Origin of the sequence: Microbacterium sp. SD291 (assembly GCF_017355365.1) — a bacterium.
In the GTDB taxonomy this organism is placed as follows: Bacteria; Actinomycetota; Actinomycetes; order Actinomycetales; family Microbacteriaceae; genus Microbacterium.
The window spans coordinates 1-56463 of sequence record NZ_JADIJR010000013.1 but is presented as its reverse complement, the minus strand read 5'-3'; the positions used below and the strand labels follow the sequence as shown (position 1 = coordinate 56463).

General features: G+C 70.0%; 52 protein-coding genes, 1 tRNA gene and 1 pseudogene (1 of these 54 only partly in view). 18 read left to right on the top strand and 36 right to left on the bottom strand.

Going from position 1 to position 56463, the window contains the following annotated elements:
- A protein-coding gene (locus IPV10_RS09400) for a hypothetical protein (RefSeq protein ID WP_207483091.1) crosses the window boundary here: on the bottom strand, positions 1 to 576 show its 5' portion. Its footprint begins 336 nt before the window's first position; 576 of the gene's 912 nt are visible here — the first part of the coding sequence; it begins with the start codon at positions 574 to 576; the stop codon falls past the left edge of the window.
- A 473-nt stretch (positions 577 to 1049) separates the two neighbouring features.
- Between IPV10_RS09400 and IPV10_RS17380 the strand changes: the two are divergent.
- Positions 1050 to 2093: pseudogene (locus tag IPV10_RS17380) on the top strand (recombinase family protein); the annotation flags it as partial.
- A gap of 706 nt (positions 2094 to 2799) precedes the next feature.
- Here the strand turns inward: IPV10_RS17380 and IPV10_RS09385 are convergent.
- Positions 2800 to 2890, bottom strand: a tRNA-Ser gene (locus IPV10_RS09385).
- Between the two features lie 110 nt (positions 2891 to 3000).
- Here IPV10_RS09385 and IPV10_RS09380 point away from each other — a divergent pair.
- From IPV10_RS09380 to IPV10_RS09370, 3 genes are all read left to right on the top strand, one after another.
- Positions 3001 to 3930, top strand: coding sequence for an ornithine cyclodeaminase family protein (locus IPV10_RS09380; protein WP_207483089.1), 930 nt, complete (start codon positions 3001 to 3003; stop codon positions 3928 to 3930).
- Positions 3931 to 4020: 90 nt separating this feature from the next.
- Entirely contained in the window at positions 4021 to 5004 is a 984-nt protein-coding gene (locus IPV10_RS09375) for a proline racemase family protein (protein ID WP_207483087.1), read from the top strand.
- A gap of 47 nt (positions 5005 to 5051) precedes the next feature.
- A complete protein-coding gene (locus IPV10_RS09370) occupies positions 5052 to 6245 on the top strand; it encodes an amidohydrolase family protein (protein ID WP_207483085.1) in 1194 nt (397 codons plus the stop codon).
- Positions 6246 to 6288: 43 nt separating this feature from the next.
- On the opposite strand, the gene IPV10_RS09365 is transcribed toward IPV10_RS09370, so the two are convergent.
- The 12 genes from IPV10_RS09365 to IPV10_RS09310 form a co-directional block, all read right to left on the bottom strand.
- Positions 6289 to 7842, bottom strand: coding sequence for an aldehyde dehydrogenase (NADP(+)) (locus tag IPV10_RS09365; RefSeq protein WP_207483083.1), 1554 nt, complete (start codon positions 7840 to 7842; stop codon positions 6289 to 6291).
- On the bottom strand, positions 7805 to 8806 hold the full coding sequence (locus IPV10_RS09360) for a proline racemase family protein (RefSeq protein ID WP_207483081.1): 1002 nt from the start codon (positions 8804 to 8806) through the stop codon (positions 7805 to 7807). The genes IPV10_RS09365 and IPV10_RS09360 overlap by 38 nt, the downstream gene beginning before the upstream one ends.
- On the bottom strand, positions 8806 to 9735 hold the full coding sequence (locus tag IPV10_RS09355) for a dihydrodipicolinate synthase family protein (RefSeq protein ID WP_207483079.1): 930 nt from the start codon (positions 9733 to 9735) through the stop codon (positions 8806 to 8808). Before IPV10_RS09355 ends, IPV10_RS09360 begins: the two co-directional genes overlap by 1 nt.
- Before the next feature lie 110 nt (positions 9736 to 9845).
- A complete protein-coding gene (locus tag IPV10_RS09350) occupies positions 9846 to 11204 on the bottom strand; it encodes an FAD-dependent oxidoreductase (RefSeq protein ID WP_207483077.1) in 1359 nt (452 codons plus the stop codon).
- Positions 11201 to 11443 (bottom strand): (2Fe-2S)-binding protein, encoded by a 243-nt coding sequence (locus IPV10_RS09345; protein ID WP_207483076.1) that lies wholly within the window; start codon positions 11441 to 11443, stop codon positions 11201 to 11203. The genes IPV10_RS09350 and IPV10_RS09345 overlap by 4 nt, the downstream gene beginning before the upstream one ends.
- Positions 11440 to 12597 (bottom strand): FAD-binding oxidoreductase, encoded by a 1158-nt coding sequence (locus IPV10_RS09340; RefSeq protein WP_207483074.1) that lies wholly within the window; start codon positions 12595 to 12597, stop codon positions 11440 to 11442. Before IPV10_RS09340 ends, IPV10_RS09345 begins: the two co-directional genes overlap by 4 nt.
- Before the next feature lie 51 nt (positions 12598 to 12648).
- On the bottom strand, positions 12649 to 13353 hold the full coding sequence (locus IPV10_RS09335) for an ABC transporter ATP-binding protein (RefSeq protein ID WP_374192228.1): 705 nt from the start codon (positions 13351 to 13353) through the stop codon (positions 12649 to 12651).
- Between the two features lie 2 nt (positions 13354 to 13355).
- A complete protein-coding gene (locus tag IPV10_RS09330) occupies positions 13356 to 14297 on the bottom strand; it encodes an ABC transporter ATP-binding protein (protein WP_207483070.1) in 942 nt (313 codons plus the stop codon).
- Complete coding sequence (locus IPV10_RS09325) at positions 14294 to 15442, bottom strand: branched-chain amino acid ABC transporter permease (protein ID WP_207483068.1); 1149 nt, start codon at positions 15440 to 15442, stop codon at positions 14294 to 14296. The genes IPV10_RS09330 and IPV10_RS09325 overlap by 4 nt, the downstream gene beginning before the upstream one ends.
- A gap of 1 nt (position 15443) precedes the next feature.
- Positions 15444 to 16331 carry a branched-chain amino acid ABC transporter permease gene (locus IPV10_RS09320; protein ID WP_207483171.1) on the bottom strand — a complete coding sequence of 296 codons (888 nt, stop codon included), beginning with the start codon at positions 16329 to 16331 and terminating at the stop codon, positions 15444 to 15446.
- 70 nt (positions 16332 to 16401) lie between these two features.
- Entirely contained in the window at positions 16402 to 17586 is a 1185-nt protein-coding gene (locus IPV10_RS09315; RefSeq protein WP_207483066.1) for a branched-chain amino acid ABC transporter substrate-binding protein, read from the bottom strand.
- 119 nt (positions 17587 to 17705) lie between these two features.
- Positions 17706 to 18371: a GntR family transcriptional regulator gene (locus tag IPV10_RS09310; protein WP_207483064.1), complete on the bottom strand. Its 666-nt coding sequence runs from the start codon at positions 18369 to 18371 to the stop codon at positions 17706 to 17708.
- A 121-nt stretch (positions 18372 to 18492) separates the two neighbouring features.
- Between IPV10_RS09310 and IPV10_RS09305 the strand changes: the two genes are divergently transcribed.
- The 3 genes from IPV10_RS09305 to IPV10_RS09295 are packed head-to-tail and all read left to right on the top strand — an operon-like array spanning position 18493 to position 20198.
- Positions 18493 to 19269, top strand: coding sequence for a hypothetical protein (locus tag IPV10_RS09305; RefSeq protein WP_207483062.1), 777 nt, complete (start codon positions 18493 to 18495; stop codon positions 19267 to 19269).
- Between the two features lie 21 nt (positions 19270 to 19290).
- A complete protein-coding gene (locus IPV10_RS09300; RefSeq protein ID WP_207483060.1) occupies positions 19291 to 19767 on the top strand; it encodes a molybdenum cofactor biosynthesis protein B in 477 nt (158 codons plus the stop codon).
- Positions 19764 to 20198, top strand: a complete 435-nt coding sequence (locus IPV10_RS09295) for a molybdenum cofactor biosynthesis protein MoaE (RefSeq protein ID WP_207483058.1) — start codon at positions 19764 to 19766, stop codon at positions 20196 to 20198. The genes IPV10_RS09300 and IPV10_RS09295 overlap by 4 nt, the downstream gene beginning before the upstream one ends.
- A 10-nt stretch (positions 20199 to 20208) precedes the next feature.
- Here IPV10_RS09295 and IPV10_RS09290 read toward each other — a convergent pair whose 3' ends face one another.
- From IPV10_RS09290 to IPV10_RS09265, 6 genes are read right to left on the bottom strand one after another with little or no spacing between them, the layout of a single operon-like run.
- Complete coding sequence (locus tag IPV10_RS09290) at positions 20209 to 20442, bottom strand: MoaD/ThiS family protein (protein WP_207483056.1); 234 nt, start codon at positions 20440 to 20442, stop codon at positions 20209 to 20211.
- The gene (locus tag IPV10_RS09285; protein ID WP_207483054.1) at positions 20443 to 20718 is read right to left on the bottom strand and encodes a DUF6457 domain-containing protein; all 276 of its coding nucleotides are present in this window, start codon (positions 20716 to 20718) and stop codon (positions 20443 to 20445) included.
- Positions 20715 to 21329: a molybdenum cofactor guanylyltransferase gene (locus IPV10_RS09280; protein ID WP_207483052.1), complete on the bottom strand. Its 615-nt coding sequence runs from the start codon at positions 21327 to 21329 to the stop codon at positions 20715 to 20717. Before IPV10_RS09280 ends, IPV10_RS09285 begins: the two co-directional genes overlap by 4 nt.
- Entirely contained in the window at positions 21308 to 21781 is a 474-nt protein-coding gene (gene moaC, locus IPV10_RS09275; protein ID WP_207483051.1) for a cyclic pyranopterin monophosphate synthase MoaC, read from the bottom strand. Before moaC ends, IPV10_RS09280 begins: the two co-directional genes overlap by 22 nt.
- A complete protein-coding gene (glp, locus tag IPV10_RS09270) occupies positions 21781 to 23004 on the bottom strand; it encodes a gephyrin-like molybdotransferase Glp (protein WP_207483049.1) in 1224 nt (407 codons plus the stop codon). The genes moaC and glp overlap by 1 nt, the downstream gene beginning before the upstream one ends.
- 37 nt (positions 23005 to 23041) lie before the next feature.
- Positions 23042 to 24292 (bottom strand): ThiF family adenylyltransferase, encoded by a 1251-nt coding sequence (locus IPV10_RS09265; protein WP_207483047.1) that lies wholly within the window; start codon positions 24290 to 24292, stop codon positions 23042 to 23044.
- 142 nt (positions 24293 to 24434) lie between these two features.
- Here IPV10_RS09265 and IPV10_RS09260 point away from each other — a divergent pair, with 142 nt between their 5' ends.
- The 5 genes from IPV10_RS09260 (at position 24435) to moaA (ending at position 28513) form a co-directional block, all read left to right on the top strand.
- Complete coding sequence (locus IPV10_RS09260) at positions 24435 to 24824, top strand: molybdopterin-binding protein (RefSeq protein WP_207483045.1); 390 nt, start codon at positions 24435 to 24437, stop codon at positions 24822 to 24824.
- Entirely contained in the window at positions 24821 to 25666 is an 846-nt protein-coding gene (gene modA / locus IPV10_RS09255) for a molybdate ABC transporter substrate-binding protein (protein ID WP_242684812.1), read from the top strand. Before IPV10_RS09260 ends, modA begins: the two co-directional genes overlap by 4 nt.
- 147 nt (positions 25667 to 25813) lie before the next feature.
- The gene (locus tag IPV10_RS09250; protein WP_207483043.1) at positions 25814 to 26623 is read left to right on the top strand and encodes an ABC transporter permease; all 810 of its coding nucleotides are present in this window, start codon (positions 25814 to 25816) and stop codon (positions 26621 to 26623) included.
- Complete coding sequence (locus tag IPV10_RS09245; protein ID WP_207483041.1) at positions 26620 to 27360, top strand: ATP-binding cassette domain-containing protein; 741 nt, start codon at positions 26620 to 26622, stop codon at positions 27358 to 27360. Before IPV10_RS09250 ends, IPV10_RS09245 begins: the two co-directional genes overlap by 4 nt.
- Positions 27361 to 27457: 97 nt before the next feature.
- A complete protein-coding gene (moaA, locus tag IPV10_RS09240) occupies positions 27458 to 28513 on the top strand; it encodes a GTP 3',8-cyclase MoaA (RefSeq protein ID WP_207483039.1) in 1056 nt (351 codons plus the stop codon).
- A gap of 166 nt (positions 28514 to 28679) precedes the next feature.
- On the opposite strand, the gene cydC is transcribed toward moaA, so the two are convergent.
- From cydC to IPV10_RS09220, 4 genes are all read right to left on the bottom strand, one after another.
- Positions 28680 to 30344, bottom strand: a complete 1665-nt coding sequence (gene cydC / locus IPV10_RS09235) for a thiol reductant ABC exporter subunit CydC (RefSeq protein ID WP_207483037.1) — start codon at positions 30342 to 30344, stop codon at positions 28680 to 28682.
- Positions 30341 to 32131: an ABC transporter ATP-binding protein/permease gene (locus tag IPV10_RS16995; protein WP_242684811.1), complete on the bottom strand. Its 1791-nt coding sequence runs from the start codon at positions 32129 to 32131 to the stop codon at positions 30341 to 30343. The genes cydC and IPV10_RS16995 overlap by 4 nt, the downstream gene beginning before the upstream one ends.
- A 97-nt stretch (positions 32132 to 32228) precedes the next feature.
- Positions 32229 to 33245, bottom strand: a complete 1017-nt coding sequence (cydB, locus tag IPV10_RS09225; RefSeq protein ID WP_207483035.1) for a cytochrome d ubiquinol oxidase subunit II — start codon at positions 33243 to 33245, stop codon at positions 32229 to 32231.
- A 14-nt stretch (positions 33246 to 33259) separates the two neighbouring features.
- The gene (locus IPV10_RS09220; RefSeq protein WP_207483033.1) at positions 33260 to 34675 is read right to left on the bottom strand and encodes a cytochrome ubiquinol oxidase subunit I; all 1416 of its coding nucleotides are present in this window, start codon (positions 34673 to 34675) and stop codon (positions 33260 to 33262) included.
- Between the two features lie 97 nt (positions 34676 to 34772).
- Between IPV10_RS09220 and radA the strand changes: the two genes are divergently transcribed.
- Positions 34773 to 36140 (top strand): DNA repair protein RadA, encoded by a 1368-nt coding sequence (gene radA, locus IPV10_RS09215; protein WP_207483031.1) that lies wholly within the window; start codon positions 34773 to 34775, stop codon positions 36138 to 36140.
- A 316-nt stretch (positions 36141 to 36456) separates the two neighbouring features.
- Here radA and IPV10_RS09210 read toward each other — a convergent pair whose 3' ends face one another.
- The 4 genes from IPV10_RS09210 to IPV10_RS09195 all read right to left on the bottom strand — a co-directional run bounded on the left by IPV10_RS09210 (position 36457) and on the right by IPV10_RS09195 (position 40928).
- The gene (locus IPV10_RS09210; RefSeq protein WP_207483029.1) at positions 36457 to 36858 is read right to left on the bottom strand and encodes a dehydrogenase; all 402 of its coding nucleotides are present in this window, start codon (positions 36856 to 36858) and stop codon (positions 36457 to 36459) included.
- Between the two features lie 225 nt (positions 36859 to 37083).
- Complete coding sequence (locus IPV10_RS09205) at positions 37084 to 37758, bottom strand: hypothetical protein (protein ID WP_207483027.1); 675 nt, start codon at positions 37756 to 37758, stop codon at positions 37084 to 37086.
- Positions 37759 to 37767: 9 nt separating this feature from the next.
- Positions 37768 to 38271, bottom strand: a complete 504-nt coding sequence (locus IPV10_RS09200; protein WP_207483025.1) for an amino-acid N-acetyltransferase — start codon at positions 38269 to 38271, stop codon at positions 37768 to 37770.
- 131 nt (positions 38272 to 38402) lie between these two features.
- Positions 38403 to 40928, bottom strand: a complete 2526-nt coding sequence (locus IPV10_RS09195) for an ATP-dependent Clp protease ATP-binding subunit (RefSeq protein WP_207483022.1) — start codon at positions 40926 to 40928, stop codon at positions 38403 to 38405.
- Between the two features lie 227 nt (positions 40929 to 41155).
- On the opposite strand from IPV10_RS09195, the gene IPV10_RS09190 reads away from it, so the two are divergent.
- Both IPV10_RS09190 and IPV10_RS09185 read left to right on the top strand, forming a co-directional pair.
- Positions 41156 to 41764 (top strand): DUF2975 domain-containing protein, encoded by a 609-nt coding sequence (locus IPV10_RS09190; RefSeq protein ID WP_207483020.1) that lies wholly within the window; start codon positions 41156 to 41158, stop codon positions 41762 to 41764.
- Positions 41761 to 41997: a helix-turn-helix transcriptional regulator gene (locus IPV10_RS09185; RefSeq protein WP_207483018.1), complete on the top strand. Its 237-nt coding sequence runs from the start codon at positions 41761 to 41763 to the stop codon at positions 41995 to 41997. Before IPV10_RS09190 ends, IPV10_RS09185 begins: the two co-directional genes overlap by 4 nt.
- Positions 41998 to 42003: 6 nt before the next feature.
- Here IPV10_RS09185 and IPV10_RS09180 read toward each other — a convergent pair whose 3' ends face one another.
- Positions 42004 to 43527, bottom strand: a complete 1524-nt coding sequence (locus IPV10_RS09180) for an aminotransferase class I/II-fold pyridoxal phosphate-dependent enzyme (RefSeq protein ID WP_207483016.1) — start codon at positions 43525 to 43527, stop codon at positions 42004 to 42006.
- A gap of 84 nt (positions 43528 to 43611) precedes the next feature.
- Here IPV10_RS09180 and IPV10_RS09175 point away from each other — a divergent pair, with 84 nt between their 5' ends.
- Positions 43612 to 44559 carry a LysR family transcriptional regulator gene (locus IPV10_RS09175; protein ID WP_207483014.1) on the top strand — a complete coding sequence of 316 codons (948 nt, stop codon included), beginning with the start codon at positions 43612 to 43614 and terminating at the stop codon, positions 44557 to 44559.
- A 3-nt stretch (positions 44560 to 44562) separates the two neighbouring features.
- Positions 44563 to 45435 (top strand): MurR/RpiR family transcriptional regulator, encoded by an 873-nt coding sequence (locus IPV10_RS09170; protein ID WP_207483011.1) that lies wholly within the window; start codon positions 44563 to 44565, stop codon positions 45433 to 45435.
- Between the two features lie 117 nt (positions 45436 to 45552).
- Here IPV10_RS09170 and IPV10_RS09165 read toward each other — a convergent pair whose 3' ends face one another.
- From IPV10_RS09165 to IPV10_RS09135, 7 genes are all read right to left on the bottom strand, one after another.
- Entirely contained in the window at positions 45553 to 46887 is a 1335-nt protein-coding gene (locus tag IPV10_RS09165) for an aspartate aminotransferase family protein (protein ID WP_207483009.1), read from the bottom strand.
- Entirely contained in the window at positions 46884 to 48179 is a 1296-nt protein-coding gene (locus IPV10_RS09160; RefSeq protein ID WP_207483007.1) for a M20 family metallopeptidase, read from the bottom strand. Before IPV10_RS09160 ends, IPV10_RS09165 begins: the two co-directional genes overlap by 4 nt.
- Entirely contained in the window at positions 48176 to 49411 is a 1236-nt protein-coding gene (locus tag IPV10_RS09155) for an amidohydrolase family protein (RefSeq protein WP_207483005.1), read from the bottom strand. Before IPV10_RS09155 ends, IPV10_RS09160 begins: the two co-directional genes overlap by 4 nt.
- A complete protein-coding gene (locus IPV10_RS09150) occupies positions 49401 to 50762 on the bottom strand; it encodes a glutamine synthetase family protein (RefSeq protein ID WP_307861095.1) in 1362 nt (453 codons plus the stop codon). The genes IPV10_RS09155 and IPV10_RS09150 overlap by 11 nt, the downstream gene beginning before the upstream one ends.
- Before the next feature lie 2 nt (positions 50763 to 50764).
- Entirely contained in the window at positions 50765 to 52207 is a 1443-nt protein-coding gene (locus IPV10_RS09145) for an APC family permease (RefSeq protein ID WP_307861094.1), read from the bottom strand.
- Positions 52208 to 52828: 621 nt separating this feature from the next.
- A complete protein-coding gene (locus tag IPV10_RS09140) occupies positions 52829 to 54412 on the bottom strand; it encodes an HNH endonuclease signature motif containing protein (protein WP_207483001.1) in 1584 nt (527 codons plus the stop codon).
- A 55-nt stretch (positions 54413 to 54467) separates the two neighbouring features.
- Positions 54468 to 55712, bottom strand: a complete 1245-nt coding sequence (locus IPV10_RS09135) for a hypothetical protein (RefSeq protein WP_207482999.1) — start codon at positions 55710 to 55712, stop codon at positions 54468 to 54470.
- A gap of 515 nt (positions 55713 to 56227) precedes the next feature.
- On the opposite strand from IPV10_RS09135, the gene IPV10_RS09130 reads away from it, so the two are divergent.
- Positions 56228 to 56463 (top strand): hypothetical protein (locus tag IPV10_RS09130; RefSeq protein WP_207482997.1); only part of this gene is annotated, 236 nt, incomplete at its 3' end.

Here is a 56463-nt window from a genome sequence, read left to right as displayed (position 1 = left end):
CGAGAAGCTCCCCTCAGTGTGGTCGACGATCTGAACGAGCGTGTCGCCCTGAACTTCGTAGCGAGTGGGGACATTGCGACCGTCCGCATCGAGCGCCCAGGCCGGAGCGACTGCACCCGTGAGTTTCCCGTCGGCCCCAGTGACGAGGACGACGCCCTCATCCGTCAACGAGAGGCTGCCGCCACCTGCAATGGTGATGCCGTACTCATACGCAGTCGGGGACTCTGGGCCATCGAGGACCGTTGCGATCTGAACCGAGCCATCGTCTTTGACCACCGGGATCGTTGTGAACGTGCCCGCATCGAATGCCACCACACCGGGCTCAAGGGCACTGGCGTCTGCTGACTGCTCGCCAGCTGGAAGGTCGACCGCGAAGGCGCTACCGGTTGCGAACGTCAGCGAGATCGGGTCGGATGCGCTCGTCGGGATGATTACTTCGACGTCGTTGACCTCAGCCTCGATGGCTGCGCTACCGCTCTCGTCCGTCGACACATTTGCCACCTCGTCGAGAACCGCCGTTGATTCGCTACTCGACAGGGACATTACGGTCTCGAGGGCCTCGATCGGACTGGTCACGGTGTCGTCTGCCGATGCCGCGACTCCCCCGGATGCCACAAGTACGGTTGTTGCAATAAGTGAGGCGACCGTGAGTGCGGGTCGTCGTCTGCTGGACCATCCTTACCCCTTTCAGATGAATGAGCCTTCAACGTATCGAGGGATATCTCCATCGTCTGTAGGTACTTCAGTGGACAGACGATTGGCCATTCGTCCTAGACAAATGGGATCTGGCCGAAACAGGACGGGACTCACTGCGCATTCGCGCAGTTTCTTCGCGTGCCTCGAGGCCGGTCAGGTACCTGGTGAGCGAGTCACTCTTTGGTGGTCCACTTAACGTTGGCCATTCGAACAAATGTCCACTGTTGTAGTTTTTGCCTCAGGAGCGACTCGTACATTGACTCGTTTCGCATTCGGAGCTATCGTCCGAGGGCCACCTCGAGAGGGAACCTCGGAAAACCTCCCTCCATCAGGCAGAAAGGAGGGCATCCCTTATGAAAAATCAACTTGTTGCCCAGGCGATCGGACTCCCGTCTACCGACGAGGTGACGGAAGTGAGAACGGCTCGGATGAAGCGCGCCGTGATCTACGCGCGTGTGTCGACCTCTCGTCAGGCACGGAAGAACGGCGAACCGGAAGGGTACTCATTGCCTGCCCAGCGCGAGTACTGCACCCGTCACGCGCACGACCTCGGCGCCGAGGTCGTTGAGCAGTTCATCGACGCAGGCGAGTCCGCCCGCACGACCGACCGCCCAGGACTCCAGGCACTCCTCGAGTACATCAAGGTGCACCAGGTCGGGTACGTGATCGTGCACAAGCTCGACCGCCTGGCACGCAACACCGCTGACGATGCGGCGCTTTTTCTTGCTATCAAGCAGACGGGCGCGAAACTGGAGTCCGTCACCGAGCGCTTTGACGACACCACGGCAGGCCGATTCCAGCGCACCGTAACGGCAGCGATGAATGAGTACTACTCCTCGAACGTCGCCACCGAGGCCATGAAGGGAATGGAACAGAAAGCCAGGGGCGGCGGCACCCATGGTGTCGCACCGATCGGCTATCTCAACACCCTCGCCCGTACCGAAGGCGTCGAGATCAAAGGCATCATGCTCGATCCGGAGCGTGCCGAGCACATCACTTGGGCATATCGCACCTACGCCACTGGCGATGTCAGCATCACGACCCTGACCGACCTCCTCGCCGAGCGGGGATTGAAAAGCCGGAAAACGAGGAAGTACGAAGGCAAGGCGCTGAGCAATTCTCAGGTGCATCGCCTCCTGAAGAACCCGTATTACATCGGGAAGATCATCTACCACGGCGTGGTCTACGACGGCGCTCACGAAGCACTCATCGACGATGACACCTGGTATCAGGTCCAGTCGCTACTCTCTGGCCGACGCCTGGCCGGAGACCGGGCATGGAAGCACGACCACCCCCTCAAAGGGCGGCTGCTCTGCAACCGTTGCAGCGGACGCATGGGCTACGGACACTCCCGAGGTCGTGGCGGCGTCTACAGCTACTTCTTCTGCCTCGGCAGGCACACCGGCCGCACCACCTGCGACCTGCCTTACGTCCCTGTCGAAGACGTCGAGCACGCCATGCAACGCGAATGGGACACCCGTGTGCAATTCACCCCTGAAGAGACAACCGTCGCACGCGCTACTGCGCACAGCATCCTTGATACCGAGAGCACCGAGGCCGAGAAGCTCGCCGGGACACAGCGCAAGCGCCTGCGCGCCCTCCAGACGAAGAAGCAGCGGCTCATCGATGCTTACCTTGACGGTGTCATCGCTGCCGAAGACATCAGACCACGACAAGATCAGGTTTCCGCCGAGATTGCCGCAGCGGAACGGATCATCCGCGCCTCCGAAACCGACACGTTGCTCATGCGCGAACACGTCGACACGGTCATAGGCCTCATGAGCAAAGCCGGCGACCTCTACAGCACGGTCTCCGAGCACACCAAGCGCCTCCTCAACCAGGCGGTGTTCACGAGCATCCGCATCGACATCATCGATGAGCCTGATGATCCGCAAGAACGAGAGATTGTGCTCGAGGCCGAATACGCCCCACCCGTGGCGGCAGTGGCTGAACTGGCCCATCCAGCCGTCCTTGCCGCGAACGGGCGACACACGGCGCGAAGTGGCGCGACAAGCCGCCCTTCAGCCCAACCAGCAGCCGGAAACCGGGAAAGCAAAACCCCCGGCAAACTTTCGTTTACCGGGGGTTCCAACGTGTACAACTTGGCGGTGACGGTGGGATTTGAACCCACGGTAGGGGGTTACCCTACACAACTTTTCGAGAGTTGCACCTTCGGCCGCTCGGACACGTCACCGCGGACAAGCTTACGTCACCCGAGGCCTGCTGCGCGAATCCGCGGATCCGCAGGCCACACGTAGACCACAGCCCAGTGCCATATCACACACCACCCCCTAGCATGGGGGCATGGTCGACGTCATTGCCGCTCTCACCCTGGTCCCCGCCCGCGAACTCTCCGAGCGGGTCAGCATGGCAGCCGCGATCGCCGCGATCCAGGAGACCCTTCGAAGCGGCTTCGACCCGGAGTACGACCTGCCGCGCACGATCGAAGACGTTCCCGGCGGCCAGCTCCTGCTGATGCCCGCAGCCGTCGGCGGCGCGGTCGGCCAGAAGCTCGCGAGCGTCGCGCCGGGTAACCCCGCCCGCGGCCTGGAGCGCATCCAGGCCGTCTACGTCCTCCTCGACGGCGACACCCTCACCCCCACGGCGCTGATCGACGGCACCGCGCTGACCAGCCTGCGCACCCCTGCCGTCTCCGCCGCCGCTGCCGATCCTCTCGCCCGACCGGATGCCGGCGACCTGGTGATCTTCGGCAGCGGACCGCAGGCCGTGCGCCATGTCGAGGCCATCGCCGCCATCCGCCCGTTGCGCACCGTGCGCATGATCGGCCGGGACGACACCAGGGCACGCGCCGCCGTCGAAGCCGCTCGGGCGTTCGCGCCCGACGCCGACCTCGCCGTCGGCACCGCAGCCGACGTCCGCAGCGCCGACCTCATCGTGTGCGCCACGACGGCATCCACTCCCCTGTTCCCGGCCGCCCTCGTCCGCGACGACGCGACGATCATCGCGATCGGCTCCCACGAACCCGACCGCACCGAACTCGACCCCGCCCTCCTCGGCCGCTCGCAGGTCGTCGTCGAGAGCAGACGCGTGGCCCGCACCGAGGCGGGAGACGTCATCGGCGCGATCGCCGCCGGGATGCTGTCGCCCGCCGATCTCATCACCATGCACGAGCTGTTCACCGGCGCCGTGGCCCCGGCGACCGATCGCCCTCGCATCGTGAAGACGTGCGGCATGGGGTGGCAGGACCTCGCCGTCGCGCGCCTCGCCGTCTGATCCGCAGAGCCGCTGATCCGCAGAGCCGCTGAACCGCAGAGCCACTGAACCGCAGAGCCACTGAACCGCAGAGGACCACCAAGGAGCACAATGCACTGGACCGTCGAGGACTGGCACACGGCCGGCGAGCCGTTCCGCATCGTCGAGGGCGTGCCGACGACCGGTCCGACCGTCGCGGCACGCCGCGTGCACGCGATGACCGGGGAGGCCGACGAGATCCGCCGGTTCCTGTGCCTCGAACCCCGCGGCCACGACGACATGTACGGCGGCTTCATCACCCCGCCCGACGACGACGGTGCCGACCTCGGTGTGCTGTTCTGGCACAAGGACGGCTTCTCCACGGCCTGCGGCCACGGCACGATCGCCCTCGGCGCCTGGGCCGTGCGCACCGGAAGAGTGCCTTCCGACCCCGACGGCGAAACGGTGGTCACGATCGACGTGCCGAGCGGCCGAGTGCAGGCCCGCGTGCACCAGAGCGGCGGCCGGATCGAGGAGATCGTGTTCCGCAGCGTCGAGTCGCGCGTGCTCGAGCGCGGCATCCGCCTGCACACCACCCGCGGCGATGTCGACGTCGACCTGGTCTTCGGCGGCGCCGTCTACGCGACCCTGCCAGCCGGCGCGCTCGGCCTCGAGGTGGCGCCCGCGCACACCGCCGACCTCATCGCGATCGGCCGGGAGATCAAGTGGGCGCTCGACCAGCACCCGGCAGCGCAGCTCGCCGACGCGCGGCTCTCCGGCGTGTACGGCACCATCCTGTTCGACGACCTCGGCCGCACGGACCGCGGCCCCTGGCAGCGGAACGTCACGGTGTTCGCCGACGGCGAGGTCGACCGCAGCCCGTGCGGCTCCGGCACGGCCGCACGCGTCGCGATGCTCGCGGCATCCGGTCAGCTCGCTGACGGCGAGGAGCTCACCCACGACTCGATCATCGGCACCCGATTCCTGGCCCGGATCGCCGAACGCACTGCGGCCGGCGTCATCCCGGAGGTGCGCGGCATGGCCTACCGCACCGGGTCGTCCACGTTCGAGCTCGACCACGACGACCCGCTGACCCGCGGGTTCAGCCTGCGCTGACACCATTGACTCACCAGACGATTGACTCACCAGACGAGGGGAATGCGATGAAGACCGGATCGCTCACGATCACCGGCGCCCAGGTATGGGACGGTTCGGGCTTCAGCCCGCGCGATGTGCGAATCGTCGACGGCGTGGTCGTCGACGATGATACGGCCCTGGCGGCGGAATCCGAAGAAGTCGACGGCACCGGCGGCTGGCTGATCCCGGGCCTGATCGACGCGCACTTCCACGCCTACGCGACGAGCATGGACGGCTTCGAGAACGAGCGGGGTCCGCTCAGCTTTGCCGCCATCAACGGCGCGAAGCGACTCACGGCCGCACTGCACCGCGGCTTCACCACCGTGCGCGACGTCGCCGGCGGCGACATCGGACTGGCTCGCGCGATCGACGCAGACCTGTTCCCCTCGCCGCGCTACCACTTCACCGGCCCCGCGCTCAGCCAGACCGGCGGACACGGCGACCCCCGCGCCGCGCATGTCGACGTCTGCTTCGCGCACGGCCACATGTGCGAAATCGCCGACGGCGTCGACGCACTGCGGCTGGCCGTGCGCGATCGTTTTCGCACCGGCGCGCACGCCATCAAGGTCATGGCATCCGGCGGAGTGTTCTCACTCACCGATCCCATCCGCAACCCCCAGTACTCATCCGAAGAGCTGTGCGCGGTCGTCGACGAGGCGCAGCGCCGCGGCAGCTACGTCGCCGCCCACGCATACTCGGTCGAAGCAGTGCGCCACGCGATCGAGAACGGCATCCGCTCGATCGAGCACGGCAACCTGATCGACCGCGCCACTGCCGGGCGCATGGCCGAACTGGGCGCCTTCCTCGTTCCCACTCTCGCCGCCTACGACGCCATGGATCGCCGCGGCGCGCAGATCGGGCTCAACGCGACATCGCTCGCGAAGAACTCCGAGGTGCTCTCGAAGGGCCAGGACGCTGTGCGCCTCGCCCACGAGGCCGGCGTCCGGGTCGGCTTCGGCACCGACCTGATGGGCGATCTCGAAGATGACCAGCTGTGCGGCATCCGCCTGCAGATCGAAGCATCAGGAGCCGCGGCGACGCTGAACTCGATGACCGCGGTCAATGGCGAGCTCATCGGCGACCTCGCACTCGGGCACCTGGGGGCCGGCGCATACGGCGACGCCGTGCTGCTCAGCGCCGATCCCATCAGCGATCCGCGTGTGCTGTGGGATCCCTCCGCACGACGCATGGTCGTGCACGGCGGCCGCGTTCTGGGCTGACCGCCGCGCACTCCCCCGCGCCGCCACCGCGGGCAGGACGACCTCAGCGCGCGAACGCGCCCCAGGTCGTCGACTGCCCCGCGGCGCTTCGCCGCTGCGGCACCCTCCACGGATTCTCATCGCGCAGCGGCGCGGGCAGCAGGTCCTGCGGTGCCCCCTGGTAGGAGACTCCGCGCAGGAATCGCGTGATCGACGCGGTACCGACGCTCGTGGCATCGCTCGTGGTGGCCGGGTACGGCCCGCCATGCTGCATCGCCGGCGTCACCGAGACCCCGGTGGGCCAGCCGCCGAAGAGCACCCGGCCGCTCGTCTCGGCGAGGCTGTCGACGAGGTCGCGGAGCGACCCGTCGGCCAGCTCCTCCGCGCGCGCATGCACGGTGGAGGTCAGGTTGCCGGGGAACAGCTCCTCGTGCAGGGCCGGCAGCCCGGCGGCATCGCGGTAGCGCACGATCACGGAGAGCGGCCCGAACGACTCCTCCAGCAGCGCCTCGCGGTTGGCGAGAAGCGCGTCGACATCGACCGTCACGACGGTCGGGGTCGCGTACGTCTGCCCCTCGTCATCCGCCCGCACCTCGCCCTCGCTGAGCACCGTGACGCCGTCGGCACCGAGCACGTCGGCACGGCGCTGAGTGAACGCCCGGCCGATGCCCGGGTTCAGCAGGCGGTGCTCGCCGACCCCGGTCGCGGCCGCGGTCACGGCGTCGAGTTCCGCACCCTCGGGCACGAACAGGAACCCTGGCTTGGTGCACAGCTGCCCTGCCGAGCCCGAGACCGAAGCGACGAAGGCGCTGAGCAGCGCGTCATCCGCATAGGTCGCGTAGACCGGGTTCACGCTGCCGAGCTCGCCGTAGAAGGGGATCGGCACCGGGCGGGATGCCGCGATGTCGGCGAGCAGCCGGCCGACATGCGTGGAGCCGGTGAACGCGGCGGCGCGGATGCGCTCGTCCTTCAGCAGCTCGACGCCGTTCTCCTGGCCCTCGATGAGCTGGAACACGCCCTCCGGCATCCCCGCCTCGCGCAGCGCGGACGCCACGACCGACGCCGTCCGGCGGGAGAGCTCGAGGTGCCCCGAGTGCGCCTTGACCACGAGCGGGCAGCCGGCGGCGAGCGCGGCGGCGGAATCGCCGCCGGCCACGGAGAAGGCGAACGGGAAGTTGGATGCCGCGAAGTTCAGCACCGGCCCCACCGGCTCCAGCATCCGGCGGAGGTCCGGCCGCGGGCCGATCACGTACTCGGGGTCGGCGTCGTCGATGCGCACGTCGAGGTAGGCGCCGTCGACGATCGTGTCGGCGAAGAGCCGGAGCTGCCACGACGTGCGCCGCAGCTCTCCGGTGAGCCGCGCCTCGGCGAGGCCGGTCTCGCGCATCGCGATCGCGATGAGGTCGCCGGCCGCGGCATCCAGCGCGTCGGCGACGGCGACGAGCGCCGCACCGCGATCGCGGGGGCTCGTGCGGGCGAACGCACGCGCCGCGCCCGCGGCCGCAGCGGCCACCTCGGAGATCGGGCGCGCGCTGGTCGCGGTGCTGTCGGTCACGGTGGTGTCGGTCACGATTCCTCCATTAGAAGATGAACCCCTCGGGGAACGGGTCGCTCTCATCGAGCAGGTACTGGCCGAGCCCGGTGATCCAGGCCCGCCCGGTGATGGTGGGGATCACCGCGGGACGATCGCCCACGGTGGTCTCGGCGATCAGGCGCCCGGTGAATTCGGTGCCGATGAACGACTCGTTCACGAACGGCGCGTCCAGCGCCAGTTCCCCGCGCGCGTGCAGCTCGGCCATGCGTGCGCTGGTGCCGGTGCCGCACGGCGACCGGTCGAACCAGCCGGGGTGGATCGCCATCGCATGGCGGGAGCGCACGGCATCCGACCCTGGTGCGATGAACTCGACGTGGTGCACGTGGTTCGCTCCGGAGAGCGTCGGATGCACCGGCGGCGCCTGCTCGTTGATCGCGTCCATGATGGCGAGACCGGCCGCGGCGATCTCGTCCTTGCGGGCGCGATCGAACGGGAGCCCGACCTGGTCGAGCTCGACCAGGGCGTAGTAGTTGCCCCCGAACGCGACCGAGTACTCGATCTCGCCGAGGCCTGGCACCTCGATGCGCTCATCCAGCCGGTCGACGAAACTCGGCACGTTCTCGATGGTCACGTCCACCGCACGCCCGCCCTCGACCCGCACGCGGGCGATCACGAGCCCGGCCGGCACGTCGAGACGGATCTCGGTCACCGGCTCGGTGACTTCGACCATGCCCGTCTCCACGAGCACGGTGGCCACGCCGATGGTGCCGTGCCCGCACATCGGCAGGAACCCGGATGCCTCGATGAACACGACGCCCCAGTCGGCGTCGTCGCGCGCCGGCGGCTGCAGCAGCGCACCGGACATCGCGGCGTGGCCGCGCGGCTCGTTCATCAGGAAGCCGCGGAGCCCGTCGAGGTGCTCCATGGCGTGCAGCCGGCGGTCGTTCATGGTGGCGCCGGGGATCCGTCCGACGCCACCCGTGACGACCCGTGTGGGCATCCCCTCGGTGTGCGAGTCGACCGCCTGGATCACCCGGCGCCCGCGCATCAGGCGACCGCCGCCGTGCGTGCCGCGAGCGCGGCCAGCGCGCGCTCGGTGTCGGCGGTGACCTGGGCGCGCTGCTCATCGCTGAGCGGTCCGCGCGGCGGACGCGTCGGCCCGCCGTAGGAGTTGCCGCAGATGTCCATCGACAGCTTGATCGCCTGCACGAACTCGGTGCGCGAATCCCAGCGGAAGACGGCGACCAGCTGCTCGTACAGGGCCTTCGCCTCGTGCCAGTGGGCGTCCTTGCAGAGGTTGTAGAGCTCGACAGCCTCGCGCGGGAAGGCGTTCGGGTAGCCGGCGAACCAGCCGACCGCGCCGTTGACCATCAGCTCGAACAGCACGTCGTCGGCGCCGGCGATGATGTCGATGTCGCACAGCTCCTTGATCTCGTAGACCCGGCGCACATCACCGGAGAACTCCTTGATCGCGACGACCTCGGGGATCTCGGCGAGCTTCGCGACGAGCGACGGGACCAGGTCGACCTTCGTGTCGAACGGGTTGTTGTACGCCATGATCGGCAGCCCCGCCTTGGCGACCTCCTCGAAGTGCGCGATGACCTCGCGCTCGTTGGCGCGGTAGACCGTCGGCGGCAGGAGCAGCACGCCGTCGGCGCCGTCCTCCCTGGCGATCTCCGCCCACTTGCGCGCCTGGTGGCTGCCGACGCCGTGCGCGCCGGCGACGACGATGCCGCGCCCGTCGACGGCCTCGACCGCGACCTGGATCACCCGGCGGCGCTCCTCGTCGGTGAGCGAGGAGTACTCGCCCAGCGATCCGTTCGGGCCGACGCCGTGGCATCCGTTCGCCATCAGGAAGTCGACGTGCTCGGCGAAGCGGTCGTAGTCCACGGCGAGGCCCGCGGGCGCAGACGCGTCCTCCTTGAATGCGAGGGTCGTCGCGACGACCACGCCGCCCAGGTCCATCGTGCCGTTCATCAGGATTCCATTCTCTCGTAGCTGTTCATGATCGAAGTCTTCATTGAAGAGTAATGTGTAACATATTACTCAGCGGGTGGATGCTGTCGCAAGGAGTTTCTCGCCTCCGGTCAGGCTCCCCCGCGATCCGCCAGCTCCCCGAGCCGGATCGGCGCGAGCAGCGGTCTCCGATCGAATCCCGCAGGCGTCCCGCCCGCCTGCGACACGATCTCCTCCACGGCATGACCGCACGTCCGCCCCTGGCATGGGCCGAGACCGGCCCGGCTCGCGAGCTTCATGGCGCGCCCCGGAGCATCGGCGCTCTGCGCGATCACCCGCCTGGTCACCGCCTCGCAGCGGCAGACGACGGTGTCGTCGTCGAGCCACGCGGTCCACCCGGGGCGGATGCCGTGCGCCCGCTCGAGCCGCGCCGCGAACGCGCGCATCCGCCGCCGCACCGCGAGCGGCCCGCGGAGCCGGGGGTCGTCGATCGCGCCGCCCGCCGCGAGGAACCCGGCGATCGCGCCCTCGGCGAGCGCGGCATCCGCGCCGCCGATCCCGGTGACCTCGCCGGCCGCGAACACCTGCGCGACGCTGGTGCGCTGCTCGTCGTCGACCATCACGAAGCGGGACCTCCTGCCGCCCCCGAGCGCGCAGCCCAGCGAGAGCGCCGCCTCAAGGCGAGGGGTGAAACCGTGCCCGAGCGCGACCGCATCGCAGGCGATCTCCCGCTCGGAGCCGGCGATCGGGCGCCATTCGGCGTCCAGCGATGCGACCACGGCGGCCTCGACCCTGCTGTCGCCGAGGATGCGCACGACCGCGCTGCCCGTGCGGTACGGGATGCCGTGCCTGGCGAGAGCCGTGACGTACTCGACGAGCTCGCCCGCCTTCCCGGCGAGCTGCCACGGCCGCGGCAGCCACCCGGCCGCGAGCGCGCCGAGGCGCGACGCCTCGTGCACGCCCACGACTTCGGATCCGGTGAGCGCGAGCGACTGCGCGACCGGCAGCAGGAAGGGACCGGCGCCGCTGACGACGGTCCGCCGCCCGACGCTCACCCCATCGCGCTTGGCGAGCGCCTGCGCGGCGCCGGCCGTGGTGACACCCGGCAGCGTCCACCCCGGCACCGGCAGCGCCAGGTCGTGCGCGCCGGTGGCCACGACCACGGCATCCGCCTGAATGTCGAGCGGGCGCCGGTCCTGGCCGTCGACGTCGCCGATCAGCGCGCGGAGCGTGACCGATGCGCCGACCTCGGCCGACCACACGCTCGCCCCGGTGTGCACGGTCGCCCGCTGGAGGGCGGCGCGAAGCCGGTCGAACCGTGCCCGGCCGTGCGTCAGCCGGGGGTCGGTCAGCATCTCGTGGTGCCGCCAGAACTGACCGCCGAGGCCGGTCCCCTCGTCGAGGAGAGTGACCTCGGCGCCGGCGGCGAGCGCCGACTGCGCGGCCGCGAGGCCGGCCGGTCCTCCGCCGAGCACGGCGACCAGGGTCATGCGCGCACCTCGCTCTCGATCACGTCGCCGTCACCGGCCGTGCGCTGGCACGCGCGCACGCCGGGCAGCCCGTTCACCGTGACGAGGCAGTCGTGGCAGACGCCGATCCCGCAGAACACGCCGCGCTCTCCCGTCTGCGCGGTGCGCCACGTGATCCGGCCCGACCCGATCAGCACGCCGGCGATCGTCTGGCCGTCCCGGCCCTCGAACCACTCCTCGTCGACGGTGATGCTGATCATGAGGCCTCCTGCAGGCTCGCGCGTCCGGGGAGGAACGGAGCGGGATCGAGTGCGGTCGCGGCTCCCAGCACGGCGTGCGAGATCAGGGATGCCGTCGCCGGCGCCAGGCCGATGCCCGCGCCCTCGTGACCGGTGGCGTGGAACAGCCCGTCGACCGCAGGGTCGGCGCCGATCACCGGCAGGTGGTCGGGTGCATAGGGGCGAAAGCCGAAGTAGCTCCGCAGCAGCGTGGTCTGCGCCAGGAACGGGAACAGCCGGATCGCCTTGGCCGCGATCTCGATCGACGGCGCGACACCGGGATGCTCGTCGAACCCGACGCGCTCGCGGCTCGAGCCGATCAGCACGGTGCCGCCCGGTGTGGACTCCACGACGGTCGAGGTCTGCAGCGCGGCATCCCCCGAGCCGACCGCGCCCACGTAGTCGCTGTCGTAGACCTTGTGGAAGACCCGCTGCGGCATCGGCGCGGTGACCAGGATCACGCCCCGCCGCGGCCTGATGTCCAGCCGCGCGCCGAGCCGCGCCGCCACCTCGCCGGACCAGGGCCCGGCGCAGTTCACCACCGCGTCGGCCTCGATGATCCCGGCATCCGTGTCGATGCCGCGGAGGCGCCCGTCGCGCATCACGGCACCGGTGACCTCGGCGATGCGGAGCGTGGCGCCGAGGCGCAGCGCGGTCGCCAGCAGCGCCTGCGTCGCGGTCGACGGCTGCAGCTGCGCGTCGTCCGGGTAGTGCATCGCGAGGGCGACGTCGGGGGCGAGGTGCGGCTCGGCCGCGCGGAGCGCTGCTGCGTCCAGAGGATCCGCCCGGATGCCGATGCCCCGCTGCGCCGCCGCGAAGCTCTCGAGCGCGCCCTCGCCACCGGGGAACGCGACGACGATCCCGCCCTTCGCCTCGAATTCCGTCGCCGGCTGCCCCGGCGGTCGGTCCGCATCGAGCCGCGCGGCCAGGTCGCGCCACAGCACGTTCGACGCGATCGCGAGATCCGCCTCCGGGCCTGGTTCCTTGTCGCTGACGAGCAGGTTCCCCTCGCAGCGGCTCGAGGTCTCGGCGGCGACGCCGGTGCGGTCGACGACCACCACGTCGGCACCGCGCTCCGCGAGCTCGAGAGCGCAGGCCGCGCCGATGATGCCCGCGCCGATCACCACCACCCGCACTGCATGCTCCTCCGGTTCTGTACCTTCATAGTCGGTTCAGTCATCGCCCGTTCAGCCGCCGAGGTACGCATCGATGACCCTGGCGTCGGCGGCGAGGTCGGCCGCGGGTCCTGACAGCGTCGTCTGGCCCGTCTCGATGACGTATGCGCGGTCGGCGATCTTCAGCGCCGCACGCGCGTTCTGCTCGACCAGCAGCACCGTGGTGCCCTGCGCGTTGACCGCCTGGATGGTCTCCATCACCTGCTTCACCACGAGCGGCGCGAGCCCCATCGACGGCTCGTCCAGCAGGAGCAGCTTCGGCCCGCCGACGATCGCGCGGCCGATCGCGACCATCTGCTGCTCGCCGCCGGAGAGGGTGCCGCCCTGCTGACGGCGACGCTCGGCGAGCCGGGGCATCAGGGCGTACACCTGCTCGACGCGCTCGACGACGAGCTTCTGGTCGCGCACCGTGTAACCGCCGAGCAGCAGGTTCTCGTGCACCGTCATGGTCGAGAAGATCCGCCGCCCCTCTGGAACGTGGATGAGGCCCGCCGACACGATGTCCCACGGCTTCGCGGTCGCGAGGTCCAGTTCGCCCCATCGCACGACCCCCGACTTCGGGCGGACGAGCCCCGAGAGCATGTTCATGGTCGTGGACTTGCCGGCGCCGTTGTTGCCGAGCAGGCAGACGATCTCGCCTTCGCGCACCTCGAAGCTGAGCTCGCGCAGCGCGTGCACACGCCCGTAGTAGACGTCGGCGGCCTCGACGGAGAGCATCCTCATCGGTCCTTCCTCCCCCGGGTCTCACGGGTCTTGCGCGTCTCACGCGCCGGTTCGGCGAGCAGCGAGAGGTCGACGGTGCCGGTCTGCAGCTTCGTCTCATCGAGCGGCTCCTCGTCGACGCCGAGGTACGCCTCGATCACGACCGGATCGTTCTTGATCTCCTGCGGTGTGCCGACGGCGATCTCCTTGCCGTAGTTGAGCACCACGATCCGCTCGGCGAGCTCCATGATCAGGCCCATGTCGTGCTCGATCAGCACGACCGCGACGCCGAGGTCGCGGATGCGCCGGATCAGCTGCATCAGGGCCTGCTTCTCGTTGAAGTTCAGGCCGGCGGCCGGCTCGTCCAGCAGCAGCAGCTTGGGCCCGCTCGCGAGGGCCCGCGCGATCTCCACCCTCCGCTGCTCGCCGTACGGCAGCTGCGTGACGTAGAGGTCCTCGTCGCCGGTGAAGCCGACGAAGTCCAACCAGCCTCTGGCCTGCTCCGTGCACTCCTGCTCGGCTCGCAGGTACCCGGGCGTGTGCAGCAGCGTCGCCCAGACCCCCTCGCGCAGGTTGGCGTGCATCGCGGTCTTGATGTTGTCGATGACGCTGAGCTCGCGGAACAGCCGCAGGTTCTGGAACGTGCGCGCCATCCCCCACTTCGTCACGCGGGACGGCAGCACGCGGTAGAAGCCGAAGCTCTGCAGCAGGTCGACCAGCCGCAGGGTGCGCCAGATCGCCGGGGGCTCGCGGACGATGCTGTTGCCGTCGAAGACCACCGAGCCCGAGGTGGGCAGGTAGAACGCCGAGATGCAGTTGAAGGCACTGGTCTTGCCAGCGCCGTTCGGCCCGATCACCGCGAGGATCTCCCCCGCCTCGACCGAGAAGCTCAGGCCGTCGACGGCCTTGACGCCGCCGAACTGCAGCCGGAGGTCCTTGACCTCGAGCAGCGCGGTCATCGCGCCCCCTCACTGTCGTCGATGTTCTCGTCGCCCGCCGGCACCGCCGCGAAACCGGCCGTCGGAGGCGGGACGGGGCGCTTGCGCCGCAGCCACGGGAGAACAGCGGTGGCAGGCCAGAGACCCGACGGGCGGAACAGCATGACCACGATCAGCAGCACGCCGAAGATCAGGAACCGCCACTCCGAGAACTCCCGCAGCAGCTCGGGCGCCAGGGATACGAACAGCGCGCCGATGATGACGCCGGGCGTCGATCCCATCCCGCCGAGCACGACGGCCATCAGGATCAGGGCCGAGTACAGGAACTGGAAGCTGTTCGGGCTGATCGCCGACAGGTGCGTCGCCATCAGCTGCCCGGCGATGCCCGCCCAGACCGCGCCGATGATGTACGCGGTGATCTTGGCGACGTAGGTGTTGATGCCCATCGCCTCGGCGGCGTCCTCGTCGTCGCGAACCGCCTTCCAGGCGCGGCCGAGCCGACCCCTGGCGAGACGGCCGGCGCCGATGACCCCGACGAGCACGACGATCGCGGCGACGAAGTAGTAGAACACCACGCGCTGCGGGAACTCGATCCCGAACAGGCTGAAGCCGTCGGCGAAGCTCCAGTCGCCGAACGACCAGGTCGGGATGCCGTGGATCCCCGAGGGGCCGCCGGTGATCTCGAGGTTGTTCGCCGTGATGCGGATGATCTCGCCGAAGCCGAGGGTGACGATCGCGAGGTAGTCGCTGCGCAGCCGCAGGGTGGGTGTGCCGACGACGATGCCGGCGAGGATGCAGGCGAGGATGGTCGCCGGCAGCGCCGCCCACATCGGCCAGCCGAGCTCTGTCGTGAGGATGCCGGAGATGTACGCGCCGACCGCGAAGAAGGCGATATAGCCGAGATCGAGGAGTCCCGCGTATCCGACGACGACGTTCAGTCCCATGCAGAGCATCACGTAGATGAGCGCGCTGGTGGCGATCGACATCGTGTAGCGGGATGCGTCGAGGAACGGCAGCACCACCAGCAGCACGACGCACAGGCCGCCGAGGGCGCGCATGAAGCCCGGCTGGGAGGAGAGGATGCCGTGCGCCGCGGGCCGGCGGTCGAACAGCGGGGACGGTGCGCGCAGCGGGGCGTCGCGCAGCGGTGTCGAGATGCCGGGCATGTCACATCCTCTCTACGACGCGGGCGCCGAGGAGTCCGGTCGGTTTGAAGGTGAGGAAGAGGATCAGGAAGGCGAAGGAGAACACGTCGCGCCACTCGCCGCCGAACCACGCCGAGCCGAACGATTCGAGCAGGCCCAGCAGCAGCCCGCCGAGCATCGCGCCGTACAGGTTGCCGATGCCGCCGATCACGGCGGCGGTGAAGGCTTTGAGCCCGATCATGAACCCCATCAGGAAGTCGATCGAGCCGTAGTAGGCGCCGGCCATGACGCCCGCGGCACCGGCGAGCGCCGAGCCGATGAAGAACACGGTCGCGATGACCCGGTTGACGTTGATGCCCATCAGCTGGGCGCCCTGCGGGTCGAGTGCGATCGCGCGCATCGCCCGCCCCTGGCGCGTGCGCTCGACGACGTGCGCGAGCACCAGCATCAGCACGCCGGCGATGACCACGAGCACGATCTGCGCGGCGGTGATCCGCATGCCGGCGAAGTCGAATCCGCTCGACTCCAGCCGCACCGGGAACGCCTCGGGGTTCGGGCCGAAGATCTGCCTGACCGCGTACTCCAGCGTGAACGAGACGCCGATCGCGGTGATCAGCACCGCCAGCCGCGGGCTGCGCCGCAGCGGCCGGTAGGCGATGCGCTCGATGCCGACGCCGATCAGGCCGGTCGTGACCATCGACAGCAGCATGATGACCAGCAGCAGCGGGATCGATGATTCGCTCGAGATGCCGAACGCGGACAGGGTGGCGAAGCCGGTGAACGCGCCGAGCATGTAGATGTCGCCGTGCGCGAAGTTCAGCAGCTTGATGATCCCGTAGACCATGCTGTAGCCGAGTGCGACGAGTGCGTAGAACGAGCCGACGATCAGGCCGTTCCAGATGAGTTGCATCACTGCGGATGTCCTTCCGCGTCTTTCGGACGCCGACGGAGCGGGGCGGCTCGGCCGCCCCGCTCGCCAGTCAGTCCTGCAGGTCGTCTTCGAGGATGAACGCGCCGGTCGCCGGGTCGATGCCGACGATCACGAAGCCGCCGCCCGAGAGCGTGTGGTCCTTCGTGAACGTGAGCGGGCCTGCGAAGGTGTCGAAGTCATTCAGCCCCTCGAGAGCGGCCACGACCTCCTCGAACTCGGTGCTCCCCGCGTCCTCGATCGCCTGCGCGATCACCCGCACGGCGTCGTACGACTGCGTCGAGTACGGCCCGGGCGCGGCACCCGCGAGCTCCTCGTAGTCGGCGATCCAGGCGTCGGCGCCCTCGATCATGTCGGGCGTCTGCGTGAACGTGCCGAGGACGTTCTCGGTGTACCCGTCGCCCGCGATCTCCGCGAACTTCGCGTCGACCGAGCCGTCTCCGACGAGGAAGGCGCCGGTGTAGCCGGCATCCGTCGCCTGGCGGACGATCAGGCCGCCCTCCTGGTAGTAGCCGGTCCAGTACACCAGCTCCGGCTTCTCGCCGGCGAGCTGCGTGGCGACGGCCGAGTAGTCGTTCTCGCCGGGGGTGACCGTCGCCTCGAACGAGACGGTGAGCCCCGCCTCTTCGGCCTGCGCGACGAAGGATGCCGCGAGGTCGGCCGAGTACGCGGTCGCGTCGTCGATCACCGCGACGTTCTCCATGCCGCTCTTCTCGGCGTAGGCGACGGCTGCGGCGGCCTGCTGGGTGCCGGTGCCGTTGATGAGGAACACGCCGGGAAGCCCCTGCTTGACCAGCTCGTTCGAGTTCGCCGCCGGGATCACCATCGGGACGCCGGCCTCGTCGAAGATCGGCAGCGTCGGCAGCGTCGCGCCCGAGCAGTAGCCGCCGACGGAGGCGACGATGCCCTCCGTCACGAGCTTGTTCGCCGCGGCGACCGCCGCTGTCGCGTCGCAGGCGTCGTCCTCGACCTGCAGCTCGAGCTCGCGTCCGTCGATCCCGCCGTCGGCGTTGATCTCGTCGATCGCGAGCTGCGCGCCGTTCTGCATGTACTCGCCGAAGGCCGACTCGCTGCCGGAGAACGGCGCGAGCATGCCGAGCTTGATCGTGCCCGACTCGTCGGAGCCTCCGTCATCGCTCCCGCCGAGGCCGCCGGAGCAGCCGGCCGTGGCGAGGAGCACGCCGGTCGCGGCGGCGAGGACGAGAAGCTTGCGGGTGCGCTGTGTGCGGGTCTTCATGAGAGCCTCCAGGTATGCGTCATTGCAATTGACCACTTGATAGCATGTGACACATTACTCACCGCGAGCACTGAGCGATAGCCCCGATTCCGATCACCGGCATCGGGGCTCGTCCGCGGTCAGTCCTCCCCGTGCCCGCTCCACACACCGCCGACGTGACCGATGTGGCGCCTCATCAGCGCCTCCGCTCCCGCGCCATCGCCCGCGACCAGAAGATCGACGAGCTCGGCGTGCTCCAGCGCCGTCGACATCAGGGTGTCCGTCTCCGCCAGATGCACGAGGCCGACCAGGCGGGTCTGCTGCCGCAGCTCGCGAACCGTCTCGACCAGCTTGCGGTTGCCCGCGCACTCGAGGATGCGCAGGTGGAACTCCGTGTCGACGGCCAGGTACTCGTCGAATCGGCCCTCGCGTCCGGCCTCGACGATCCTGTCGGCGAGATCGCGGAGCAGGGTCTCGGTCTCGGCGTCGAGGGTCCCGGCGATCCGGGCCATCGGCGGCGCCTCCAGCAGCATCCGCACCTCGCCGAGCTCTCGCAGCTCGTCGGGCGAGACCTCGGTGACCTCGAAGCCGCGATTGCGGATGGGGCGGAGGAACCCGCGACGGGCGAGGTTCAGCATCGCCTCGCGGACAGGCGTCGCGCTGACGCCGAAATCGGCGGCGAGCGTCGGCACCGTCAGCACGTGCCCTGGCGGGATCACTCCGGAGACGACGCGCGATGCGAGCTGTGTCTCGACCTGCTCGCGAAGGCTCTCCGCAGGTGTGAGCTGCGTCGCGTACTCGCTCATGAGCGCCCCCGTCCGAGTGTCATACGGCACATGGTACTAGCGGGCTCGTGGTGCGAAGCACCCCCGGCGGGAGCCGATCGAAGAGTTAGGATGGCCTAACCGGCACGGAGGGACACACGGCATGGGATTCATCACGTCAGCGGCGCTGGCCGAGACCGGCTACGTCGTGCTCGACGACCACGACCAGGCCGCAGACCCCGCCGAGTGGCTCGACCTGGAGTACGTCGGCTGGCGCTCCTCCGGCATCACCCGGTTCGCGCCGCTCGCGAGCTACGCGGGCGAGATCGACTGCAACGGCTTCTGGAACCACACACCGCCGCGCACCGACAAGGACGGCGTCTGGGTCGAGTCGCAGATCGCGATCGCGCCGACCCTGCAGCGGCGCGCTCTCGAGCCTGGCGCGGGCGTCGGCCGGTGCCGGGTGATCGAGCTGCAGCCCAACGAGTACGCCGACGCGATCTACAACCTGCACCAGGACGACAACAACCGCCTCAACGACGAGGGATCCGGCTGGGTGGTGCGCGGCTTCTTCAACCTGTCGGATGACGTGGAGTCGATGCTGATCCTCCGATCCGACCGGTTCGAACCGGCGAGCGAGATCCGCCTGCCGCTGCGCGCCGGCTCCCGCATCGTGGTCGACACGCAGCGCTTCTGGCACGCCGTCTGGCACCGCGGCGCCGCGCCCCGGTATGCCCTGATCACCTCGTGGACCTCCGGCCCCGAGCTCGACGCCTACATCGCCGCGCACCACGGCGACCCGCATCCGCCGACCGCCGGCATCGACCCGCAGATCGTCGACGCCGCCCAGATCGAGCTGCACCGCCGCATCGAGGAGCGGCGCCTCGCATTCGAGGCGCTGGGCACCGTGATGGAGCCGCGTCCCGACCTCAGCATCTGAGGTCGGCGTTACTCTCAGTACATGACCTCCGCAGCAGTCCTCACGGTGTCGGATCGCTCCTCCGCCGGCACGCGCGCAGACACGGCAGGCCCGATCGCCGTCGCGGCGCTCCGCACGGCGGGGTTCGACTGCGAGGACGCCATGATCGTGCCGGACGGAGCGGATGCCGTCGAAGGCGCGCTCCGGGGGCTCCTGGCCTCCGGCATCCGGCTCATCGTGACCACCGGCGGCACCGGGGTCGCCCCGAGGGACGCCACCCCGGAGGGCACAGCGCGCGTGCTGGACAGGCAGATCCCCGGCATCCCGGAGGAGCTGCGCCGACAGGGCGCCGCCGTCAAGCCGGTCGCGCTGCTCACCCGCGGTCTCGCCGGAGTCGCCGGGAACGCTCTCGTGGTGAATCTCCCCGGCTCGCCGTCAGGGGTGTCCGACGGGATGCCGGTCATCCTGTCGGTCGCCGGCCACGTGATCGCCCAGCTCGACGGAGAGGACCACCGATGACCGTCGCACTCGCCGCCATCAGCGACACCGCGCTGTCGCTCGACGCGCACCTCGCCGCGATCGACGACGCGCACGCCGGCGCGGTCACGACCTTCATCGGGCGGGTCCGCGATCACGATCCGGATGCCGCGGGCGAGGTCGTCGCTCTCGAATACACCGCGCACCCGGATGCCGAGCGGACCCTCCGCGCGATCGCGGAGAAGGCAGCTGGGGCCGGTGCGAGCGGCGACGCGACGATCGCGGTGAGTCACCGGATCGGGCACCTCGGCGTCGGCGACGCCGCGGTCATGATCGCCGTGGCCGCAGCGCACCGCGACGAGGCGTTCGTCGTCTGCCGCGAGGTCATCGAGGCCATCAAGCGCGACCTGCCGGTGTGGAAGCGTCAGGTCGAGGCCGACGGCACGACGGCCTGGAAGGGCATCGGCGGCTGAGGCCTCGCGCTCACCCGCCGGCGAAGGGCGGCAGGACGTCGACCGTCCCGGCATCCGCGAGCGCGAACTCGTCGCCGACCCGCGCGCCGTCCACCAGCAGCGCGCAGCGGCCGATGATCGCCGCCAGCCCGGGGTGCGTCTCGACCAGGGCCGCCTTCAGCGCGCCCAGCGTCACGGCATCCGACGTCTCGGACTCGACGCCCGCGGCATCCTGCGCCGCCGCGAAATAACGGACGGTCGCCACTCAGCTCTCCCCGCTCGCGGCGCGCGCGTTCGCGAGCTCGACGATCGCGGCGACCGCCTCGCGGACGTCCTCCGGCGACCCGCCGGCACGGCCGGCCACGAGCCCGGCGACGAAAGCGCTGAACGGGGCGGCGGGACGCGCGACGCCGTTCGCGACGTCACGGGCGAGGTCGAGGATGAGCGCGATCGGCACGTCCTGCTCAGCGAGGCCGAAGCGCTCCCGCAGCTCGGCCGACCAGTCTTCCAGCGCCTCCGGGGGGAGTGTGCGGTCGCTCATGATGACTCCTCTGGTTCGGTGCGCGCGCGATCCAGGTCGGCGAGCGAGTCGATGTCGCGGGTGACTCCATCATCGTCCACGATCCAGTCGATCGCGAGCCCTCCGAGGACGGACCTCACCGACGCGTTCTCGAGCGTGCCGCGGCCGGTGAGCACCCGGCGGACGGATGCTGCGCGGTAGACCCCCGCGAGCCACTGCTCCCGTCCGTCGGCCGTGAACGCGATGCCGTCGGCATCCGTCCCTTCCGACAGCAGCAAGGCGAGCCGCTCGACGACGTCCTCCGGCCGTGCGAGGTCGCCGGCGAGGACGCAGATCCATTCGGCCGGCACCTCGCGGACTCCCGCGGCGAGCGCGGCCGCCGGGCCTCCGAACGCCGGCTCCTCCCGCGCCCAGACCACCGGCAGTGCCTCATCGAGCATCGGTCCGACCGCCACGATCGGCGCGGCGCCGGCGGCCGCGAGCGCGTCGACGGCCCGCTCGAGCAGCGTGCGCCCGCCGAGCACCAGCAGCGGCTTCGCGAGGCCGCCCATCCGCCGTCCCTCGCCTCCGACGATGAGGACGGCACCGAGCGAGGCGGTGGCCGGCGAGGTCACTCCCCCGGGCGTCGCCATGATCCGCTGCGCCCGCCCTCCTTGGCGACGATCCGCACGTTCTCGATCGTGACGGAGCGGTCGACGCCCTTGATCATGTCGACGACGGCGAGGGCGGCGACCGAGACGGCGGTGAGCGCCTCCATCTCGACGCCGGTGCGGTCGGCGGTGCGGACGGTCGCCGAGATCGACACCCCTGCATCCTCGACCTCGAGGTCGACGACGGCCCCGTGCACGCCGATCACGTGCGCGAGCGGCAGCAGCTCCGGCGTGCGCTTGGCGGCCTGGATGCCGGCGATGCGGGCGACCGCGAGCACGTCGCCCTTGGGCACTGCGCCGTCTCGCAGCAGCGCGACGGTCTCCGGGGAGCAGCGCACGAAGCCCGCGGCCGTGGCCGCGCGGACGGTGGGCTGCTTGTCGGTCACGTCGACCATGCGGGCGCGACCGGCGGAATCGAGGTGGGTGAAGGTCATCACAGCTCCCAGACTTGGATGAGATCGCCGGCCGAGACCTGCTCGACGTCGGCGGGGACGATGGCGTACGCGGTGGCGGCGCCCAGGCCGACCGACAGGTGCGATCCGGAGCCGCCTCTGGTCGCCGGCCTCACCCGGCCCTCCGCGTCGATCACGGCGGGGAGGTACTGGCGCCGGCCGGGCGGCGTGCGCCAGTCGGCCCCGGCGGGAAGCCGGCGCACCGGGCGCTCGATCTCGGCGCGGCCCTGCATGCGCAGCAGCGCCGGGCGCACGAAGGCCTCGAACGACACGGCGGCGCTGACCGGATTGCCGGGGAGGCCGAAGAGCAGCATCCCCTCGGCGGTCGCGCCGAAGCCCTGCGGCTTTCCCGGCTGCATCGCGACCTTGACGAAGTCCATCACGTCGCCGAGGCTCTGCCGCACGGCCTCGTAGGCGCCGGCGCTGACCCCGCCGGAGAAGATCACGGCATCCGCGCCCAGCGCGGTCGCCCTCGCGACGGCCTCGGCCGGTCCGTCGCCCTCGTCGCCGACCACCTCGCGGAACACGACGTCGGCGCCCGCGTCGGCGGCGAGCCCGGCGAGCAGCAGGCCGTTCGACTCCGGGATCTGACCGCGCGACAGCGGCTGCCCCGGGGCCACGAGCTCGGATCCGGTCGACACGACGGCCACGACCGGGCGCCGCGCGACCTCGACCTCGGCGATGCCGACCGAGGCGAGCGCTGAGAGCTGCCGCGCACCGAGAAGCGTGCCCGCGCCCAGCACCGTCGCTCCCGCGTGGGCATCGGCGCCGGTGCGGCGCACGTGCGCCCCCTCGATTCGGGGGGCCTGCAGCACGACGATCTCGCCGAGTGAGTCGGCGAGGCCGCCCGCGGTGTCCTCGAACGGCACGATCGTGTCGGCATCCGCCGGCAGCGCCGCACCGGTCATGATGCGCGCGACGGTGCCGGGCTCGATCCGCGGGTCCTCGGCGCTGCCGGCGGGGACGTCTGCCACGACGCGCAGGGTCACCGGTGCGGATCCGGATGCCGTCGCCACGTCGGCGAAGCGCACCGCGAAGCCGTCCATGGCGGAGTTGTCGAACGCCGGCACCGGGTTGACCGCGGTCGCCGGGGCCGCCAGCGTGAACCCGGATGCCTCGGCGAGCGGGAGTGTGCGCGAGTCCAGCGCGCGCACCCGCGCGAGCACCGTCTCGAGCTGCTCCTCGACCGTTCTCAGCTCATTCATCGGGGTTCGCCCTTCGGGTTCGCACATCGGGGTTCGCTCATCGGGGCTCGCTCATCGGGGCTCGCTCATCGGCACTCCACGCGTCCATGCCACCGGTCAGCACCACGGCATCCGCCCCCGCTTCCCGCAGCGCGACGGCCGCGCGACGCGCACGTGCACCCACCTGGCAGACGACGACGATCCGCTCTTCGGCGGGCCGATCGGCGTCGGCCCGTGAGGGGTCGGCGGCTGCGTCGGGCCGGTCGACGTCGGCTCGCGCGGGCGCAGCGACCCAGTCGCCGTCGCCTCGCGGCGCCGCCGTGAGCGCGGACGGATCGCGGAGCACGTCGGCCAGCGGAACATGGCGGGCGCCTGGGATCATGCCGCGGGCGACCTCGGCGAGCTCGCGGACATCGAGGACGACCGCACCGGACGCGATCTCGGCCTCGAGTGCGGCGACAGTGATGTGCGGAGGCTCGGGGGCTGTGGTGGCCCGGGCCGGTGCGGAGGCCGATTGCCGGATCGATGCCGAGGCGGGATGCTGCGCCGGCCGCAGCGGCACCTCGCTCATCCGTCCGCGGAGCGCGTCGATCAGGAGAACCCGGCCGAGGAGCGGCTCGCCGATCCCGGCGATGAGCTTGATGGCCTCCATCGCCAGCACCGATCCGACCTGGAGGCAGAGCGCGCCGAGCACGCCGACGGCCGCGCAGCTCGGCAGCTCGCCGACCTCCCCCGGCGGGTAGAGGTCCGACAGCACGACCGGGGTGGCGCCGGCGGGCGGCGCCGACCAGAAGACGGTGACCTGCGCGGCGAACTCCTGCACGACGCCCCACACCAGCGGCACGCCGAGCTGCTCGCAGGCCGCCGCGACGGCCGCCCTCGTCTCGAACGAGTCCGAGCCGTCGAGCACCAGATCGGCACCCGCCAGCAAGGACGCGGCGTTACCGGGGGTGAGCCGTTCGCGCACCGGCCGCACGGTCGTCTCGGGCGAGAGGCCGGCCGCGGCGCGGACCGCGCTGTCGACCTTCGGCGCGCCGACATCGCTGAGGCTGTGCAGCACCTGGCGCTGCAGGTTCGAGAGCTCGACCACGTCGTCGTCGATGACGGTCAGAGTGCCGATCCCGGCTGCGGCGAGCGCGAGCACGGCGGGCGAGCCGAGGCCTCCCGCGCCGATGACGGCGACGTGCGCGGCCCGGAGGCGGCGCTGTCCGATCTCTCCGAGGTCCGCCAGCACGAGGTGCCGTGCCGCACGCGTCGCCTCGTCGGCGCTGAGCGCGGCGACGGGTTCGACCAGCGGTGGCAGGGGCATGCGCTCAGGCTATCCCGCCCCTGCGCAGCATGGCGTCGGATTACGCGGCACACTCCTCGCGATGCTCCTGTTTTCACCGTAGATGCGGAGATCAGACGCACAATTCCTTTGATCTGCGGATGCATGGCCGTAGTCTCGAACAATGAGCACCTTCCGCATCTCCGAGGCCGCACGGCTGCTGGGCGTCAGCGATGACACCGTCCGGCGCTGGATCGACCAGGGCGCTCTGCCGGTCACGGGCGACTCTCCCGCGCGGATCCCCGGAGAGGCCCTCGCGCAGCATGCAGTGATGCTGGCCGAAGCACCTCGCGATCCGGCGGACCGGCTCTCCAGCGCACGCAACCGCTTCACCGGGCTCGTGACCCGCGTGCAGATCGACGGCGTCATGGCGCAGGTCGACATCCAGTCGGGGCCGCATCGCCTGGTGTCGCTGATGTCAGCCGAGGCCGTGCGTGAGCTCGATCTCCGACCGGGCTCGCTCGCCGTCGCGCTCGTGAAGGCCACCACCGTGATCGTGGAGACCCCGGCATGAGGGCGTCCGCGAGCCGCCCCGGCGCTACTGCCGCCACCGCGGACCCCGGATGGTCGCCATCCGCGCTCGCGGGGTTGCGCACCGGGTCGCTGGCCGGGATGCTCGCGATCACGACGATCCTCTTCACGGGATGCTCCGCCGCCCCGGCATCCGCTCCTCCTCCTTCCGATGGCGATGCCCTGTCGGGCGAGGTCACGATCTTCGCCGCGGCCTCCCTCGGCTCGGCGTTCGATGAGATCGCGGCGGAGTTCACGGCCGAGCATCCCGGGGTCGATCTCACGCCGATCGTGTACGACGGCTCGAGCATCCTCGTCACCCAGCTGCTCGAGGGCGCGCACGCCGACGTGCTCGCCACCGCCGATGAGCGCACCATGGCGACGCTGACGGATGCCGGCCTCGCCGACGATCCGCACACGTTCGCGACCAACTCCCTCGTGGTGGCGGTGCCTGCCGGGAACCCGGGGCGCATCGAGTCGCTCGCCGACCTCGCCGAGGCCACCACTGTGCTGTGCGCGCCGGAGGTGCCTTGCGGCGCGGCATCGCAGAGACTGCTCGAAGCCGCCGGCATCACCGTGAAGCCGGCGAGCCTTGAGCAGAACGTCTCGGCGGTGCTGCAGAAGATCGCGGCGGGCGAGGCGGATGCCGGGCTCGTCTACGCCACCGACGTGCTCGACGACGACGCCGTGGAGAGCTTCGCACCGGAGGGTGCGGCTGACGTGGTGAACAGCTATCCGATCGTCGCCCTCGACGAGGCGACCGACGCCGGCCGCGCGTTCGTGGAGTTCGTGCTCGGTGTCGACGGTCAGCGGATCCTCGCCGCGCACGGATTCGGTGCGCCGTGAGCGGCTGGTCTCCGGGCGCAGTTCGTGCCGGGTCTCCGCGCTCCGGGCGCAGTTCGTGCCGCTTCCCGCACCAGCAGGCGGCACCAACTGCACCCGGAGGCCGGCTGATGCGTGCCCCTGCGGCGCTCGCAGGCACGGGAGACCCTGATGCGTCGCGCTGACACCGGGGCCGGGACCCCGTTCCTGCTCATCGCGCCCGCCGTGCTCGGAGTGGCGCTGCTGGTGCTGCCGCTGCTCGCGCTGCTCACCCGCGCGTCCTGGCCGACGCTCTGGCAGGACATCACCTCGCCCGCGGCGCTCGACGCGCTGCGGCTGTCCATCGTCACGGGCCTCGCCGCGACCGCGCTGTGCGTGCTGCTCGGCATCCCGCTCGCGCTGCTGATCGCGCGCTCCGGTCCACGCGCCTCGGCGCTGCTGCGCGCGCTCGTCGCGGTGCCGCTGGTGCTGCCGCCGATGGTCGGCGGCGTCGCGCTGCTGTTCCTGTTCGGGCGCACGAGCCCGCTCGGCGGCCTGATCGCCGAGTGGTTCGGCACCGGCATCCCGTTCACCCCCGTCGCCGTCGTGCTCGCGCAGGCCTTCGTCGCGCTGCCGTTCCTGGTGCTCGCGGTCGAGGGGACGATCCGCAGCACCGGCAGCCGGTACGAGCGCACGGCAGCGACCCTCGGTGCGCGACCGGCCGTCGTGCTCTGGCGGGTCACGCTGCCGCTGGCGGCACCGGGGATCGTGGCCGGCGTGATCCTCTGCTTCGCCCGCGCGATCGGCGAGTTCGGCGCCACGGCGCTGTTCGCCGGCAATGCACCCGGCGTCACGCAGACCATGCCCCTGGCGATCTACACCGCCTTCAACGGCGCGGGTGCCGGACGCGAGACCGCCGTCGCCCTGTCGATCCTGCTGCTGCTGACGGCCGTCGTCGTGCTGCTGGTGGTCCGCGCCTGGCGCCCGGGGGCGATCCGGTGAGCGGCGCCGATCGGAGCGGTACGGGAACAACCGCGGGCGCGCTCGATGCCCGAGTCGTCGTCGCGCACGCCGGCCTCGACGTCGCGCTGCGGCTCGCACCCGGCGAGGTGGTCGCCGTCATGGGGCCGAGCGGCGCGGGCAAGACCACGCTCGTCGAGGCCCTCGCCGGACTCCGCAGACTCGATCACGGGCACGTCGATCTCGACGGCACCCGGCTCGCCGGCGACGGACGGCACACGCCTCCGTCACGCCGCGCGATCGGGATGCTCGGCCAGGACGCGCTGCTCTTCCCGCACCTGTCGGCGGCCGAGAATATCGCGTTCGGGGCGCGCGCGAACGGCGTCGCCCGCGCCGACTCGCGCACGATCGGCGCGGAATGGATGACCCGCATCGGCCTGGACGGGCTCGGCGGGCGCCGGCCCGACGAGCTGTCCGGCGGGCAGCGGCAGCGCGTCGCGCTCGCCCGCGCGCTCGCCGCTCGTCCGCGGGTGCTGCTCCTGGACGAGCCGTTCACCTCGCTCGACGTCGAGGCCGCGGCGCAGCTGCGCGAAGTCGTGCGCGAGCAGCTGCACACGACCGCGATCGTCGTCTCGCACGGCATCCTCGACGCCCAGTCACTCGCCGAGCGCCTCGTCATCCTGGAGGGCGGACTCATCGTCCAGGATGCCGCGGTCGCCGATGTGCTCTCGTCGCCGGCGACCTCGTTCGCTGCCGCGGTCGCCGCCTCGGCACGCTGAGGGCGGGGTCACGCACGGACACTCCCGGCCGACCCCCATCAAGCGCGGGTAAACTTCGAGGATCGGTCAGACGCTCTGCCCGGGAAGGGATGAGTCGATGACGGCTGTCCCTGTGACGATCGGACGGCGGATGCCTGAGGCTCCTGTCTTCGCCCCCGGATCGCCTCTCGTCGACACGCACAGCCGTGTCCACCGCGATCTGCGCATCTCGCTCACGGACCGCTGTTCGCTGCGCTGCACGTACTGCATGCCCGAGCAGGGGAACGAGTGGCTGGCGCGTGAGTCGATCCTCACGGTCGACGAGATCGTCCGGGTCGCCACGGTCGCAGCGTCCGCCGGGATCACGACGTTCCGGCTCACGGGCGGCGAGCCGCTGCTGCGTCGCGACATCGTCGACGTCGTGCGCAGGCTCTCCGCGATCGAGACCGCGGACGGCCCGGTGCAGATCGCGATGACGACGAACGGCATCCGTCTGCCGGAGGTCCTCGACGAGCTGATCGACGCGGGCCTCGCCCGACTGAACATCTCGATCGACACGCTGCAGGCCGAGCGGTTCGCAGCTCTCACGCGAAGGGACCGGCTCGACGAGGTGCTGCTCGGGATCGCGGCGGCCGCGGCATCCGGCATCCGCCCCCTCAAGCTGAACGCGGTCGCGATGCGCGACGTGAACGAAGACGAGCTGTGCGACCTCGTGGAGTTCGCCGTCGGGTCCGGCGCGGAGCTGCGCTTCATCGAGCAGATGCCGCTGGATGCCGGGCACACCTGGGATCGCAACCGGATGATCACCCGCGAGGAGATCCTCGGGAAGCTCTCGGAGCGCTGGACGCTGACCGAGATCCCCGGGCGAGGCGGCGCTCCCGCCGAGCGGTGGAGCCTCGACGGGGGCGGCACGGTGGGCGTGATCGCCTCGGTCACCGCGCCGTTCTGCGGCGACTGCGACCGTCTCCGGCTCACGGCCGACGGCCAGCTGCGCAACTGCCTGTTCTCGACGGACGAGTTCGATCTGCTTCCCGTGCTGCGCGATGCACAGGCGACGGATGCCGAGATCGACGAGGTGCTCCGCCGCTGCATCTGGGCGAAGCTGCCGGGGCACGCGATCAACGACCCGTCGTTCCTCCAGCCCGCACGCGGCATGAACGCGATCGGCGGCTGACCGGAGTTCTGGTGGTTGAGCGGCGTTCCGGTCGTTGACCGGAGTTCCGGTCGTTGCGCGGCGTTCCGGTCGTTGCGCGGCGTTCCGGTCCTTGAGCGAGCGAAGCGAAGCGAGACGAAACGCCCCTCTCCGCCGCATGACACCAGGTCGCGGGCGCTCTTGCAGCTCAGCGCCCCGGGGCGGGCGCCGTCCGGCCGCCCTCGAGGCGGACCACCCGGTCGACCGTGCCCGCCGGCGGGTCGACGTGCGAGATCAGGAGCACCGACTGCTCCCCCGCCGCGCGCAGCAGATCGGCGAGCAGCGCATCGGATGCCTCGGGGTCGACGCCCGCCGTCGGCTCATCGAGCACGAGCACCGGGAACCCGCGAAGCAGCGCCCGGGCGAGGGCGATCCGCTGCGCCTGCCCGCCCGATACGAGGCCGCCGCGGTCGCCCACCCTGGCATCGAGTCCGCCACGCTCGCGCACCCACGCGCCGAGACCGACCCGGTCGAGCACGTCGAGCAGCTCGGCATCCGTCGCCGTGTCGCGCGCGAACAGCAGGTTCTGCCTGATGTCCTCATCGAACAGCTGCGGGTTCTGCTCGCACAGCCCGATCGTGCGTCGCAGCGTCTCTCCCGACAGCGACTGCGCTTCCATGCCGCCGACGGAATACTCGCCGTCGACCCGCAGGAATCCGACGAGAGCCGCGGCCAGCGAGCTCTTGCCCGCGCCGCTCGGTCCCGCCACCAGCACCCGCTCACCGGGTTGCAGGTCCAGGTCGACGCCCCGCAGCGCCGGAGCCCCGCCCGGCCAGTGCGCCCGCACCCCGCGCAGCCGCAGAGCCGGCGTCTCATCGAAGGTCACGTCGATGCCGTCGTCGTCGCGCAGCTCCTCCGGCATCCGCTCGGGCAGCACGTCGACGATGCGATCGGCGCTCGCGCGCACGCCGCGCCAGGATGCCGCGGCGACCGGTACCGCGCCGAACACCTCGAACACGACCATCGGCACGAGCACCACGACGGCAAGCCACGGGCCGTCGATCGCCCCGGACCCGAGCCCGGGAGCTGCCGCGGCGAGCGCCCAGACGGATGCTGCGCCTGCCACGACGGCGACGACTCCGGCCGCGACGGCCTGCGCGAGCGAAGCCCTGCTCACGGCCTGGCGGAGGTCGGCATCCGCGCGCCGCACCCGCTCGCGCGCATCGTTCTCGGCGCCGTACGCGATCAGCACATCGAGGCTGCCGAAGTAGTCGACGAGCGCCGCAGACAGCTCTCCTCGACGCACGGATACGGCGGCCTCGGCGCGCGATCCGAACAGCCAGCCGAGGCCGATCGCCGCCGAGGCCGCCAGGATCAGGCAGACGGCCAGCGTCGCCGCGGCCACCGGTGACACGAACGCCGTGAAGCCGATCGCGCCCACGGCGACGACCCCGGCCACGGCGAGCGGCTGCACCACCCGCAGCGGCAGGTTCTGCAGGTTCTCGACGTCGTCCACGAGCGCCGACAGCACCCGCCCGTGATCGGTGCGTCCGAGGCCGGCAGGCGAAAGCGGGATGAGGCGGCGGACCATGTCGGCCCTGGTCCGTGCGAGCTGACGCAGCGCCGCGTCGTGGCCGCTCAGCCGCTCGAGGTACCGGGTGACGGCGCGCGTCACCGCGAAGAAGCGCACTCCGACCACAGCGATCGACAGCGGCACGAGAGAGTCGACGATCGAGGCGCTCACGATCAGCCAGCCGCTCACCGCGAGGAGGCTCACCGCTGCGGCCGCGGACACAGCACCCCAGATGAGACCCGGCAGGAAGCGCCGCGGCGGCGGCTGGGCGAGACGGAGGAGGTCGGCACGGCGGGTCATGCGCGCACCCCCAGCCCGACGACCTGATCGGCGATCACCCGCGCCGAGCGGCGGTGCGAGACGAGCACGATCGTGGCACCGGCATCCGCCCGCGCGCGCAGCGACCGCCACAGCCGCGACTCGGTTTCGGCATCGAGGGCGCTGGACGGCTCATCGAGCGCCAGGATCCTCGCCGGGTCCGCAGCCTGCCGGTAGAGGGCTCGCGCCACGGCGACCCGCTGCGCCTGCCCGCCGGAGAGCCCGCTCCCCTGCACGCCCAGCTCTGCGGCCGGGTCGAGATCGGTCGCGCACGCGTCTTCCAGAGCGCGGCGGATGCTGTCGGCATCCGGCACTGCATCTCCGAGGGCGACGTTCTGCGCGATCGTGCCGCGGCTGAGCTGCGGACGCTGACCGGCCCAGGCGAGCCAGCGGGCGGGGCCGAGGTCGCGCACGTCCACTCCGCCGAGCTCCGCGGCGCCGTCGAACTCGACCGCACCGCGGAGAGCCGCGAGCAGGCTGGACTTGCCCGCCCCGCTCGGGCCCTCGATGAGCGTGATCGTGCCGGGCTCCGCAGCGAACGACACCGGCGGCAGGTCGCGCACGCGGAGATCGGAGACGACGAGACGGCCCCGGTGCTCCCCCGCCTGCTGCCACAACTCCGGTGATCCGCCCGGCTTCGGTCCTGTTCCGGCCCTTCCGGGCGATTCCGGCGCCGATTCTCCGGAGTTGTGGCGCGCGGCCGCCGGCCGGGAGTCCACGGCCGCCGCCCGGGAGTCCACGCGCGCCGCAACCGGAGCGGCGCCCACCGGCCCCAGGCCCGCGCCCGCCGGCCCTCGACCCACGCCCGCCGGCACTGAGCGAGCCCCCGCCGCGTCCAGCACCTCGAACACGTCCTCCGTCGCGGCCACCCCCTCGGCAGCCGCGTGGAATTGCACGCCGACCTGGCGGATCGGCAGGAACGCCTCAGGGGCCAGCAGCAGCACGAACAGCCCGACTTCGAGCGACAGATCTCCCGCGAGCAGGCGGAAGCCGACCGAGACCGCGATCAGCGCGACCGCGAGCGACGCCAGCAGTTCCATCGCGAACCCGGAGAGGAACGAGAACCGCAGCACCTTCATGGTCTCGCGGCGATACTCGTCGGCGGTCTGCTCGATGCGGTCGGCCGCGCGGCGGTCGCGGCCGAACAGCCGCAGCGTGGAGAGCCCCTGCACGGTGTCGGCGAACCGCGCCGCGAGCCGCTGCAGCGTCTGCCACTGCCGCCGCTGCACGGTGCGGGTGGCCATGCCGATCAGGATCAGGAAGAGCGGGATCAGCGGCAGCGTGATCAGGGCGGTGAGGCCGCTCGGCCAGTCCTGCCACCACATCACCGCGAGCAGCACCGGAGTTGCGATCACGGTGAGCACCAGCTGCGGGATGTACCGGGCGAAATAGGCGTCCAGCGCCTCCAGCCCGTGCCCGGCCGTCACCGCGAGACCCGCCTGGCTCCGCTGCGCCAGCCAGCCCGGTCCGAGCTTCCCGACCGCGGAGATCAGGGCCGCGCGCAGCTGCATGCCGGTGCGCGCGGCGGCGCGGGTGCCCGCGGCATCCGATCCGGCGAGCAGGAGTCCGCGGAGAGCCGCCAGCCCCAGCAGCCACAGCAGTGATGCCGTGACGTCGCGCCCCGCGAGCGCGCCGGTCACGGCATCCGTCAGCATCCAGGCGAACGTGACCGTCACCGCCGTCTGCACCATGCCGATCAGAGCGGATGCCGCGAGGAACCCCCGCGCCGCTGCCGCGTACCTCAGCAACCGCGGGTCCACCGGCTTCATCGTGCACCACCCCTCGTTCCGGTCGCAGAAAGACCCGCTTCCACCGCTCCGAAGCGGGCGTTTTCGCGACGGGAACGGTGGTGATGCCGGCTGAATCTCACGTGTGCGCCGGGGCCGCCTCGATCGAGCTGCGGGTGACGCGCTTGCGGAACACCCAGTACGTCCACGCCTGGTATGCGAGCACCAGGGGAAGCGCGATCAATGCAGTCCAGCTCATGATCTGAAGCGTATACGGCGTGCTCGACGCGTTCTCGATTGTGAGGTGATGCCCGAGCGTCGACGGCATCACGTAGGGGAACAGCGCCGCGAACAGCATCACCACGGCGAGCGCGATCGTGACCGCGGCGGCGGCGAACGCCCGGCCGTCGAGTCCGCGCAGCGACAGGACGACCGCGGCGAGCAGCGCGACCGCAGCTCCCGCACCGCACGCGATCACGAACCACAGCAGCGGCGCTTCACGCCCGGCCGCGATGATGATCGTCCACACGACCGTCCCCGCTGCGACGGCGATCGCCGGCGCAGCCGCCGCCTTCACGAGCCGGCGCGCACCCTGCTGCACCTCGCCGTCGGTCTTCAGCGCCACGAACAGCGCCCCATGCAGGAAGAACAGCAGCAGCGTGGTGACGCCGGTGAGCAGCGCGTACGGGTTCAGCAGCGCGAGCACTCCCCCGACATAGACGTGAGAATCATCCAGCGCAACGCCCTGCACGATGTTGCCGAAGGCGACGCCCCACAGCAGCGCGGGGACGACGGAGCCGATCACGATCATCCGGTCGAAGCCGGCCTTCCAGCGGAGGCTGTCGCGCTGGTGACGGTACTCGAACGACACTCCGCGCAGGATCAGCGCGAGCAGGATCAGCAGCAGCGGCAGGTAGAAGCCGCTGAACAGCGTCGCGTACCACTCCGGGAACGAGGCGAACAGGCAGGCACCGGCGACGATGACCCAGGTCTCGTTCAGGTCCCACACCGGGCCGATCGTGTTGATGACCTGGCGCCTTGCCACGTCGTCGCGACCGAGGAACGGCAGCGACATGCCGACGCCGAAGTCGAACCCGTCGAGCACGAAGTAGCCCACGAAGAGGAAGGCGACGATCCAGAACCACATGTATTCCATGTCCGATTCCTCTCTCAGTACACGACCGACGACACTTGTGCCGTCTCCTCGTGGGGCTGCTCTTCGGTGTCGGGGCCCTTCTGCGCCGCGCGGATGATCAGCCGGATCTCGACGACGGCGAGGGCCGCGTAGATCGCGGTGAAGGCGATCAGCGAGATCAGCACCTCCACTCCGCTGACGCCGGGCGAGACGCCGTCACGGGTGGTCATCAGGCCGAACACCAGCCAGGGCTGGCGGCCCATCTCGGTGAAGACCCAGCCCATGATGTTGGCGGCGAGGCCGAGCGGGAACGACCAGATCGCGAGCTTCCACATCCACGGAGCCGGCGGCTTCTTGGCGCCCTTGCGGGTGATCCACAGGCCGACGACGGCGACGAGGCCGGCGAGGGTGCCGAGGCCGATCATCCAGCGGAACGCCCAGTAGGTGATCCACAGCACCGGTGCGAAATCGGTCATCCCGGTGTCGGCGAACGTCTGCGCGTACTCGGCGTTCAGATCGCGGATGCCGTGCACGCACTCGTCGAGCGAGTGGGTGGACAGCAGCGACAGCAGATAGGGCACGCGGATCGAGAACAGCTCGGAGCTGCCGTCGGGGGTGCCGAGCGTGAACAGGCTGAACGACGCGTCGTAGCCGCAGACCGTGTTGAAGGTCGCCTCCGCGGCCGCCATCTTCATGGGCTGCGCGGCGTACATCGCGAGGCCGAGCTGATCGCCGGTGAGGAAGACGCCGGCGGTGGAGAAGATCATCGCCCAGAGGCCGAACTTCAGCGAGATGCGCATGGTGTCGAGGTGCTGGCCGCGCGCCAGGTGCCAGGCCGACACCGAGATGACGACTCCGGCGGCGAACATGAAGGCGCCGAAGATCGTGTGCGGGAAGGCGGCGAGCGCGACCGGGTTGGTCAGCAGCGCCCAGATGTCGGTGAGCTCGGCGCGGTTCGTCTCGGGGTTGTAGACGTAGCCGACCGGGTTCTGCATGAACGCGTTGGCGGCGATGATGAAGTACGCCGACAGGATGCTGCCGACAGCGGTGCACCAGATCGTGGCGAGGTGCAGCTTCTGCGGGAGCTTGTCCCAGCCGAAGATCCACAGGCCGATGAACGTCGCCTCGAAGAAGAACGCGAGCAGGCCCTCGAAGGCGAGCGGGGCGCCGAACACATCGCCGACGAAGCGGGAGTAGTCCGACCAGTTCATGCCGAACTGGAACTCCTGGACGATGCCGGTGACGACGCCCATCGCGAAGTTGATGAGGAAGATCTTCCCGAAGAAGCGGGTCAGGTGCAGGTACTCGATCCTGCCGGTGCGCACCCACACGGTCTGGAAGATCGCGGCGACCGTGACCATGCCGATCGTGAGCGGCACGAACAGGTAGTGGTAGACGGTCGTCAGCCCGAACTGCCATCGGGAGAGGACCAGCGGGTCAAGCCATTCCATGAGCATCTCTCCTTCTTGATTCGATTATCCCGAGGGGGCATCCCCGGTATCCACTCCTGGTGATAGGGATGTCGGATGCCGGCGATAGCCTGAGTGCATGGCTGTCCGCAAACCCGCTCCCCCCGCGTTCGTCTGCACGGAATGCGGGTGGACGACGGCGAAGTGGGTCGGCCGATGCGGCGAGTGCCAGCAGTGGGGAACGGTCCAGGAGCAGGCGGCGCAGACCGGCATCCTGAGCCGGGTGACGGCGCTCGCGCCGACGGCGGATCGCGCCGCTCGCCCGATCACGCAGATCACCACGGAGGACGCCCCTCGCCGCACCAGCGGGGTGGGCGAGTTCGACCGCGTCCTGGGCGGCGGCATCGTGCCGGGGGCTGCGATCCTGCTCAGCGGCGAGCCGGGAGTCGGCAAGTCGACCCTGCTGCTCGAGGTGGCGGCGCAGGCCGCGCGAGCCGGACGACGCGTGCTCTACGCGAGCGCCGAGGAGTCGCCGGCGCAGGTGCGGCTGCGCGCCGAGCGCACCGGCGCCCTGCACGATGAGCTGTACCTGGCGAGCGAGACCGACCTCGCCACGATTCTCGGGCACATCGACGCGGTGCAGCCGCAGCTCGTGATCGTCGACTCGGTGCAGACGGTCTCGTCGTCGCTGATCGACGGCGCAGCCGGGCAGCCGAGTCAGGTGCGCGAGGTGGCGGCGACGCTGATCCGGGTGGCGAAAGAGCGGAGCCTGCCGATCATCATCGTCGGGCACGTCACGAAGGACGGCCAGGTCGCAGGCCCGCGGATGCTCGAGCACCTGGTCGACGTGGTGTGCCACTTCGAGGGTGACAGGCAGACGTCGCTGCGGTTCATCCGCGCGCTGAAGAACCGCTTCGGCCCGACGGACGAGGTCGGATGCTTCGAGATGACCGGAGACGGCATCAGCGAGGTCCCCGACCCGTCAGGGCTGTTCCTCTCACAGGGCACCACCGAGCCCGGAACGTGTGTCGCGATCGCGCTGGAGGGTCGGCGCGCGCTGCCCGTCGAGGTGCAGGCGCTCACGATCAACACGACCGCCCCGAATCCGCGGCGCGTGGTGCACGGGCTCGACTCTTCCCGGGTGGCGATGGTGCTGGCCGTGCTCGAGCGCCGCGCCGGGATCAAGACCAGCAACCTCGACGTCTACGTGTCCACGGTCGGCGGCGTGCGCTTCACCGAGCCGGCGGCAGACCTCGCGATCGCGATCGCCGTGGCCGGGTCGATCCAGAACAGCGCGGTGCCGCGCACCGTCGCCGCTGTCGGCGAGCTGAGCCTGGCCGGCGAGATCCGGCCGGTGACGCAGTCGGCGCAGCGCCGCTCGGAGGCGTCGCGCCTCGGCTACGAGCAGGTCGTCGACGACCGCTCCAAGACGCTGCGTGCGGCCCTCGGCGACGTGCGATCGCGCAGCACGTCCCGGCGCAGCGAGGACGACATCCCGCCGTTCTGAGATGCGCTGCCGGGCGGGCGGGGCGTCTGCGGGTACACGCCGCGCCTATTGCGTCCGCGCCCAGAGCATCCGCGCGCCCTTCGTCCGCGCGGACGTCGTGCGTGCTGGCGCGTTGCGCGGCGCGTCTGCGCCTCGTCCGTGCCGGTGCCGGTGCCCGTGCCGGTGCCGGTGCCCGCACGGTTCGGGGTCAAAAGAGCCTCTGCCAACGTGTTCGGCGAAGCTTTTCTGACCCCACAGGGCGACGGCGAAGCTTTTCTGACCCCGCACGGCGACGGCGATGCATTTCTGACCCCGCGACGCTGGTGTGCGAACCCGATCAGGCGTCGAGCGCCTTGAGCAGCTCCTCGGGGGACGCCTGCATCGGGTGTGGGCCGGCGATGTCGAGGAAGACGGTCGTGATCGGGTGCGCGGTGAGGAACGAGCGCAGCCAGTCCGCGGAGTAGATGCCGACGCCGGGTGGAAGGTTGTCCGGTTTGTTCCTCGCATCGCTGAACAGCAGCAGCGCGAGGTCGCCGGTGCTCGGATCGCGGTAGGTCCAGACCTCGCCGCTGTCGAGCGGGTTGTCCCGCGCGCCCGGCTTGATCAGCGGGACGACGGTCGTGCCGTGGCGCAGAGCCAGCGCGACGGCCGCGATGTCCTTCTTCTCAAGGGCCAGCGCCAGAGCATCCGATCGGAAATCCTCGGGTGCCGGCTTCTTCTTCGCCCTCTTCGCTGCCATGCCACCAGCTTAACGATTGGGGCCCTCTCGAGTCCTCCATTGGGGACTGGGGTACTCGAGAGGGCCCTCGTACTCTTGAACGGCGATTGTCGAAGCGCTGGGGACGCTGTAGTCGACGCCACTGGGGATGGCATGCCGCCGCGTAATCTCAAGAGTCGACTCAATGATATCGCACGTTTGACCGAGTGTCAGCCACAGAAGCCCTGTTCAATACTGTATTCGCGTTCAGTACAAGAAGATCTGCTTCGTGGCGACCGCCGTGAAACCGCCGATCTCGACGCCCACGTGATACGACGCTCCTCCACCGGGCGCACGCGGCCGATTCTCCTGCGCACAGGTCTCGACACTCGATCGCGTCCGATCCCAGGTCACGGGTACTTTGCTGACGACGGTCGCGCCGGCGGCGAGCGTCGCGATCATGCTGCTCGGGTTCTCCTGGCAGTCCGTCGAGCGCCACCAGACGTCCTCGCCGCTCGAGACGGTGAACGCCTGCGTGGTCGATCCGACGTCGATCGTGCAGTCGGTCTGGCTGCGATTGGTCAGCGAGATCGACAGCTGCGGGAGCACGCCGGCGGGATACGTCTCGGCGTCGGTGACGGCGGTGACCTCGACATCCTTCGCCTTGCACGCCACGATCGCCGGCGTCTGCTCCGTGCTCGACTCCGGCGACGGCGACGGCGACGGCGACGGCGATGCGGAGCCGTCTGCGCTCGGGGAGGGCGAAGGAGAATCCTCTTCCGACGGCGCCGACGGTGTCGGACCGGCTTCGGATGCCGCGCCCGCCCATGGCCGCGCGATCAGAAGCCACGCCGACACCCCGATCACCGCGACCGAGAGGATAAGCGCGACCAGAAGGACCAGGCGCCGGCGACGATACACGGCGGCGGAATGGCGGGGCATGCCTCCAGGCTAGTTGAGCCTCTTGAGCATCCTGGTGTTGCCGAGCGTGTTCGGCTTCACGTGCGCGAGGTCGAGGAACTCCTCGACGCCGGCGTCGCCGCTTCGCAGCAGCTGCGAGTAGACGTCGGGGTCGACGACCTGCTCGCCGATCGGGGCGTAGCCGCGACGGCCGAAGAACTCGACCTCGAAAGTGAGGCAGAACAGCCGGGTGAGCCCGAGGGCGGCGGCGTTGTCCTCCAGCCGGTCGACGATCGCGCGGCCGACGCCGTGGTGCAGCCAGTCGTCACGCACCAGCAGGGTGCGCACCTCGCCGAGGTCCTCCCAGATCACGTGCAGGGCGCCGCAGGCGATCAGCTCGCCGCCGGACTCCGCGACCACGAACTCCTGCACCGAGCCGTACAGCACCGCGAGGTCCTTGCCGAGCAGGATGCGCTGCTCCACCAGCGGCTGCAGGAGGTTCCGGATCCCGACGATGTCGGTGCTGCGCGCCGACCGGACGATGTACTCGCTCACAGGACAACACTAGGACCCCGCACCCGTGGCGGATTGCTGATCCCGGGCGCGCCGATCCCCTGAGAACGCCGAAAGGGCGGATGCCGCAGCATCCGCCCTTTCTGGTCCTGAGCCCTGTCGAAGGGCCGGGGTCACTCCCCGCTGGCGACCGCCAGGTCGGGGGTGCCGGAGATCGCGCCGCCGGTGTTGACGCCGACCGCGACCTTCTCGCCGCGCGGGCCGTGCTCGAACAGGAACTCGCCGTCCTTCGCATCGACCTTGACGTGGTCACCGGAGTTGAGCTCGCCGTGCAGGATCTTCTCGGAGAGACGGTCCTCGACCTCGTGCTGCATCGCGCGACGCAGCGGACGGGCGCCGAGCGCCGGGTCGAAGCCGATCTCGATGAGACGCTCCTTGGCGGCCAGCGACAGCTCGATCGTCATGTCGCGGTCCAGCAGCCGCTCGCCGAGACGCTTGGTGAACAGATCGACGATCTGCACCAGCTCCTCCTTGGTGAGCTGCGGGAAGACGATGATGTCGTCGACGCGGTTCAGGAACTCGGGCTTGAAGTTGCGCTTGAGCTCCTCGTTGACCTTGCCCTTCATCCGCTCGTAGGTCGACGACGTGCTGCCCTCGATCTGGAAGCCCACAGGACCACCGGCGATATCACGAGCACCGAGGTTGGTGGTCATGATGATGACGGTGTTCTTGAAGTCGATCACGCGCCCCTGACCGTCGGTGAGGCGACCCTCTTCGAGGATCTGCAGGAGCGAGTTGAAGATGTCAGGGTGCGCCTTCTCGATCTCGTCGAAGAGGACCACGCTGAACGGCTTGCGGCGCACCTTCTCGGTGAGCTGCCCGCCCTCTTCGAATCCGACGAATCCGGGAGGGGCACCGAACAGACGCGAGACCGTGTGCTTCTCGCCGAACTCGCTCATGTCGAGCGAGATGAGCGCAGCCTCGTCGTCGAAGAGGAACTCCGCGAGCGCCTTGGCCAGCTCGGTCTTTCCGACACCCGTGGGGCCGGCGAAGATGAACGAGCCGGAGGGGCGCTTCGGGTCCTTGAGGCCCGCACGCTGACGGCGGATCGTCTTGGAGAGGGCGGCGATCGCCTCCTCCTGTCCGATGACGCGCTGGTGCAGAGCCTTCTCCATGAAGACGAGCCGCGAGGACTCCTCCTCGGTGAGCTTGAACACCGGGATGCCGGTCGCCTGGGCGAGCACCTCGGCGATCAGGCCCTCGTCGACGACCGCGGCGGTCGCGACGTCACCCGAGCGCCACTGCTTCTCGAGGCGCAGGCGCTCCGCGAGGAGGCTCTTCTCCTCGTCGCGCAGCGAAGCCGCCTTCTCGAAGTCCTGCTCCTCGGAGGCGATCTCCTTCTGCTCGCGGACCGCGGCGATCTTCTCGTCGAACTCGCGCAGCTCCGGAGGCGAGGACAGGATGCTGAGGCGCAGGCGTGCGCCGGCCTCGTCGATCAGGTCGATCGCCTTGTCCGGAAGGAACCGGTCGGCGACGTAGCGGTCGGCGAGGTTCGCCGCCGCGACGATGGCGCCGTCGGTGATCTGCACCTTGTGGTGCGCCTCGTAGCGATCGCGCAGCCCCTTGAGGATGTTGATCGTGTGCGGCAGCGTCGGCTCGTTCACCTGCACCGGCTGGAAGCGGCGCTCGAGCGCGGCATCCTTCTCGAAGTGCTTGCGGTACTCGTCGAGCGTGGTCGCACCGATCGTCTGCAGCTCTCCGCGTGCGAGGAGCGGCTTCAGGATGCTGGCCGCATCGATCGCGCCCTCGGCGGCACCCGCACCCACGAGGGTGTGGATCTCGTCGATGAAGACGATGATGTCGCCGCGGGTGCGGATCTCCTTGGTGACCTTCTTCAGGCGCTCCTCGAAGTCTCCGCGGTAGCGGGAGCCGGCGATGAGGGATCCGAGATCGAGCGAGTAGAGCTGCTTGTCCTTCAGCGTCTCGGGCACATCGCCCTTGACGATGGCCTGCGCGAGGCCCTCGACGACAGCGGTCTTGCCGACGCCGGGCTCGCCGATCAGGACGGGGTTGTTCTTGGAGCGGCGGGAGAGGATCTGCATGACCCGCTCCGCCTCCTTCTCGCGCCCGATCACCGGGTCGAGCTTGTTGTCGCGGGCGGCCTGGGTGAGGTTGCGTCCGAACTGGTCGAGCACGGCGGATCCGCCCTGGGTGCCCTGCGACTCGTTGGTCTGCGCGCCGACCGCGGCGGGCTCGCGCCCTGGTGCGCCGGAGAGCAGCTGGATGACCTGCTGGCGGACCTTGTTCAGGTCGGCGCCGAGCTTGACGAGCACCTGGGCTGCGACGCCCTCGCCCTCGCGGATGAGGCCGAGCAGGATGTGCTCGGTGCCGATGTAGTTGTGGCCGAGCTGCAGGGCCTCGCGGAGGCTGAGCTCGAGCACCTTCTTGGCGCGCGGCGTGAAGGGGATGTGGCCGGTCGGCTGCTGCTGACCCTGGCCGATGATGTCCTGCACCTGCTCGCGGACGGCGTCAAGGGAGATGCCGAGGCTCTCGAGGGCCTTGGCTGCGACGCCCTCGCCCTCGTGGATCAGGCCGAGCAGGATGTGCTCGGTCCCGATGTAGTTGTGGTTGAGCATCTTCGCCTCTTCTTGGGCGAGGACGACCACTCGACGGGCTCGGTCCGTGAATCTCTCGAACATTGTTCACTCCTTGGTTCGTTCCCCGATGCACCGTGTCGGGATGCAGAGGGTCGAAGCGCTGATACATCGAGAGTAACCACCGGGCGGATGCTGCATGCCCGTGTTCGCCGTGGGCATACCGCCCCGCCGGGTCCCTGAGCCTGTCGAAGGGCCGGGGGTTGACGTTCTTATCGACAGTCGTTATGTTAACGAAAGTCGATAACAACGATATTCGATAAGGGGTAGTCATGAAGAACCAGCAGCGGGTCCTGAGCACCGGCGACATCGTCTCGCTCGCCCTGTTCGCGATCACGGGGGTCGGGATCGCCGTGACGTCGATCTGCATGGCCGTCGTGCGGATCGCGGAACTCGCCTCCGGCGGGCGGGTGCAGGTGCTCGCCGAGTTCATCGACGCCCCTGCGCAGGCGACAGCCGGAGACGAGACACTCCCCGTCCTCGTCGATCGGGGCGTGGTGACCGTCGACGGGCTGATGACCATGGGTGTCATCCCCGGCATCCTGGCTCAGATCGCCTTCGCCGTCACGATCACCGGCGTGGTGGCGTGCCTTCTCGCGCTCAGCCGCAACATCCTGCGCGGACGCGTGTTCAGCAAGGTCAACACGCGCCTCGTGATGGGCGGCGGCGTGATCGGCCTGCTCGGCGCCGCAGCGTCGCGGTTCTTCGACAACATGCTCGCGAACGCCGCGATCGCGCAGGTCACCGACGGCGCGTTCGACACCGCGGTCATCTCGGTGGAGCCGTTCCCGTTCCTCCTGGCCGCGTTCGCCCTCGCGATCATCGGCACCGTGTTCGTCGTGGGCGACCGCCTGCAGCGCGACACCGAGGGGCTGGTATGACCCCGGCCGAGAGCGACGACGAGTTCACCGGCATCCACTGCCGGCTCGACGAGCTGCTCGCCGAGCGCGGAATGACCCTCACCGAGCTGAGCGCCCAGGTCGGGGTGAGCATCGTGAACCTGTCGGTGCTCAAGAACGACAGGGCGCGGGCGATCCGCTATTCCACGCTGCGGGCGATCTGCGATGCGCTGAGCTGCGAGGTCGGCGAGCTGCTGGTGCTGGACGGGCGCTGACGCCGGTCAGCGGACGACGGACAGGGTCGCGAGCGTGGGGTCCACCGCTCCGCGCACGTAGCCACCGGGGGTCGCTGCCACGTGCCGGAGGAACCGCACGACCTCCTCGGTGATGACCTCCCCAGGCAGCACGTTCGGGATGCCGGGCGGGTACGCGGCGAGAGCATCCGCCGACACTCGTCCGATCGCATCCTCGATCGGCACCGCCTCCGCAGCGCGAAGGAACGCGTCGCGCGGCAGCATCGCGAGCGGACCCGGAGCGGGCAGAGCGCCCAGCGCGCCGACGGCGTCGACGTCGGCGGCGGCATCCGCATCGACCGGCAGTGCGTGCAGGGCGTCGATCACGCGGCCGATGTCGGGGACGACACCGGGCGCGATCACCGCGACGATGCAGGTCTCGGTGGCGATCTCGAAGTAGACGCCGTCGCGCTCCATCAGCAGCTCGCGTGCAGTCGGGCCGTGCACGCCTCCGCTCGCGACGTCGATCGAGACCCGGAGGGGGTCGACGGCGGCGATGTCCTCGAAGCGATCGAAGGTGTCGCTGACGATGCGGAACCGGCCGCCGCGGCGGATGCGATCACGCAGTTCGTCCGCCGCGGCGATGGACATCGCGATCCGGTCGCGCCCGTTCTGGAGGGAGTCGCGGGCGATGTCGAGTGAGGCGAGCAGCAGCGAGCTCTCGCTGGTCGACTGCGCCAGCTTGAAGGCCCGGTCGATCAGCGGCTCGAGCACGTCGGCGAACGTGCCGTGCCCGAGGTGCAGCATGGCCGACTGGGTGAGGCTGCCGCCGAGCTTGTGGATGCTGGACACCATGAGGTCCGCCCCGAGGCGCAGCGGGCTCTCCGGCAGGTCCTCGTGGAATCCGAAGTGACTGCCCCAGGCGGCGTCCACGACGAGCGGGGCGCCCGCCTCATGCGCGACCTCGGCGAGGCCGGCGACATCCGCGACGGCGCCGAAGTAGCTGGGCGAGATCAGGTATACGCCCTTGGGCTTCTCGTCGCCGAGCGCGGCGAGCGCGTCACGCAGGGCGGCCGGCGAGACGCCGTGGTTGATGCCGAACCAGCCGTCGATGGAGGGCTGCACGAAGCGCGGCGAGAGGCCGCCGAGGATGATGCCGTCGGAGAACGATGAATGGGCGCTGCGCTGCGCGACCACGGGCTGCGCGGCGTCGCCGAGCCCCGCGAGGGCGAGCGCCGCGATGCGGTTGGCCTGTGAGGCGCCGTTGGTGAGGAACCAGGTGCGGCGGGCGCCGAAGGCGTCGGCGGCGAGACGCAGAGACTCGGCGAGCGGGTTGCCCTCGCCCTTGTCGAGTCCCGCGAGCAGGGGCGGCACGTCCATGCGGAGCAGATCCTCCCCGAAGTACGCGGCCAGCCGAGGTGCCGCATCCGGGTCGGCCGCGTGGCCCGGCACGTTGAGTCGCACCGTGTCGCGCGCTGCGTACCGGGCGAGGGCATCGGCGTACGGCGTCGACGACACGGGGGCAGCGGCGTCGAGGAGCGGCGAGTCGGCGTGGAGGAGCGCGGTGGTCATGTCATCAATGCTCCGTTGCTGGCGTCGAATACGGAATAGCGAGTAATCTTCAGGGATCCATACCAGTTATAGAACGGATGCCGGATGCTCGATCTGCGCCAGCTTCTCGCCCTCCGGGCCGTCGCCGAGCACGGCTCGGTCCTTGCGGCCGCCGAGGCACTCGGGTGGAGCCAGCCGACGGTCTCGCACCACATCCGCGGCCTCGAGCGGGTGACCGGTGCGCCCGTGGTCGCGAGCTCCCGCTCCGGGACGCGGCTGACCGTCGCCGGCCGCCTGTGGCTCCCGCACGCGGTCGCGATCCTCGATCGCGCCGATCGGGCGACCGCCGACGTCGCCGCAGCCCTCGTCACCGGGAGCAGGCGGATGCGCCTCGGGATCTTCCCGACGGCCGCGGCGCGGCTGCTTCCGGGGCTCGTCGGGGCGCTCACCGAAACGGGGTACGAGCCTCGGATCACGGAGGGCGAGCTGCACGAGCTCACCGGCCTGCTCGATCGGCTCGCGCTCGACGCCGCAGTGATCTTCGAGCGTCCGGGCGAGCCGACCCGGACGACATCGGGCATCAGGCGCACGAGCCTCTTCCGGGAGCGGTTCTCGCTGATCGTGCCGGCACGGCATCCGCTGGCCGACGCCCGCGCGCACCGCATTGCGGACTTCCGCGGCGAGCCGTGGATCCTCGGCACCGATGAGGACGACCCCGGCGACGCCGCACTCCTCGCCGCCGCCCGGTCGGCCGGCTTCGAGCCGAGGCTCGGGCCCCGCAGCGACGACTACCGGGTCGTCGCCGCCTATGTCGCCGCAGGTCTCGGCGTGGCGCTGGTCCCCGAGCTGGCCCTCCCCGAGCAGGCGGACCTGCGTGACGTGGCGACCGTGGAGATCCGTGGAACCGCGCTGTCGCGAGAGATCGCTCTCCTGACGGCGCCCACCCTCGACGATGAGATCGTGCACCTCCTCACGCGGACCGCGATCGCCCACCAGGCGACGCAGGGGCGACTGAGCGCCGGTGTAACGTATGTTTCACCCACGAAGAGGTGAGATGTGACTGACGAGACGGAATCGGCGACCGATCGACCGCTGAGCGCGCTGGTGCGCGAATCGCTCGAATCTCTGAGCTCCGGCGAGCGGAAGGTGGGTCGCGCGATCCTCGCGAACTACCCGATCGCGGGTCTCGAGACTGTCGCCGAACTGGCCCAGCGGGCAAGCGTCAGCCCCCCGACCGTGGTCCGATTCGTCAGCCGGCTCGGCTTCAGCGGCTACCCCGCCTTCCAGAAACGACTCGTGCGGGAGGTGCACGAACGGCTCGGCTCCCCGCTCGAGCAGTACGGTCGCGCCGACCTGCGCTCCGGCGACGGCGATCTCGCCCGGTCGTCGCGGATCTTCTCGGCGAGCATCGCGGCGACCATCGACGACCTCCCGGAGAGCGAGTTCGAGCGCACCGTCGCCATGCTGTCCGACTCGCGCCGCCGCGTCCGCCTGATCGGCGGGCGGTTCAGCCAGCTCCTCGCCGAGTACCTGGGTGCCCACCTGATGCTCCTCCGGCCCGACGTCCAGGTGGTTCCGGCCGATGAGTTCACCCGCCTGGCGGCGATATCCGATACGCGCCGCGGCGACGTGCTCGTCGTGTTCGACTACCGGCGCTATGACCAGCAGATCGTCCGCTTCTCCCGGCGCATCGCCGAGCGTGGCGGCGATCTGGTGCTCTTCACGGATCGTTGGATGTCGCCTGCTGCGGATGCCGCCGGAACGGTTCTCCCCGCGAACGTCGACGCCCCGTCGCCCTTCGACTCGCTGGTTCCGGCGATGGCCGTCGTGGAGACCGTGATCGCCGGGGTGACCGACCGGCTCGGCGAGACGGGCAGGCAGCGCGTCGAGGCGATGGAGGAGCTTCGGGCGCGTCCCTCTGGGGACTGAAGTTCTCGCGCGGGGACCGGGCTCTCTGCGGTGGCCGAGTGCACCGGACCCTCTCGCGCGTCGGAGCCCACCCGGGCTGGCTGCTGCCCGCCGGTCTGCACCCGCCGAGTACGGCGGTCACCAGCCTTGGAAGGGCGCGATCTCCTCGTCGGACACGACGCCGCGCGCCGCGTCGTCCAGCGCGGCCATCAGCGTGCTCGCCGCCTGTTCGACGGCCTCGGCCGAAATGGTCAGCGGCGGCGTGAGCTCGATCACGTTGCCGCGCACCGGGTAGGCGACGACACCGAGCTGCCAGGCGCGGTAGACCGCCTTGGCCGTGAGGACGGGATCCGGCTCGGCTGACACGCGATCGATCACGAGTTCGAGGCCGATGGAGAGCCCGCGCCCGCGGACGTCGCCGATGCGCGCGGCACCGGGCCGGCCGCTGTCCGCGTACTCGACGAGCAGCCCCCTCAGCTGTGCTCCGCGCTCGCTCGCGTTCGCCGTGGCGGCGCCCGCGCGGACGATCTCCAGCACGGCGAGCGCGGCAGCGCAGGAGATCGGGTTGCCGGTGGTGGTCATGAGCGCCGAGGCGACCGGTGCGTCGAGCACCGCCGCCGGGCCGATCGTCGCCGACAGCGGCAGTCCGCCGCCGAGCGCCTTGCCCAGCGTGACGATGTCGGGAATCACCTCGTCATGCTCGAATCCGTGCACGCGGCCTGTGCGGCCGAGCCCCACCTTCACCTCGTCGATGATGAGGTAGGCGCCGTGCCGATCGCACAGCTCGCGCAGACCTGCGAGAAAGCCCTGCGGTGGCACGATGACGCCGCCGTCGGACTGCACCGGCTCGACGATCACTGCGGCTGTCGCCGCCTGAGCGAGTTCGGCGCCGGCGAGGCGGAGGACGTCCTCCACGACTGTCGCCGGGTCGCCGGTGTGCGGCCGGTACGGGTCGGGATAGGGCAGGAAGGTGACGGCGGGGTCGGCCGGCACTCCCGCCGACACGTGCACGCCGGAGACCCGCTGCGCCGTTCCGAGACCGCCGTGATAGCCGTTCTGGAACGCCAGGATGCCGGGGCGTCCGGTGGCCTGGCGGCATCCGCGGATCGCGACGTCGTTGGCGTCCGTCCCGGCATGACCGAGATAGACCCGGCGCCCGCGCGCAGGCAGATCGCTCGGGACGAGGGCGAGCAGCTCTTCGGCGAGAGTGACGGCGGCGGGGTGGCTGGCCGACAGGATCGACGATCCCGGCGCATCGATCGCGGCACGGGCGATGGCATCGGCGATCGCGGCGTTGCCGTGGCCGAACCCGGAAGCCGTCCAGCTCGCGCTGAGGTCGATGAGTTCCCGCCCTCCGGGTTCGAGCAGCGTCGCGCCCATGCCGGATTGCACCGCGAGCGGGAAGAACCGCAGCTTCTCCACGCCCGCGATCACGGCGTCGTCGCGCGCGATGAGCCGTTCAGCAGCCGTCACCCTTCGCCGTCCGGCCCCGCGCCGCTCGATCCGGCCTTTTCGCCCGATCCGACGGTGTCACCCGATCCGGCGATGTCGCCGCGGTGATGTGCGATTCCGAGCACACGCTCGGCGGCGGCGAGGTAGCCGGCCATCAGCGCGCGCGCGACGAGATCGACGGCGTCATCCTCCGGCAGGAATCGCGGGTGGTGCAGCGCGGGCTGCGGGTGCTCACCGGGGGTCTCCACTCCGGCGAACAGCATGAGCGAGGGAACCGCATCGCAGAAGTACGAGAAGTCGTCTGCACCGAGAGATCGCATCGGCTCTGCGCCGTCGACGCCGAGGCGCGCCAGCCAGTCATCCGCGCCGGCGGCCAGCGCCGCGTCGTTGATGAGCGCAGGCTCCCCCTCGATGCGCGTGGTCGTCGCGGTCGTGCCGTAGGCCGCGGCGGTGCGCTCCGCCATCGCGCGCACGGCGTCGAAGAGCGTCGAACGATCCGCGGGGTCGGTGGTGCGCATCGTCGCGAAGATGCGCGCCTCGGCGGGCAGGACGTTGGCCGCCCCCTCCCCCGCGGTGAGCGTGCCGACGCTGATCAGCGCCGGCCGCAGCGGGCTGACCGTACGTCGGACCACCTCGGGGATGCCGAGCGCGATGTGCGCGATCGCAGCGACGGTGTCGCTCGCGTCGTGCGGGTAGGCGCCGTGACCGCCTCGGCCTTCGACGCGGATCTCGATCTCGTCCGCCGCCGCGTTGATGAAGCCGCCGCCGGCGGCGACCGCGCCTCGCGCCACGCCCGGATGCACGTGGGCGCCGATGACGTGCGCGATCCCGTGCCGCTCGATCACCCCGGCCTCGACCATCTCCAGCGCCCCGGAGGGGTAGCTCTCCTCACGCGGCTGCAGCAGCCCGACGAGGCCGAGCGGCAGATCGAGGTGCTCGGCCGCCCGCAGCAGAGCGACGACCGCGGCCTGGTGCACATCGTGACCGCACGCGTGCATCACTCCGCCGACGGCTGCGAACGATGCGCCGGTCAGCTCCGTCACCGGAAGTGCGTCGAGCTCTGCTCTGACGGCGATGGCCGGCCCGTCTGCGGGGCCCGTACGGCCGACGGCTCCGGCATCCGCTGTCTGCTCGAACACGATGAGGTCGCTCAGCGCCTCGACGATACGCGTGCGCGCCGGATGCTCGTGACCGGACAGGCACGGCGCGGCATGCAGCTCGCGGCGCAGCCGCCGGGCGGCCGGCAGCTCATGCGCGAGTGCGATGTTCCAGCGCGTCGCCAGGTCGGTCAGTCGTGTGATGGTCGGGCTCACGAGGTCTCCTGCGCGAGGGACCCTGACCGGCCGTCGGGGATCGACCTGCCATCGGCGCCGATCGACCCGGTGGTCACGGCGAACAGCGCATCGTCCAGCCGGTACGCGCGACGCGCATTGCGCCACGCGATGAGTTCGGTGACTCGTGAACGTTCGCCGGCAGGCCAGCCGTCGCGTTCGGAGAAGGTGTCCAGCGCCCGCTGCAGCCCTCGCCGGAACAGCAGCGCACCGAGGTGGTACAGCTCTGCCGCGCCGAAGGCGTCGGAGGAGAACAGGATCTTGTGGAACGGGGCGAGCTCGAGGGTCTCGGCGATGATCTCGTCGGAACGCGAACCCGTGTAGTTGATCGCGAGTCCCACGTCGAAGTAGACGTGCGGGAACACCTGGGCGAGGTAGCCGGCTTCGCGGTGGAACGGGTAGCAGTGCAGCAGCATCACCCGCGCCCCGGATGCGCGCGTCTGACGCAGGAACTCGGTGAGAAGCAGCGGGTTGCAGCGGTGCAGGTCGACGTCGGCATCGCCGTAGCCGATATGGAACTGGATCGCGCACGCCCGGTCGACCGCAGCCCACAGCAGGTGCCGGATGATCACCGGATCGTCGAGGCGCACGTCGCCGTCGAGCGGCGAGGTGCCGTCGGCCCCGCGGACCCAGCGCGCGACGGCGACGTCGACCTCGTCCGTCGTCGGCCGTCCGGGCTCGAAATCGAGTCCGATCCGGTAGGCGGCGATCGACTTCACCCCGATCGCGCGGCGGAGCCGCTCGTCGAGGAGGCGTGCGTATGCGCTCCGGAACTCGTCGGGGCGGATGCCGTCGATCACGAGTTCCTCGGCGAGCCGCTCGAGTCGAACGATCTCGAACGCGCGGGCCGCACCGGCATCCGCCATCTCCGCGGGCTCGAGGATCTCGTCCGCCCGGTGGCCGATCTCGATGAAGTAGTCGCTGATCCCGGTCGCTCGCAGCAGTCTTCTGCTGACCTCGGCGCCGCCGAGCTCCCGGCGTCGCGCCAGATACTCCTCAGCGGTCGCGAACGGCTCGAGTCCGAGCACGGGCGCGCAGTGCCGGCGGATCGCGAAGCCGACCTGCGTGTCGAAGTGGGTCGTGCCTTCCGGAGCATCCCAGTCGGATTCCGTGATGAGCGATTCGAAGGCGGCGCGATCGAGTTCGCCCGTGGTCACGCCGTGGCAGTGATGGTCGAGCAGCGGGACCTCGGCAGGGGTCGCGTCAGTAGACACGGGCGTACACCTCGCACTGCTCGGCGAGCGAGCGCGCCTGCACCGAGGCGAACTCATCGCGTTTGATGGCTTCGAAAGTCGCGAGGAAGGCTGGCGAGAACCAGCCGGAGACGACCTCGTCGGCCTTGAGCATCTCGAGCGCCTGCTCGAGATCGCGGGGCAGCTTGGCAAGGTGGGCATGGCGGCCCTCGAGGTCGAGTTCGCCCTCCACGATCTCGGGTGTCTGGAGGCCGTCGCGCAGGCCCTGCATCCCGGCGCGCAGGATCATGCCGAGCAGGATCCACGGGTTGGCGCCGATGTCGCCGCCACGGAACTCGAAGTGCAGCTGCCGGCTGGGGTCGCGGCCGTCGATCTCGTTCGTCGGGCAGATGCGCAGCAGCGCCTCGCGGTTCTGCAGCCCGAGGAACGAGCGGGCGGTCGACCAGTTGTGCGGCGCCAGTCGGAGATAGCTGGTCGCGAGCGGAGCGAACAGGGCGGCCATCGCAGGGCCGTAGCGGACGATGCCGGCGGCGAAGCTGCCGGCAAGTTCCGACATCCGGCCGGGGCGTGACGGGTCGAACACGAGGGTGTTGCCCTCGAGGTCGTCGAGCCCGAAATGCACGTGCACGCCGTTCCCGGTCTCTCCGGGTGCGACGACAGGCGCGAAGGAGGCTTCGCGTCCGTGCGCTTCGAAGATGTCGTAGACGATGTCGCGGACGAGAATCGCCCGGTCCGCGGCAGCGACGGGGTCGGTCGGCGCGACGGTGATCTCGTACTGGTGACGGCCGTACTCGGGCAGCCAGGTCTCGGGCTCGAGGCCGGCGCGATGCAGCACCGCCATCAGCTCGGAGCCGATCGGCTCGGCACGCCGGAACGCCTGCAGGGAGAACGGGTGGTGGTCGCCCTTGGCGCTCACGTCCATGAACTCGTGCTCGAACGAGGAGCGGGTGGTGATGCCGAACTCGGTGCGCAGCTGCTCGACCGCCTCACGCAGGAAGGTGCGCGGGCAGCTCTCCCACGGTGATCCGTCGGTGTTCACCAGGTCTGCGAAGACGATGTTCAGCGGAGGGCGACCCGGGATGCCGTCGACGCGGGCGTGCGAAGTCGCATCGGGCTTGAGCCGCAGGTCGCCGGTGGAGCCGTAGGGGATGTCGTCGACGATGTGCCCGAGCGAGCCGATCCCGAGGTTCGCCGGAACCCATCCGAGCGAGGTGTTCTCGTCGAAGTCGGCGAGCCGCATCGAGCGGCCCTTGGTGCGGGCGGCGATGTCGGTGGTGGCGATGAAGATCAGTTCATCGCCGTCGTGCTGGGGGTGCATGTCATCCGCTCCGGCGCTCGATGCGTCGTCGTTGCTTCTGCTGTGGTCGTTCACGATCAGTCCAGGTCTTCCGTGCTCAGGCGCGAGCCGATCCGGTCGGCGAGAGAGGGCTTGATCAGGATGATGGCGAGCCCGATGAGGCACCAGGCGCCGGAGATCCACGGGAAGTAGGAGTAGGGAGCCACCTGACCGGCGATCTGGATGAAGTACACGTAGGCGAGGAACGCGATGCCCAGGACGGGGATGATGATCTCCCATTTCGGGATCTTCGAGCCGCGGGAGAACGTGTGCTTGATGACGCCCACTGACGTCATTCCGTATGCGACGACCATGCAGAGGGTCGCGATCGTCGCGAACCAGTAGTACACGTCGACCGAGGTGGCGCCGAAGAGTCCGAAGCCGACGGCGAAGATGACGGTGAGCACCACGACGAACACGGTGCTGTGCACGGGGACGCCGGTCTTCGGGCTGGTGGCCGCGAAGGCCTTGGGGCCGAAGCCGTCGCGGGCGAGGGCGAACAGCAGCCGGGCCGCCGCGGCGGTGGAGCTGAGCAGCGAGGCGAAGGCGACCAGGAACGCGAAGATGGCGATGAGCACTGCGAACCACTGGCCGACGTAGGTCGAGGCGAGAGCGGTGAGCGTCGAGGATGCTCCGGCGAAGGCCTCGACGCCCTTCTGATCGGTGCCGAACCCGATGGTCTGGGCGAACATGACGAGCACGTAGATGACGCCGGCGACGAGGACGGCGAGCAGCAGCGCGCGTGGCACGACGCGCTTCGGGTTGCGGGTCTCCTCGCCCAGGGAGGCGCCCGATTCGAACCCGGCCCAGGACAGGAAGCCGAAGACTGCGGCGGTCATGATGGCGCTGATCGGCGCGTCGCCGGGAAGGAGGACGGAGAGATCGACACCCGTTTCGACCGGGGCGTCTCCGCTGGCCACGCGAACGATGATGACGATGGAGAGGATCACCATCGCGGCGATGCCGACGAACCCGATGCCGAGCAGGGTGCGGGCGGTGACGGTCGACTCGCGGACGTTGAGGAGCAGGGCGAAGACGGCGACCACGACGGGGATGATCACCCAGGTCCAGGTCGGCAAGGTGACGCCGAATTCGGCCATCATCGCCTCGAAGAACACGCCGCAGGCTCCGGCGATGCAGACCGCGAAGAAGATGTAGGTGCCGAGAAGCGCGAAGCCGCCGAAGAATCCGGCACGCGGGCCGAGGGTGGAGCCGGCGAGGGCGTAGACGGATCCCGCGTGCGTGATGTAGCGCGTGAGGCGGATGAAGGCGTAGGCGACGAGCATCGTGCCGAGGAACGACACGATGAAGGTGAACGGAACGCCGGAGCCGACGAGTCCGGCGACGCCGATGCCGTTGAGCGACATGGCCATCACGGGTCCCATGAAGCCGACCGAGATCGCGACGACCTCCCAGAGGCGGAGTGTCTTGCGCGGGGTGAGTGCCGCAGTCGGCGCGCCTTCCGGCTGCGTTTTCGTCACTGAAGTCATTTCGGGCCTTTCATCCGGCGTCTGCTCTGACGCTCCGGGAACGTGAATCAAACCGTGCGGAAATCGTCAGTTCGGGTGACGATGTAACAGATATTACATGCGGGGCAGGTTCTTGCATAGCGTGTTTCGGATGATTCATCGGATGCTCCGGGTCTCGCCTGCCGTCGGGCGATCGCGCACGTGGAGACCTCGGGCGGTCGACGCGCGGCGGATTAGGGCGAAGGTGACGAACGCGGACGAAGGCGGACGAAGGCGGACGAAGGCGGACGAAGGCGGACGAAGGCGGACGAAGGCGGACGAAGGCGGACGAAGGCGGACGAAGGCGGACGAAGGCGGACGAAGGCGGACGAAGGCGGACGAAGGCGGCTCCGGTCGCGTGCCAGCGGAGCGAGATCGAGCGCGGCCGTGCCGGCGAGCCGGCAGAATGAGCCGAAGACCTCCGGCGGCGAACTGCTGAGGCGGCGACGCCTGTGCATGCCACCCATCGAGATGGCAACGAGTCGCTACCGCTGCAGGCTGTGTGCCAAGCAGCACAATCGGATCAAGCAGCGCAATCGGATCACGCTGCGGCCAGGGACGCGGACGGAGACCCCGATGCGGACCCCGTCTATGTCAGGCCGCCGGCCTGAATCTCTTCGGGGGCGGGTCGATTCCGGCCCACGCGTACGAGAGCGCGGCGCGGCGGTGCAGCACGAACTGCTCGCCGTCGCGGTGATGCAGGACGAAGTCGCCCTTCCCGTCACGGGTGATCCGCCATCGTCCGTGGTGCAGGTTCATATGGTGGAATCTGCACAGCAGGATGCCGCGGTCGACGTCGGTCCGCCCCGAATCCGCGTGCCATTCATCGATGTGATGCGCCTCGCAGTATGACGCGGGCCGGTCGCACCCTCGCCACCGGCATCCGCCGTCACGGATCGCGAGTGCGATCCGCTGCCGGGTGGTGAACAGCCGCTGTTCGCGGCCGACATCGAGCGGGTTGCCGCACGAGTCGACCATGACCGGCACGTATCCGCTCTCACACGCCCGCTGTTCGACCACTCCAACTGGGAGCGCGAGAAGCCCGTCTTCCGTGTGCGCGACCGGCGCGCGGGTGCCGTCCTCCGCCACGACCTGCACCAGCCGGACACCCGCCTGACGGGCGCCGAACACGCTCTCCGCATCGGCGAGTACTCCCGCCCTGACCAGATCCATGAACAGGTCGTAAGCGAGCTGATCGTTCGTGCGCGGGTCATCGACGAGAGCAGCCGCCCGCGCCTTCTCCTCGGAATCCACGAACCTCGGGCCACCCCGACGCGGCCGCATCGCCGCCTCGAACGCCGCGGTGAAGAACGCGCCGCCCTCATCCTCGAAGGCGATCGACGCATGCCGCACCCCGTCGGCATCCCGCCATATGCGGAGCGACCTCTTCTCGTACCGAGCCAGGAACCGCGCCTCCGCACCTTCGGGATCCAGCAGATCGCGGATCGTCCGCGCCGCGGCCCCGAGCTCCTCGACAGTCCGCTCGGACGCCTCTGCCACCAGTTGCTCCGCCGCCTGGAACCAGGCGTCGTGGATCGCGCGGGCGATCGCGGCCGACTCCTCGGCCGGGAGATCGATGGGAAGGCCGGCGGGCACAGGAGGCTCGCCCAGACCCCGCCGGATCGCGTCGTACTGCGCCGCCGTCAGCGCCCCTGACCGCAGCGCCGCACCCAGCGGCTCATGCCACAGAGGCTGACGCTCACGCCCCGCGGCCGCTTCAGACTCCGAATGGGAACCGGCCCCGGCATCCGCACCGCCACCGCCAGCGCCAGCACCAGCACCACCGTCATCGGGTGGCGCCTCCTCCGCCCCAGCATCCGCTTCCGACTCGCGCTCCCCCTCCAGCAGCGCCTGCCCGACGCGCACGTCCCGAGACGCCTCACCCTTCGTGGACCCGGTCAGCTGCTGCACGAAACTCGCAGGCGACCCATGTCCCCGCGACTGTGCCAACCCGGAATGACCCGACGCACGCGAAGAGCGGTCGGCGATGATCCCCGCCGCGACCACCCTGATCTGATCCGCAGGACGCGTCACTTCGACCGCCTCACGGAGGATCGCGACGACCTCGGCATCCGTCATCTCCACCATCAGCGCCGTCGCCTCGGTCAGCGATGCACCCTCGCCGAGCCGCTCCCCCAGCGTGGGGACGAGCGACGCGATGTCGGTGAAAACTGCCATAGTCCATCATGACTCTGGCCTCCGACATTCGCAGATAGTGCGCAGAGATCGTGCGTCAGTCGGCGACGTCGGATGCCTTCGGCTCGGACGACGACGCCTCTTCCTGTGTCGCCTTCGACTTGCCCTTGAACAGCGACGCCATCTTTCCGCGTGCGTTCTCTGCGGCAGCCGCCACGGCACTCCCTGCACCCTTCACCGCGGCGAGCGCCTGCGAGTCGTCCGGAATCCCGTCCCCGTCGACATCCACCGAGCGGAAGGCGTCCGCAGTCTTGCTCGCCGTACCCGCGACGGCACTCCCCGCACGCTTCACCGCCGTCAGCGCTCGCGCCTCGTCCGGGATGCCGTCGCCGTCGAGATCGACCGAACGGAACGCTTCGGTGGCCGCACCCACCATGCTCCAGACGCCCTCGCCGAAGTCCTTCACGTTGCCGGCCGCGGCTTCGAGAGCGACCGCTGCTCGCGAAGGCTCCGCCGGCTCGCGCTGCGGCTTCGCATAGTCCTCGAGCCATTCCGGGAAGGTGCTCGGCGTCTCGGGGAAGGCGAGGCGCGAGGCCTTCACGACGTCCCGGCCGAAGGTGAAGCTGCCCACTCCGCCGATGACCGCCCCGACCCCGAACGGGATCGCCTTTCCCAGCGTGCCGGCTCCGAGCTTCCCACCGAGTTTGAGTGCCTCACGTCCGATGACGATGGTCAGTGGCGCGAGAGCGGAATCGGGAAGCTGCTGCGCAAGCGCGTCTCCCCATCCGCCCGGCGCCGTCTTGCTGACGACGCTCGAGGCGGCGCTTCGGGCCTGCGCCGCCGCTCCTGCTCCGAGAGCGGTCAGCACCATCTTGCTCACCTCGCTCTGCGATTTCTGACCGAGGAGCATGCCGAGGACGAGCGGACGCGCACGGTCCGGATCCGTCACGGGGATGCCGTGAAGCTCAGCCACCGCGAGCACGTACAGCGCGCTCGTCTCGTAGAAGAACAAGAGGTCTGCTACACCGAGTCCGAGCGCGATCGGGATGCCGACACCGGGGATCGCGGCTGAGGCACCCACGCCACTGCTGGTGATCGTCACCGTCGCGACGTATCGGCTCTCGAGCTCCTTCAGGAGATCGGCAGGGGAGGCTTCGGGCTTATCCCGCCGAACGGCCCGCAGATACTCGAGGACCACCGGACGCTGAACGGCGATCGCCTTGAAGATCTGCGCCTGGAACCCCTCACCCTGCGCCATCTCCTTCGCCTTCTCAGCGACCAGTTCGGGCGGAATGCCGAGCGCCTTCGCCGCTTCGGCCGTGTTCCGCTTGTCATCACTCATGGCATCCCCATTCCGAAAGCCCCTGGCCTTCACACGCATCCGTTGCCGTGGAAACGGCGTCGCTCCATCCTCCCGTCATCTGCCGACATCAAGGCGTACTCGCCCGCGGTGTCGCATGTGATCGGCGTGAGCATCGGCCTGCTCGATGACTGACTGACCGATCTCGCCCTCAGATCCGCGCTTCGCACGCCCAGGGTTCCGGACTGGCACCGCAAGAAGTCGAGGGCCGTGGCATCCGATCTGATTCCGCTCGCACGAAAGGGCCGGTCGCTGCGGCGCTGATCGTGGCGCAGCGGGAGATCACATGGCTCTCGATGAGGCGGCAGAGCGGATGCTGTCCCGCAAGCGTGATGCGTCGCAGCCCCCAGCATCCGCCTTTTCGCCGGCCAACCTCGTCGAAGCGCACTCCGTCGAGGAGCCCATCCTCGGCGGGCGAGGAGTTCGCAGACCGACAGATGCTGCAGAACTTCGGTCTCTAGCTGAAGGCCACCTCTGACGAGGACGTCCGTGACGGCATGTTCGTGAACGAGCTAGTCAATCTCGGCGAGGGTGCGGGCCGGTACGAACTCATGAGCAGCGACGTCCTGCTGCGCGCCTTGATCGTCGCGATCGAGCCCGAGATCGCGGAGTCTTTCCAGGATGAGGACGAGTACGGGTTTCTGGAAGCTCTCATTCAAGGTCGGATGCTGAAGCTCGCCGAGCTCGGGATGGTTCAAGTCGATAAGGGGCTCTTCGGACATCCGGTGGGGGT

What these genes read in the sequence shown, in the direction of transcription:
- IPV10_RS09295 (WP_207483058.1), top strand. Translation starts at nt 19,764, where the DNA reads ATGACCGTCGCACTCGCCGCCATCAGCGACACCGCGCTGTCGCTCGAC.
- IPV10_RS09210 (WP_207483029.1), bottom strand. Translation starts at nt 36,858, where the DNA reads ATGGCAGCGAAGAGGGCGAAGAAGAAGCCGGCACCCGAGGATTTCCGA.
- glp (WP_207483049.1), bottom strand. Translation starts at nt 23,004, where the DNA reads ATGAATGAGCTGAGAACGGTCGAGGAGCAGCTCGAGACGGTGCTCGCG.
- IPV10_RS09140 (WP_207483001.1), bottom strand. Translation starts at nt 54,412, where the DNA reads ATGGCAGTTTTCACCGACATCGCGTCGCTCGTCCCCACGCTGGGGGAG.
- moaA (WP_207483039.1), top strand. Translation starts at nt 27,458, where the DNA reads ATGACGGCTGTCCCTGTGACGATCGGACGGCGGATGCCTGAGGCTCCT.
- IPV10_RS09325 (WP_207483068.1), bottom strand. Translation starts at nt 15,442, where the DNA reads ATGCCCGGCATCTCGACACCGCTGCGCGACGCCCCGCTGCGCGCACCG.
- IPV10_RS09310 (WP_207483064.1), bottom strand. Translation starts at nt 18,371, where the DNA reads ATGAGCGAGTACGCGACGCAGCTCACACCTGCGGAGAGCCTTCGCGAG.
- IPV10_RS09175 (WP_207483014.1), top strand. Translation starts at nt 43,612, where the DNA reads ATGCTCGATCTGCGCCAGCTTCTCGCCCTCCGGGCCGTCGCCGAGCAC.
- IPV10_RS09320 (WP_207483171.1), bottom strand. Translation starts at nt 16,331, where the DNA reads ATGCAACTCATCTGGAACGGCCTGATCGTCGGCTCGTTCTACGCACTC.
- IPV10_RS09330 (WP_207483070.1), bottom strand. Translation starts at nt 14,297, where the DNA reads ATGACCGCGCTGCTCGAGGTCAAGGACCTCCGGCTGCAGTTCGGCGGC.
- IPV10_RS09370 (WP_207483085.1), top strand. Translation starts at nt 5,052, where the DNA reads ATGAAGACCGGATCGCTCACGATCACCGGCGCCCAGGTATGGGACGGT.
- IPV10_RS09190 (WP_207483020.1), top strand. Translation starts at nt 41,156, where the DNA reads ATGAAGAACCAGCAGCGGGTCCTGAGCACCGGCGACATCGTCTCGCTC.
- IPV10_RS09305 (WP_207483062.1), top strand. Translation starts at nt 18,493, where the DNA reads ATGGGATTCATCACGTCAGCGGCGCTGGCCGAGACCGGCTACGTCGTG.
- IPV10_RS09380 (WP_207483089.1), top strand. Translation starts at nt 3,001, where the DNA reads ATGGTCGACGTCATTGCCGCTCTCACCCTGGTCCCCGCCCGCGAACTC.
- IPV10_RS09375 (WP_207483087.1), top strand. Translation starts at nt 4,021, where the DNA reads ATGCACTGGACCGTCGAGGACTGGCACACGGCCGGCGAGCCGTTCCGC.
- IPV10_RS09350 (WP_207483077.1), bottom strand. Translation starts at nt 11,204, where the DNA reads ATGACCCTGGTCGCCGTGCTCGGCGGAGGACCGGCCGGCCTCGCGGCC.
- modA (WP_242684812.1), top strand. Translation starts at nt 24,821, where the DNA reads ATGAGGGCGTCCGCGAGCCGCCCCGGCGCTACTGCCGCCACCGCGGAC.
- IPV10_RS09220 (WP_207483033.1), bottom strand. Translation starts at nt 34,675, where the DNA reads ATGGAATGGCTTGACCCGCTGGTCCTCTCCCGATGGCAGTTCGGGCTG.
- moaC (WP_207483051.1), bottom strand. Translation starts at nt 21,781, where the DNA reads ATGACCTTCACCCACCTCGATTCCGCCGGTCGCGCCCGCATGGTCGAC.
- IPV10_RS09250 (WP_207483043.1), top strand. Translation starts at nt 25,814, where the DNA reads ATGCGTCGCGCTGACACCGGGGCCGGGACCCCGTTCCTGCTCATCGCG.
- IPV10_RS09335 (WP_374192228.1), bottom strand. Translation starts at nt 13,353, where the DNA reads ATGCTCTCCGTCGAGGCCGCCGACGTCTACTACGGGCGTGTGCACGCG.
- IPV10_RS09315 (WP_207483066.1), bottom strand. Translation starts at nt 17,586, where the DNA reads ATGAAGACCCGCACACAGCGCACCCGCAAGCTTCTCGTCCTCGCCGCC.
- IPV10_RS09280 (WP_207483052.1), bottom strand. Translation starts at nt 21,329, where the DNA reads ATGGCGACGCCCGGGGGAGTGACCTCGCCGGCCACCGCCTCGCTCGGT.
- IPV10_RS09260 (WP_207483045.1), top strand. Translation starts at nt 24,435, where the DNA reads ATGAGCACCTTCCGCATCTCCGAGGCCGCACGGCTGCTGGGCGTCAGC.
- radA (WP_207483031.1), top strand. Translation starts at nt 34,773, where the DNA reads ATGGCTGTCCGCAAACCCGCTCCCCCCGCGTTCGTCTGCACGGAATGC.
- IPV10_RS09345 (WP_207483076.1), bottom strand. Translation starts at nt 11,443, where the DNA reads ATGATCAGCATCACCGTCGACGAGGAGTGGTTCGAGGGCCGGGACGGC.
- IPV10_RS09195 (WP_207483022.1), bottom strand. Translation starts at nt 40,928, where the DNA reads ATGTTCGAGAGATTCACGGACCGAGCCCGTCGAGTGGTCGTCCTCGCC.
- IPV10_RS09365 (WP_207483083.1), bottom strand. Translation starts at nt 7,842, where the DNA reads ATGAGAGCGACCCGTTCCCCGAGGGGTTCATCTTCTAATGGAGGAATC.
- IPV10_RS09180 (WP_207483016.1), bottom strand. Translation starts at nt 43,527, where the DNA reads ATGACCACCGCGCTCCTCCACGCCGACTCGCCGCTCCTCGACGCCGCT.
- IPV10_RS16995 (WP_242684811.1), bottom strand. Translation starts at nt 32,131, where the DNA reads ATGAAGCCGGTGGACCCGCGGTTGCTGAGGTACGCGGCAGCGGCGCGG.
- IPV10_RS09360 (WP_207483081.1), bottom strand. Translation starts at nt 8,806, where the DNA reads ATGCGCGGGCGCCGGGTGATCCAGGCGGTCGACTCGCACACCGAGGGG.
- cydC (WP_207483037.1), bottom strand. Translation starts at nt 30,344, where the DNA reads ATGACCCGCCGTGCCGACCTCCTCCGTCTCGCCCAGCCGCCGCCGCGG.
- IPV10_RS09185 (WP_207483018.1), top strand. Translation starts at nt 41,761, where the DNA reads ATGACCCCGGCCGAGAGCGACGACGAGTTCACCGGCATCCACTGCCGG.
- IPV10_RS09355 (WP_207483079.1), bottom strand. Translation starts at nt 9,735, where the DNA reads ATGAACGGCACGATGGACCTGGGCGGCGTGGTCGTCGCGACGACCCTC.
- IPV10_RS09285 (WP_207483054.1), bottom strand. Translation starts at nt 20,718, where the DNA reads ATGAGCGACCGCACACTCCCCCCGGAGGCGCTGGAAGACTGGTCGGCC.
- IPV10_RS09205 (WP_207483027.1), bottom strand. Translation starts at nt 37,758, where the DNA reads ATGCCCCGCCATTCCGCCGCCGTGTATCGTCGCCGGCGCCTGGTCCTT.
- cydB (WP_207483035.1), bottom strand. Translation starts at nt 33,245, where the DNA reads ATGGAATACATGTGGTTCTGGATCGTCGCCTTCCTCTTCGTGGGCTAC.
- IPV10_RS09300 (WP_207483060.1), top strand. Translation starts at nt 19,291, where the DNA reads ATGACCTCCGCAGCAGTCCTCACGGTGTCGGATCGCTCCTCCGCCGGC.
- IPV10_RS09265 (WP_207483047.1), bottom strand. Translation starts at nt 24,292, where the DNA reads ATGCCCCTGCCACCGCTGGTCGAACCCGTCGCCGCGCTCAGCGCCGAC.
- IPV10_RS09135 (WP_207482999.1), bottom strand. Translation starts at nt 55,712, where the DNA reads ATGAGTGATGACAAGCGGAACACGGCCGAAGCGGCGAAGGCGCTCGGC.